Genomic DNA, 57,471 nt, shown 5'->3' with positions numbered 1-57,471 from the left:
CGGCGAACGCGCTGACTGCGCTGCTCGACATGTGTCGCCGCCACCGCATCCCGCTGCGCGCGGGCCACATCGTGCTGGCCGGCGCGGCCACCGCGGCCACCGAGCTCACCGCGACATCGGTGACCTGTCTGGTCGACGGAATCGGCTCAGTCGGATTCACCGCACAGGTGTCGGAGGTGACCGCATGAGTGACACGACGACGTCGACCGGCGGAGTCCTCGCCGGCCGCGCAAAGCCTCGCGGACGATTCCCGCACGTGAAGGTCGTGGGCGACCTCATCTTCGTCTCTGGCACCAGTTCACGGCGGCCCGACAACACGTTCGTCGGTGTCGAAGTCGATGAGATGGGCACCACCGACCTCAGCATCGAGAAGCAGACCCGGGCCGTCATCGAGAACATCCGCGACATCCTCGGCGAGGTGGGCGCGGGTCTCGACGACGTCTGCCAACTCACCACCTACCTCGTGTCGATGAACGACTTCGGGGTCTACAACCGGGTGTACGGCGAGTACTTCGACGAGAACGGCCCGACGCGGACGACCGTCGCCGTCCACCAGTTGCCGCACCCGCATCTGCTCATCGAGATCCAAGCGATCGCTCACCGCCCTACCCGGGCGTGACCGGCCACCACCCACCAACAGGAGATCCGAACATGACGAGCATTCCTCCGGTCATCAACTTCCACGGCTGGATTCGCGACAACCAGCACTTGCTCAAGCCGCCGGTGAACAACCAGATGATGGCGTTGGGAGACGACTTCATCGTCCAGGTGGTCGGCGGCCCCAACGAACGCTACGACTATCACTTCGAGCCGTACGAAGAATGGTTTTACCAGGTGAAGGGCGATATGCACGTCAACCTGATGACCGACGACGGACCCGTGCGCGTCGACATCCGTGAGGGTGAGACGTGGCTGATGCCCGCGAACATCGCGCATTCGCCGCAGCGACCCGACCCGGAGTCGATCGGAGTCGTCATCGAACGGGTGCGGCACGAGGGGACGCTGGAGAACTTCCGGTGGTACTGCCTGGAATGTGACGCGCTGGTTCATGAGGTCCGCCTGCAGGTGAGGGACCTCGTGAAGGACATGCCCCCGGTGTTCGCCGCGTTCCACGACGATCTCGGCGCACGGACGTGCGGTCAGTGCGGTGCAATCCACCCCGGGAAGGGCTGAGATGCCGGGCACCATCGACGTCCACACTCACTACGTTCCTCATGGGTGGCCCGACGTCAGTGACGCCGCGGGCCCGGATGCGCCGTGGCTGCGCGTGGAGTCCGAACGTGAAGCGATGATGATGACCGGCGGAACCGAGTTCCGGCGCATCCAGTCCGACGCCTGGGACCCCGACGTCCGCCTGGCCGACATGGACGCAGACGGGGTGCAGACGCAGGTCGTCTCGCCGACCCCGGTGTTCTTCAACTACGCGCGCACCGGAGAGCAGGCGGCGAAGATCGCGACGATCTTCAACGACCTCGCCCTCGACATCACCGGGCCCGTGGGGGACCGGATGATCCCGTTCTGCCAGGTGCCACTGCAGGATCCCGACCTCGCCTGCAAGGAACTCGACCGGTGCCTGGACAACGGCCACCGCGGTGTCGAGATCGGCAATCACGTCGGCGACCGCGATCTCGACGATGCGGGCGTCGTCGAGTTTCTGCAGCACTGCGCATCCCGCGACGTGCCGGTGTTCGTGCATCCCTGGGACATGACCGGATCGCCCAGGCTGGACCGGTGGATGGCCAAGTGGTTGGTCGGAATGCCCGCCGAATCGCATCTCTCGATCCTCGCGATGATCCTCGGCGGAGTGTTCGATCGAGTCGACGAGCGGCTCAAGATCGGCTTCGCTCACGGCGGCGGATCGTTCGCGTTCTGGCTCGGTCGCATGGAGAACGCCTGGCACCGCCGGAACGATGTCATCGGAACGTCGGAGTTCCCGCCGTCGCACTATCTCGGACGGTTCTACGTCGATTCGGTGGTGTTCGACGAGCGTGCGCTGCGTCTGCTCGTGGACACGATCGGTTCCGAGCGCGTGATGGTCGGGAGCGACTACCCGTACCCGTTGGGGGAGCGGCCCGTCGGCGAGGTGGTCGTCAAGAGCGAGTTCCTGGAGCCCGCGACACGCGATCTCATTCTGCGCGGGAACGCCGAACGGTTCCTCGGCTTGCCGGCGTCGTGACCTGCCCCGATCGGTCCTCACGCCCATGCTCACGCGGGCATGGCGGCAGCAATAAAGAGCATTTGTGTGACATGAATCACTGACATTGGCTTGACAAGAGGCGAGTCGCCGACCGGATCGCCTTATGACAACGATTTGCCCCACCTCCCGAGCAGTTCCAGAAAGGCTCCCCGATGACTCAGAAACACTCGTCGCCTCAGGCGGTGACAGACATGCAGAAGCGGCGCCGAGTCGGATCGGCGATGCTCGTCGGCACCACACTCGAGTGGTACGACTTCTTCCTCTACGGCACTGCCGCGGCGTTGATCTTCAACAAGCAGTTCTTTCCGTCGCTCAGTCCCACCGCGGGCACGCTCGCCGCATTCAGCACCTTCGCTGTCGGCTTCGTCGCTCGCCCGATCGGGGGCCTCGTCTTCGGGCACTTCGGTGACCGGATCGGCCGTCGCAACACGCTGATCGTCTCGCTGCTGATGATGGGCATCGCGTCGACACTCATCGGCGTCGTCCCGAACTATGCGTCGATCGGAGTGTGGGCGCCGGTACTGCTCGTGCTTCTCCGCGTGGTGCAGGGCATCGGCCTCGGCGGCGAGGGCGCCGGTGCGACGCTCATGTCGATGGAGCACGCCCCGGCAGACAAGAGGAACCTCTATGCCGGCTTCCCTCAGATGGGCACCCCCGCGGGCCTCGTTCTCGCCAATGTGGTGTTCCTGTCCACGAATGCGCTGATGCCGTCCGATGCGTTCGACTCCTGGGGATGGCGGATCCCGTTCCTGCTCAGCGGTCTGCTGGTTGTCGTCGGACTGGCGATCCGTCTGCGCGTCGAGGAGTCGCCGACGTTCGAATCCGTTGTCAGCCACCGCGCGGTGGAACGCTTCCCGTTGCGTGAAGCCGTCCGTGTCGGCGTCGGACGCATGGCGCTCACCGTCGGCCTCATGGTCGCGAACTCGGCCGCCGCCTACGTCTTCATGGTCTTCACCCTGTCGTACGGCACCAAACACCTCGACTACAACCGCACGTTCCTGATCGCCTGCGTCTCGGTGGCGGCGGTCATCTGGTTCGCGACGATCCCGTACTGGACCGGCGTCGCCGACCGCAGCGGTCGCCGGACGATGTTCATCGGCGGATCGATCGCGCTGCTCGTGTGGTGTGTGGCGTTCCTTCCGCTGCTCGACACCGGCAGCAACGCCGTCGCGGCGATCGCGTTCCTCGGCATGGGTCTCATCGTCCCGGTGACCCACAGCGTTCAGGGGGCCATCATCGCCGATCTGTTCCCTGCGTCGGTCCGCTACTCCGGCACGTCGCTCGTCCTCCAGGTCGGCGCGATCCTCGGCGGCGGACTGGCGCCGATCATCTCGTCCGCTCTGGTCGGCGAGTCCGGCGGCTCGGCCGGCGTGACCGTGTATCTCGCCATCGTCTGTGCGCTCAGCCTGGTGTGTGCCGCATTCCTGTTCCGGACTCCGACTGCCACTCCGGCCGAACCGGCGGAGGCTCCGACCGCCGTCTGACCAACGACGCGGGAAGCCGCAGAAGTCACGGAGGGGTCGTGGATGAACACGACCACCGCGTGACTTCTGTGGCTTTTCGCTGTGTTTCTACCCCTGAAGGGCGCGGCGACGGTGCAGGGTGGATGCGATTCCGCCGGCAGCGGCTCGGACCGCGTCGGCGTGGGGTTCCGGGCGGTAGCGGCTGAGCGGACCGGTCACGCTGATCGCCGCCACCACGTCGTTCGTCCCGACGTCGAGTATCGGCGCGGCGACGCACGCGATGCCTCGGGTCGACTCCTCGAACTCGTAGGCGACGCCCGTCTCGCGGGCCGCATCCAGCTGGGCGGCGAGCAGACCGGGCGCCACGATCGTCCGCGGCGACAGCCGTGCCAACGGACCACTCAGCACGTCGTGACGCAGCGTCGGATCGGCGTGCGCCAGCAGTGCTTTGCCGATGCCCGTGCAATGCAGGGGCATTCGTCCTCCGGTGCGCGACGGGGCGCTCGCTTGCCGATGCCCGCCGATCTTCGCCACATAAACCACTTCGTGGCCGTCGAGCACGCCGAGGTGCACTGTCTCCCGTGTCCGTTGGTACAGGTCTTGCAGGAAGGGCATCGCGATCTCCAGCAAGCCGCGCTCCACCGACGCGCGCATCCCGAGCTCGAACAGTCCTCCGGACAGGCGGTAGCCGTTCTCCGTGCGGTCGAGAAGGCGTGCGGCCACCAGTTCACCCGCGAGCCGATGGGCGGTCGCCTTGTGCAGACCGGAGCGGCGGACGATCTCGGCGAGAGTCAGATCATGGTCGTCGACGGTGAACGAATGCAGAATCAGCATCACCTTGCCGATGACTGTCTGGGCTTGATCTGCGCTGGTCACATGGCTATTGTAGCTCTCCGTCTCACTCAGCGAGACGGAACCCTTGGCGTCGTCGGAGAACCGGGTGACGATCGTCTCATGACATCTTCTGTTGATCGCGATGTCGCCGAAGACCAGGCGGCACAGCGACTCCTCACCGCATTGCAGACCCGTACCGCATGCACACCGGTCCGCGATCTCATCGGGCCCACCGACCTGCCTGCTGCCTACCGCGTCCAGGAACGTCTCACCGCCGGGCGCGTGGCCGGCGGCGCGCAGATCGTCGGCCGCAAGATCGGCCTCACCTCTGCCGCGGTACAGGAGCAGATGGGCGTCGACCAGCCCGACTTCGGCGTCCTCTTCGACGACATGGCGTACACCGGCGACGAAGTGGTTCCGATGGACCGACTGCTCCAGCCGAAGGCCGAGGCCGAAGTGGCGTTCGTCCTGAAGAAGGACCTCGCCGACGGCCCACTCGACATCGAGCAGATCCGCGACGCCGTCGACTACGGTGTGGCAGCTCTCGAAGTGTGTGACAGCCGCATCGACGGCTGGGACATCGCTTTCGCCGACACCGTCGCCGACAACGCGTCGTCCGGCGTCTACGTGCTCGGAAGTGACCGCAAGACGCTCGACGAGTTCGCGCCCGTCGAGGTCGGCATGCGGATGCTCATCAACGGCGAGGAGGTCTCCACCGGAAACGGTGCAGCCTGCCTCGGTGATCCCCTCAACGCTGTCGCATGGCTCGCCAAGGCCGCCCGCGACTTCGGCGAGCCTCTTCGCGCAGGTCAGGTCATCCTGTCCGGCGCACTCGGTCCCATGCGGCCGATCGAATCCGGAGACGAGGTGACCGTTGAGATCACCGGTCTCGGCACGGTCGTCGCGAAGTTCAGTGAAGGAAACGCACATGAGTAAGAAGACCAAGGTCGCCATCATCGGCTCGGGCAACATCGGCACCGATCTGATGATCAAGGTGATCCGCACCGCCAAGCACCTCGAGATGGGCGCGATGGTCGGCATCGACGCCGAGTCCGACGGTCTCGCGCGCGCCGCTCGGATGGGTGTCCCGACCACCCACGAAGGTGTCGAAGGCCTCGTCAAGATGCCGAACTTCGACGAGATCGAGATCGTGTTCGACGCGACGTCGGCCAAGGCCCACGAGTACAACGCGTCGATTCTCGCCCCGCTCGGCAAGCGCCTCGTCGACCTCACGCCCGCGGCCATCGGTCCGTACGTGGTGCCCGCGGTGAACATCGACGAGCACTTGGACGCGCAGAACGTCAACATGGTCACGTGCGGCGGGCAGGCGACGATCCCGATCGTCGCGGCCGTCTCTCGCGTCGCGCCCGTCGCCTACGCCGAGATCGTCGCCTCCATCGCATCGAAGTCGGCCGGCCCCGGCACCCGCGCGAACATCGACGAGTTCACCGAGACCACGTCGAACGCGATCAAGTCGGTCGGCGGCGCCGTCAACGGCAAGGCGATCATCATCATGAACCCGGCCGAACCGCCGCTGATCATGCGCGACACCGTCTACGCCCTCGTCGACGCGCCCGACCTCGACACCCAGGACCAGATCCGCAACTCCGTGGAGAAGATGGTCGCCGACGTGTCGGCGTACGTCCCCGGCTACCGCCTCAAGCAGAAGGTGCAGATCAACCCGATCGCCGAGACGTCGCCCGTCGGCACCCTGATGGCAGAGGAGCCCGAGTCGGCTCCCACCCACCAGGTGTCGGTGTTCCTCGAAGTGGAGGGCGCCGCTCACTACCTCCCGGCCTACGCCGGAAACCTCGACATCATGACCTCGGCCGGCCTTCAGTACGCCGAGCGGATCGCAGCACTCAAGGCCGAGGAGGCCAGCGCATGACCAAGATCTTCGTTCAGGACGTCACCCTGCGTGACGGTATGCACGCACTCCGCCACCAGATCAGCACCGACGATGTGAAGCGCATCGTGAGCGCTCTCGACGAGGCGGGCGTCGACGCCATCGAGGTGGCTCACGGAGACGGCCTCGCCGGCGGCTCGGTCAACTACGGTCCCGGTTCGAACACCGACTGGGAGTGGATCGAAGCGGCCGCGAGCGTTCTCAAGAACGCTCGTCTGACCACGCTGCTGCTCCCCGGTGTCGGCACTGTCGAGCACCTTGAGAAGGCCTGGGACCTGGGCGTTCGTTCGGTCCGCATCGCCACGCACTGCACTGAGGCCGACGTCTCCGCGCAGCACATCGCCGCAGCGCGCGAGATCGGCATGGACGTGTCGGGCTTCCTGATGTTGTCTCACATGTCGGAGCCGGAGAAGTTGGCGCAGCAGGCCAAGCTGATGGAGTCGTACGGCGCGCACTGCGTCTACATCACCGACTCGGGAGGCCGCCTCACCATGAACGACGTCGTCGCCCGGGTGAAGGCCTACCGTGACGTGCTGAATCCGGAGACGGAGATCGGCATCCACGCGCATGAGAACCTGTCGCTGTCGGTCGCGAACTCCGTCGTCGCCGTCGAGAACGGCGTGTACCGCGTCGACGCGTCGCTCGCCGGGCACGGTGCAGGTGCAGGCAACTGCCCGATCGAGCCCTTCGTCGCAGTGGCGAACCTGTCGGGCTTCGAGCACGGCTGCGACCTCAACAAGCTCGAGGACGCTGCCGACGACATCGTCCGTCCGCTGCAGGATCGTCCGGTCCGCGTGGACCGCGAGACCCTCACGCTCGGCTACGCCGGTGTGTACTCGTCGTTCCTGCGCCACGCCGAGGCAGCCGCGCAGCGCTACGAGCTCGACGTCCGCGACATCCTCACCGTCTGCGGCGAGCGCCGTCTCGTCGGCGGCCAGGAGGACATGATCGTCGACATCGCCCTCACCCTGGTCGAGGAGCGCGAAGAAGCTCAGGCTTCGTAGGTTCGTGATCTCGCGTGTAGATCGTTACCCGAATCGGGTAACGATCTACACGCGTATCGTCACCCGGGCGAAACGAGCCGGGTCGGCGCTCACGTGAATGCCCGGCGCGGTCTGCGGGAACCCGCCGGCGGCGAGTGCGTCGGCGACGTCGCCCGTGGCGGTGACCTCGATGTCGATGACCGGAGCGGCTGCGGTGCCGGGTGTCGCCGTCGCCCCGACGTGTGCGACTGCCGTCGCGTTCGCGCCGACGAGCGCCCACACTCGGTTCACCAGTCGTGCTCCGAGCGCCGCCCACTCGGGGTCGTAGTCCTGGACATCGGTCGGCAGTTCTACGGCGCGACGAGCGGACACGTTGTCGCGCAGCGGAATCAGTCGGTTGGTCCACACGTCGAGTGCCTGCGCGGCGAGCGCATCGGGGGTGCCCGAGTTGTCGAGCCAGATGTCGGCGACGGCGCGGCGCTGATCGTCGGTGGCCTGTGCGGCGATGCGGGCGCGTGCGTCGTCGGCGTCCATGCCGCGCAGTGTGGTGAGTCGTTCGAAGCGCAGGTCGGCGTCGGCGTGCACCACTGCGACGACGTGGTAGAACGGCGCCATGTGGCCTTCGACCAGTAGCGGGACGTCGTGCAGGATCACTGCGTCATCCGGGGCCGCGTCGGTCAGCTCCTGCGTCCGGGCCCCGATCAGGGGGTGAGTGATCCCGTTCAGCGTCTTCCGACTCTCGTCGTCGACAAACGCGCGGGCCGCGAGCGCAGGCCGGTTCAACGCGCCGTCGGCGTCCAAGATCTCCGGCCCGAACGCCTCGACGAGCTGAGCCAGGCCGGGGGTGCCTGGCTCGACCACTTCACGGGCGATCCGGTCCGCGTCGACGTGATACGCACCCTGATCGATCAACGTCTTGGCCACCGTCGATTTGCCGGCGCCGATTCCGCCTGTCAGTCCCACTCTGATCACGCCTGCCAGTGTGTCAGATCCGTTCGCGAGAACTCAGACAGTAGCCCGTTCAGCTGATTGGATGGGGGACATGTCGGTGAGACCGCGTTTGCCCATTGTGATCGTTGCGCTGATGGTGACGATGGTTGTCGTCGTCGGGGTGGTGCTGTGGCCGAGGGGACACACGGAAACGATGGGGTACGAGGGGCCGGTCTCGCTCGAACCGATGAACACTGCGCCGAGTCAGGTGTGGAAGCGCTCGACCAAGGATATCTTCGGCCCCGACGCCGCCTCTGACAATCTGGAGGTCAAGGCGGACGGTCATGGGGTGCTGGTCGTAGCCGGACGCGTATCGACGCCCCGACCAGGCACTGCACTGATCGCTGTCGATGCGGAGTCCGGCGAACCTATGTGGGATGAACCGAGAATCGGCGAGTCCTGGAACTGCGCGATCGGTGCCGGCGGGGTGTTGGCCTGTGCGGACAACGCTCGTGTCGACGGCCTGGTCGCTACTCGTGTCGACTTTTTCGACCTGCAGACTGGCGTCGTGAGTGCATCTCAGACCATCCGGTATCCCGGCTGGCCATCGATCACTGCTGTTGAGGACGGCTTCGTAGTTCTTGTGGAGGGAACGGCGAATATCGGTTTGCTGTCTGAGATCGACCCTGGCGCAGAGCTTGTCGCGACGGTCAGCTTCGCGAGCGAACTCCCAGATCAACGTGGGCGGGTGGTCGGCTATTCACGAACCGGACGCGAACGCTGGGCCGTCGATCCCCCAGTGAATCACCTGCGACTCCAGCAGTCAGCCGGATCGGACATGGTGGCACTTGAGGATCGCAAAGGGACCGGATTCTCGATCTATCGGGCCGACACCGGGGAACGAGTGCACACCTCGTCACGAAGTGGTGATCTATACCTGCTCTACGAGGGTGGATTCGTGATCGGGTCAGGGCGGTACACGCTCAGCTCGACAGTCGCCTTTCACGACAGCGCGGGGCGATACCAGGGAGGGCTGAAGGGCTGGCAGTTGGCGTCGTACAGAAACTGGCCGTCCGCAACGGTCGACCGCAAGCGCGTACCGGTGCTGCTGGCGAAACGTCCTGCATTCGGTGTCGTGTCGGCCGGCACGCACGCCGTGAAATGGACTGTGCCGGGGATTGCGGATGATGCCACCCAAATAGACGAGGACCACTACCTTCTGAGTACTGGCGACCTGTATGCGGCGAACGGTGGGTACACCAAATCCTGGACAATCGTCGATGCGGATTCGGGTGAGCGCAGCCGAGCGGTCTCCACCGGGTTCGGAAAGACAGCGGTCGGATTCGATGGTGAACGGCTCGTGCTCGCCGGAGACCGCAATGCCGACCACTCGCCGAACGTGCCGCATCTGACGGCGTACGACATGCGAACCGGAGAAGCAGTGTGGGACTCAGAGCCGGTCGACTCGAAAGCGATCTGGAGGCAGTTCGGGCGACGCCTATTTCTCCTCCAATCTGCCGGGAATGCATTCCTCGCCCACTACAAGTGACTATGCCGTTGATCGTGACCACTATGTGGTCACGATCAACGGCACTAAGCGATCAGCCGTAGAAGGTGGCGGGGTCGAGCGCGGAGAGGGGAGTCCAGCGCGGAACCGCCTCCGACTCCGGGGGTGCGTCGACGGAGTCGTGGAATCCCCTCAATTGCAACGCGATCCGCGGATCCTCGTCCACTCGTCTGACGGTGTCGTACAGCAGCGTCAGGACGTGGATGCACCGGGCGGTCCGTGCCTTGCACGAACAATCGACGACTGCGAGTTCGGGCGTGCCAGCAAGCGTGTCGTGTGCTTGGTCGGTGAGGGCTGAGGCCGTCGGAGCCGATCCGACGATGGCCGCAAGGGATTCTGCGGTCGAACGGTCCATCGGTGTGAACTCCAGGTAGGCGACCGACGCGGAACCTCCGCGGGCGATGGTTCCGCGTACGTGCCTGCCGTCGACGACGACGCCGCTGACGGAGCTCCGCGCCAGACTGCGCGCGCGGGGGAGCATCGGCTCCGGTTTGGTGATGCTGGTCGGCTCCACCACACGGAGGAAGTCCCGACCCCAGACGGTGTAGCCGTACTCGGCGTTGACGTTGGTCATGCGGTCTCCTCTCGGTTGCGACGCAGCACTTCGATCAGCTTCTCGTCGGACAGTTCGGTCAACACCGCCAGCGCGCCCGCGTCGGCGTCGAGGTCGAGGGCCGACTTGCGGTCGTGCATGGCAGCGATGTGTTCTTCGACCGTGCCGGCGGTCGTGAGTGTGGTCACGGTGACGACGCGCTCCTGACCGATCCGGTGGACGCGGTCGGTCGCTTGGGCTTCAACGGCGGGATTCCACCAGCGGTCGAAGTGGATGACGTCGGCCGCGCGAGTGAGTGTCAGGCCGGTACCCGCAGCTTTCAAGCTTGCGACTAGCACACCGCAGCCGCGTCCGGCCTGATAGTCGTCGACGATCCGATCGCGTTCGGCACGCGACAGGCCTCCGTGGAGAAACGGAACCCTCACGTCGAGAACCGCGCCGAAATGAGCGGCCAAGAGTTCGCCGGTCTCGCGGTACTGCGTGAACACAACTGTGGGCGAGTCGTTCTCGAGGTTGGTGACGACGATGTCGGTCGCGACGTCGAGCTTGCCGGAGCGACCGTCGACGTCGCCGGGGCGGCCCGCACCCGCGAGCATAGGGTGGTTGCAGACCTGCTTCAACTTGGTGAGGGCAGCGAGAATCGCTCCGCGTCGACCGATGCCGTCGCCGAAGCCGTCGTCCGAGGCCTGATCGAGGATCGCGTCGTACAGCCTGGCCTGCTCGCTCGACAGGTCGCATTCGATGTCGGTGTGGATCTTCGGTCCGAGGCTCGCTGCGACATCCGACTTCGTCCGCCGCATGACGCGACCGGAGATCGCGTCATGCATCCGCAGTTTCGCCTCCGACGATCCGGCTTGAATGGGCGCGGCATACCGTCGCCGAAACAACGCCCGGTTGCCGAACTCACTGGGGGCGACCAGGTTCAACAGCGACCAGAGCTCGTCGAGGCTGTTCTCGACGGGTGTGCCCGTGAGCGCGATCGTCGCATCGGCCCGCAGGCGTCGCGCCGCCTTCGACACCTGGGTACGCGAGTTCTTCAGCGCTTGCGCTTCGTCGAAGACCACCCGCGACCATTCGACCGCAGCCAATGCTTCGGTGTGCCGACGAAGAGTCGGGTAGCCGGTGACGACAACCGTCGGGACATTCCCGCCGAGCTCCGGCAGGTCACCGCCTCGATAGTCGACGGCGTGGAGCGCGTCGGGCGCCCATCGCGCGATCTCGCGGAGCCAATTGGTGACCAGCCCAGTCGGACCGACGACCAGAGCCGGCCCCGACGCCGAGAGCGCGAGGTGCCCGATCGACTGGAGAGTCTTGCCCAGGCCCATCTCGTCGGCGAGGATGCCGCCGCCGTCCGCGCACACCTCGTCCAGCCACGAGATCCCGCGGACCTGGTACGGCCGCAGGTCTGCGGTCAGGCGGTCGGCGAGACCGGCCTCGACCTCAACGGTGGCGCTGAACGTCTGACGGGCGTACTCCGCGGAGACGACGGCGTCGCCGACCGCGTTGAGCACCGCATGCGCCGAGGCCGGCAACACGACGTCCGCCAGGGGATCCGAACCAAGCGCATGCCATGCCCGAACTGATGCGGTGGCATCGTCCGGCAGATCGGCGACGTCGACGATCCGATACGCGAGCGCGGTCGGAACCAACTGCTTCTCACGGCCGTAGCCGACCGGGATCGGCATTCGGAGCGCGGGCTCGTCGGGAGCGGATCGTTCGCCGGTCCACAGCGCGAACACGTGGCGATCAGTCAAGTAGGTGGCGTTCGGATGAGTCGTCGAAGCAGGCAGTGGTCTTCCTTCGGGTCGGCCGAGCAGATACCGTATGCTGTACGGAATTAACACCGTACGCCTTACGGTGTTTGCATGCAAGATCGCTGGAGGGAGCCCCGTGGCCGATCACGACAACAACGTCCGACGCACCGTCGACCTGCTGTGGCGACGTGACGCGACAACCGCCAGGTCTGGCCCGGGGCGGCGCACGAACGTAGACGATGTGGTGCGCGCGGCAATCGAACTCGCTGACTCCGATGGGCTTGCGCTCGTGTCGATGCGTTCGCTGGCAGCGCGTGTGGGCCTCAAGCCCATGAGCCTGTACACGTACGTGCCGAACCGTGACGTGCTCGTCGCGCTGATGGTCGACGCCGTCGCATTCGAGGCCGCCGACCTCGACAAGGGGCTCGACCTGACCGAATGCATGCGTCTGATCGCCGACCAGTACCGCGATGAACTGCTGCGGCACCCGTGGCTCGGCGACGTTCCGGCGTGGCGACCAGTTCCGGGCCCCGGATCGTCCCGGCGCTATGAACAACAACTCGCCGCTCTCACACGCGCTTACGGCGACTCCGCCGTCGATGACGTGACCCTCGACGCCGTCATCGCCTCCCTGCGATCCTTCGCGACCGGCAACGCGCGGATGCGAATCGACCAGGTCGCCGAGCACGCGGCGTCCGGTCTCGACGACGAGCAGTGGTGGCAGATTGCCGGACCGGCACTGGCCGACGCCATGCCCGCCGGGGCTTACCCGATCTCATCGCGCGTCGGAACGACCGTCGGACAGCTCTTCTCCGGGCCGGGCAACGCCGATCACGCCTACGAGTTCGGTCTCACCGCACTCATCGCCGGACTGGTCCGGACATGACAGAACCGCCCCGACCGAAAGTGGTCGAGGCGGTTCTGAAGAGGTGTGGAAGGGATTACTTCCAGGTATAGCCTTCGCCGATGATCTTGCTGCACACAGACATCTGACGCGGCGGATCGCTCTGAATGTTGAATGTCTGGACCATGTGAGTGTCCGAATCGGTGCAGTTCGGCACGGTGCCGGTCTCGGAGCGTTCGGTGATCTTGAAGTTGGTCGCCGACATCGACGACTCCTCGGTGCACGGGACGGTCTCGAGCTTGATGCCAATCGAGAACTTCGACGAGGTGTAGCACTTGCCGACCTGGTAGTTCGCAATTAGGCACAAGACCTTGTCGCTGGCGCCGTTGCCGTACTCGGTGACGGAGAACTCGTAGTTTGCGCTCTCGCAGGCGTCACTGTTGTCCAGCTTGGCCCCGACGATGAACGACGGTTCGGTCGTGCTGCAGTCGATCGCCTTGGTCGTGACCGAGGTCGAGCCCTCTACCGTGATGCACGAGCCGATGGGGCTCGACTCGACGGACGTGCCGCTGTCCTTGTCGCCGAACACCTGCGTCGCGATGGCGATGATCGCGATCACGGCGATGATCGGACCGACGAACTTGAGGATGCGCACAAGTGGATTCGGGCGCGGGGCCTGCGGTGCGCCCCCTGCGTAGTCGGTGCCTCCGGCGACCGGAGCGTACCCGCCCGGCTGTCCCTGTTGAGGCTGGCCCGGCTCGGCGCCGTAGGGCTGCTGCCCCGGCTGCGGCTGACCGGGCTGGGCGCCGTACGGCTGTGCGGGCTGAGGCGGCTGCTGGCCGTACACCGGCTGGCCGGGCTGCTGGGGGGCCGGCTGGCCCTGGGCGCCGAACGGGTTTCCGGGGGCGGGCTGGCCGGGCTGGCCGGGAGGAGGCGTCGTCATGGTTGGCGGACTTTCCTGTGAGACAGATGAGAGATTCAGTCAGAAGTGTGACATACGTTCGGTCGACACCGCGCGCCGAGTCCGCCTGACTCTCGGTCTGCCTTCGTGAATCGGCTCACTTCCACACGTAATCGCCGAGGATCTCGCGGCAGATGCTCATCGTCTGCGAAGGCGACGTGCGAATGGTGAACGTGTCGATCCGTTGTTTGTCCGAGTCGGAGCAATTGGGAACCGAGCTCGACTCCGACCGCTCGGTGATCTTGAAGTTCGTGGTGTTCGTCGTCGAATCCTGGCTGCACGACACCGTCTCGAGGGAGATGCCGACCGAGAACTGGGACTGCGTGTAGCACGTCCCCACCTGGTAATTCGGGACCAGGCACAGGACGTTGTTGCTTGCGCCCGTGCCGTACTCAGTGACCGAGAACGGGTACTTCGCGGCGTCGCACCCGCTGCTGGTGGAGAGTTTCGCCGCAACGATGAACGTCGGACGGCTGGAACTGCAACTAGCGGACTGGGTGGTGACCGACGTGGATCCGCGGACCGTGATGCACGAGCCGACCTAACTCGAATCGACAGTCGTCCCGTCTTCGGTCGTCGATGCGGGAAGGGTGAACGGAGCGCTCGACGACGACGAGGCCGCCACATCCGTTGATTCCTTGTCGCCTCCACCGAAGATCAGAAACGCCAGGCCGCCGACGGCGATGACCGCCATGACCGCGACTACCGCGATGACGATGCGCGTGGAGCCGTTGTTCGGCACCGGGGACTGCTGAAACGGAGGCTGGCCGTACGGGCTCTGGCCGTAGTGCTGTTGTCCGTACTGGGATTGGCCGTATGGGGCCTGGCCTGTGGGCGGCTGACTGAACGGGTTCTGACCGTAGGCGGGCGTTTGACCGTACGCCTGCTGCGGCCCCTGCGAACCGGGGGCTTGCGGAGGCGTCGGTTGTCCGTATTGCGCTTGTCCGTATTGGGGTTGCCCGAAGGCCGGTTGACCGATCTGCGTCTGGTCGTAGTTCCCCGGCTGCTGCGGATTCGGCTGCTGAGGGTAGGGCCCTCCGTGAGGCGGCGTCGTCATATGTCCGAGTCTGGCATGCCTGCTTGCGGTCGATCGAGCCAGGTGAGGCGTTCGCCGACCTGCGCGTCCAGCCACGTCTGCACACCGTCGACGGCCGCGGAGCCGGTCATCGTTCGCATCGCGATGAGAATCGCCGCTTCACACTGCGATGTCGTGAGGTGACCGGCCGCGTGCGCGTCGAACAGCTCGTCGACGTCGACGAGCTCGAGCGGCGCGTCGGCGGAGTCGACGAGATCGAGGTACCAATCGACCGAATGCCAGCGCCCGGCGTCGTCGGGGCCGCTGAACTCGCCGATGTCGAGATACAGGCGTTGACTCGACCGATACCCGCCGGTGAAGTGAAAGATGTTCGCTCGCAGTCCGAGGGCAGGCAGCAGCCACAGTTCGAGGTGATCGAACCTCGGGTGGTCGGCGGTCCTCGACATGTACAGCCCGTACGGCGTCTCGCGATACACCTCGACGGGGCGAACGAAGCCCTTGTTGTCAGTGTTCGTCATGGCGGGCACGTCGAACACCTCCCCCTTGGGCGGGTGCGTCTCATGGGCCGTCACGAGAGATCACGCTTTCACGATGTCTGTCCCGTCGACCTTCACCGGCACGGCGGTCAGTCCCGTCGTCGCCGGGCCTTTGACCAGGGATCCGTCGAGTGTGAACTCGCTTCCGTGGCACGGGCAGTCGAGTGTGGAGCCCTTATGCGCGACGGCGCAGCCCATGTGCGGGCACTTGGTCGAGAACGCGGCGAACGTCCCGGCGCTCGCTTGCGTCACGACGACGTCGCCGACGACTTTCGCGCCGCCGACCGGCACGTCGGTCGTCGACGCGAGGACGTCGGCCCCGGCGCTGCTGTCGGCGCCGGTGTCGGCGGCCTGAGTAGACGTGTCGGTCGAGGTCGACGAGTCGTCGCTGCCGCACGCCGTGATCCCCACGCCGATCGCGGCGACGGCGATCGGCGCTGCGGCGAGCACGGTTCGGCGAGACACCCCGTGACGCGGGGTCGATTCGGGCGCGGAAGTTGTCGGGTCGGTCATCGTGGCTCCCTGGGCTGGTGGAACTGTGATCGCCACCCATTGGACCAGTCGAACCTGGCAGCCGTCACAGGAACGAAGTGGACCGAAACGAAAATGTCAGAGGTGATGTCTACGCTGGACGCATGGCATTCGCAGCAGAGCGGCCGATCGTCGCACACTCGGAGTTCCGGCCGGTCGGCGACATCGAGCGGTCGGGAGCCGACTTCGTCGTCGTCAGCGAGTACGAGCCCGCAGGCGATCAGCCCGCCGCCATCGCCGACCTCGAGCAGCGTCTCACGTCAGGGGAGAAGGACATCGTTCTGCTCGGCGCCACCGGCACGGGAAAATCGGCGACCACTGCGTGGCTGATCGAGCGCGTGCAGCGCCCGACGCTTGTCATGGCGCCGAACAAGACCCTCGCCGCGCAGCTCGCCAACGAACTCCGCGACATGCTTCCCAACAACGCCGTCGAGTACTTCGTCTCGTACTACGACTACTACCAACCCGAGGCGTACATCGCGCAGACCGACACCTACATCGAGAAGGACAGCTCGATCAACGACGACGTCGAACGCCTTCGCCACTCGGCGACGTCGAGTCTGCTGTCGAGGCGCGACGTTGTGGTGGTCGCATCGGTGTCGTGCATCTACGGTCTGGGTACCCCGCAGTCGTATCTCGACCGGTCCGTCGAGCTCGAGGTGGGGCAGACGATCGATCGAGACGCTCTGCTCAGGCTTCTCGTCGATGTCCAGTACACCCGGAACGACATGTCGTTCACGCGCGGCGGCTTCCGCGTGCGCGGCGACACCGTCGAGATCATTCCGTCGTACGAGGAACTCGCGATCCGCATCGAGTTCTTCGGCGACGAGGTCGAGTCGCTCTACTACCTTCATCCGCTCACCGGCGACGTCGTCCGACAGGTCGACTCGCTGCGCATCTTCCCGGCCACGCACTATGTGGCCGGGCCGGAGCGCATGGAGAAGGCCATGGCGAGCATCGAGAAGGAACTCGAAGAACGGCTCGCCGACCTCGAGGCCAAGGGTAAGCTCCTCGAAGCCCAGCGTCTGCGCATGCGCACGTCGTACGACCTGGAGATGATGAGGCAGGTCGGCTTCTGCTCCGGCATCGAGAACTACTCGCGGCACATCGACGGGCGTGGTCCGGGCACTGCGCCCGCCACCCTGATCGACTATTTTCCGGACGACTTCCTTCTGGTGATCGATGAGTCGCACGTGACGGTGCCACAGATCGGGGCGATGTACGAAGGCGACATGTCGCGTAAGCGGAACCTCGTCGAGTTCGGCTTCCGGCTCCCGTCTGCGGTCGACAACCGCCCGCTCACCTGGGACGAGTTCGTCGACCGCATCGGACAGACCGTGTACCTGTCGGCGACACCGGGGCCGTACGAGTTGGGCCAGTCCGGCGGGCAGTTCGTGGAACAGGTGATCCGACCGACAGGACTCCTCGACCCCGAGATCGTGGTGAAGCCGACGAAGGGGCAGATCGACGATCTGGTCCACGAGATCCGTGAGCGCACGGCCCGAGACGAACGTGTGCTCGTCACGACTCTGACCAAGAAGATGTCCGAGGACCTCACCGACTACCTTCTGGAGCTTGGAATCCGGGTCCGTTACCTGCACTCCGAAGTCGACACGCTGCGTCGTGTGGAACTTCTGCGGCAGCTGCGCAGCGGCGAGTACGACGTCCTCGTCGGCATCAACCTGCTTCGTGAGGGCCTCGACCTCCCCGAAGTGTCGCTCGTCGCGATCCTCGACGCCGACAAGGAGGGCTTCCTGCGCTCCACGACGTCGCTGATCCAGACCATCGGACGTGCTGCGCGAAACGTGTCAGGGCAGGTCCACATGTACGCGGACAAGATCACCGACTCGATGCAGAACGCCATCGAAGAGACCGACCGTCGCCGCGCAAAGCAGATCGCCTACAACAACGAGAAGGGCGTCGATCCTCAGCCGCTTCGGAAGAAGATCGCCGACATCCTCGACACGGTGTACGCAGAAGCGGAAGACACCGTGGACATCGGTGGGTCGGGACGGAACGCGAGCCGTGGCCGCCGCGCGCAGGGCGAGGTGTCGAAATCGGTCAGCGCTGGAGTCTACGAACAGCGCGACACGTCGTCGATGCCGCGGGCCGAACTCGCCGATCTGGTGCACGAACTCACCGACCAGATGATGAATGCGGCACGCGATCTGCAGTTCGAACTCGCAGGCCGACTCCGTGACGAGATCGCCGACTTGAAGAAGGAACTGCGCGGAATGGACGCCGCAGGCATAAAGTGACGTATCTTGCACACCGATCAAAGATGCTCGTTGGGCGACAAGTCGTACACAAGCACCTGGCAATGGGCCGTGCGCAGGGTATGTTCATGAACGGATAAGAATTCGTCTCCACAATGGAGATGAGAATCTGCGATTCATCAGCTGGAGGGAAACTCACACATGAGCGGATACTCGACGATCGTCGTCGGCACCGACGGATCGGAATCTTCGCTGAAGGCCGTCGAGCGTGCGGGCGCCATCGCCGGCGACGCAACCGTCGTCATCGCCTGCGCCTACTTCCTGAACGACGGCAAGGCTGCCAGCTCTGCGTCCGACACCCTGCGCGACGAGGCCTACCAGGTGATGGGCAGTTCGCCCACCGAGGAGATCCTCCGCACTGCGAAAGAGCGCGCAAAGGCCGCGGGCGCCGCGACCGTCGTGCAGCGCGCCGTTCAGGGCGCACCGGTCGACGCGCTCCTGCAACTCGTCGTCGACGTCCAGGCCGACCTTCTGGTCGTCGGCAACAAGGGCCTCAACTCGATCGCCGGACGCCTGCTCGGCTCGGTTCCGGCCGACGTCGCTCGCAAGGCGGCGTGCGACGTTCTGATCGTTCACACCACCTAGTTCAGACGCCCCACGAACTGTCGAGCCCCGCTCATCGGATAGTGTCCGGTGACCGGGGCTCGGTCGTCCGGCCGCTGGTCGGGTCCCACAGTCCGGCGGCGTTTCCGTCGTGAACATGCCGGCGGTAGACGTCCGTCTTCCACTCGATGACTTTCCTGGCTTGTTCGAGGGCGTGTATCTGCTGATCAACCCTGTGTCGCTGTGCGTCGAGCAGCGCGAGCCGCTCGGGCTCGTTCCCCGGTCCTTGTCGCACCAGCGCTGCGAATCGTTTCAGCTCCGCCAGCGGCATTCCGGATTCGCGGAGTCTGGTACATATCTGGAGCCAGTCGACGTCGACCTGCGTATAGCGGCGACGGCCGCCGGTGGTGCGTTCGATGGGGCCGACGAGCAACCCCTCGCGTTCGTAGAACCGCAGCGCATGGACGCTCATCTCGACCGAGGCCGCCACTTCGCCGATCGAGAACGTCGTTCCTTCGTCAGTGCCCACCATTCGCTCCCGTCCGACTTGACCTAGAGCCGACTCTAGGTCATAGCGTCACGCCCATGACGCTTGCAGACCAACACCCTCTCGGATCCGGATTCACCGTATCTTCGACAGCGGCCGACGTGCTCGCAGACCGCGACCTCACCGGTCAGACTGCTGTGGTCACGGGCGGATCCTCAGGACTCGGCCTCGAAACCTCACGGGCGCTCGCTCGCGCCGGCGCGCGGGTGATAGTGCCCGTTCGCAGCGAAGAGGTGGCACGAGGTCCCCTGAGCGGGATCGACGACGTTGTTCTCGTCGACGGCGTGGACCTCGCTGACCTCGGTGGCATCGCTGACGCAGCGGAGAGGATCAACTCCGTGACCGACCGAGTCGACATGCTGATCGCCGCCGCAGGTGTGATGGCCACGCCGCCCCGACCAGTGGGGCCGGGATGGGATTACCAGCTGGCCGTCAACCATCTCGGGCACTTCGCACTGACGGCCCGGCTGTTCCCGCTGCTGGCTCGCACCGGCGCGCGCGTCGTCGTGTATTCATCGGCCGGGCATCACGCGTCGGACATCCGGTGGGACGACCCGCATTTCCTGACAGGATATGACAGGTGGGCCGCATACGGGCAGTCGAAGACGGCGAACGTGCTGTTCGCAGTCTGGCTTGATCAGCTCGGCACAGACCATGGTGTCCGGGCGTTCGCACTGCATCCGGGCAAGATCATCACCGGTCTCCAGAGGCAGTCAGTTGCTGAGCAGGTCGAACTCGGGTGGATCGACACGGACGGCAACGTCGTCGGTTCCGACTTCAAAACGCCGAGCCAGGGGGCCGCTACGGGCGTGTGGGCGGCTACGTCGCCCCTCCTCGACGGACTCGGCGGGCTCTATCTCGAGGACTGTGACATCGCGTCCGTGGCGCGGGACGGCGGAACGATGGACGAGGGAGGCGTTCGGCCCTATGCGCTCGACTCCTCGAGTGCCGAACGGCTCTGGCAACTCACTTCGGCGCTGACGGCGACGAATCTTGCGCAGGGGGAGCGGGCATGTCGGCGAGGTCAGGCGGAAGCGCTCGTGAGTGCACCACGACGAGACGCTGGGTCGCGCGCGTGAGGGCCACGTACAGGTCGTTGTAGCCGCGGGGGGACTCACTGATCAGATCTGCGGGATCGACGAGGATCACCGTGTCGAACTCGAGTCCCTTGGCCGCAGTGATCGGATGCACCGTGACGTCGGCGCCCACGTCGGCGAGCGCGCCGCGCAGAGCGTCGGCTGTTCCGTCGGACGTGATGACTGTGGTGAGACCGGCCCAGTCCGACGTCACGACGAGCTCGGACACAGTGGACGCGACGTCGTCGGTCGCGATCGCCACCGGTTCGATCCCGTTCGAGCGCAACGATGTCGGTGGGGACTGGTCCGGGTTGATCCAGTCGAGCACGCGGTTCGCGTAGCGAGTGATCTCCGATGGTGTCCGGTAGTTGACGGTCAGTTCGTGCAGTCGCCACCGATTGGCGACGTACGGGGTGAACACCTCCGACCACGAGGTGGCGCCCGCGGCGTCACCCGTCTGGGCGGTGTCGCCGATGACCGTCATCCAGCGATTCGGTATCCGTCGCATCACCATTCGCCACGCCATCGACGACAGTTCCTGCGCTTCGTCGACGATGACGTGACCGAACGTCCACGTCCGATCCTCGTAGGCGCGTTCGGCGGTCGTCCGGCGTGCGGTGTGAACCTGTCGTTCGGCGAGTTGTTCGGCATCGATGAGGTCGTACGCCATGAGGATCTCCGGATCGAGGTCGTCCTCGAGGTCCTGCGGGGCTGATCCGGTCAGGATGTCGAGGGCGTCCTGCGCCTCGGACAACTGCTGTCGCCATCGCGCGCGGTTCACCCGATCGGCTTCGTCCGTCCGATATCCGATGAGTTCGGCGAGTTCGTCGAGCAGCGGGACGTCCGACGCGGACAGGTCCGCGTCCTCGCGGAGGGGACGGGCCTTGCGGTACAGCGCGTCACGCTCGGCGTCCGTCCAGCCCCGAGTCGACTTCCGGAGGAACGACGGGTCGTCGTACAGGTCGCGGAGCACACCCTGCGGCGTCAGCGTCGGCCAGAACTCGAGGAGCGTCGCCGTCACGTCCGGGTCTGCTTCGAGTTCGACGCGGATGTCGTCGAGGTCGCCCGCGGTCAACAGCTGCGACCCGTCGAGTTGGCTCGATCCGATGCGGCGGGCGTGAACGGCGGCGAGCCGGTCGAGTGCGGTGCGGAGGAAGGTCCGTTGGGCGAGGTTGTGCGCACGACGAGTCGACCGAGCATCGGCGCGAGCCGCTTTGACGATCTCGGCGTCGATCGGCAGGTCGTACCCGTCGAACCGGGTGGTGAGTCCGGCCGTGGGCAACGACTCGCGGGCCCGAACCGCGGCCCGGAGCACGTTCAGCATCCGCTGGTCGCCCTTGAGAGCCACGGCCTCGCGTGTGTCACGACCGCGGGCGCGGACGTCGGGGAACAGATCGGCGACAGTCGAGAGGAGCACTCCTGTCTCACCGAGTGACGGAAGCACCTGGCCGATATACTGCAGGAAGTCCTCGTTCGGACCGAGGATCAGGACACCACTCCGCGACAGCAGATCACGGTGGGTGTACAGGAGATAGGCCGCACGGTGCAGTGCGACGGCGGTCTTGCCGGTGCCGGGACCGCCCTGCACCACCACGACGCCGCGATGCGTGGAGCGGATGATCTCGTCCTGCTCACGTTGAATCGTCTCGACGATGTCGGTCATCTCGCCGGTCCGCGCGGCGTTCAGAGCGTCGACCAGCGCCGACTCGTTGACGACGTTCGCACCGGAGACGTCATGCGAGGAATCGGAGTCGACGATCTCGCCGGAGATCAGATTCTCGTCGGACACGCTGCGGACCGCGCGGGATCGCGTCCGGATGTGGCGTCGACGTTCCACGTCCTCGGGAGTCGCCGGTGTTGCGAGGTAGAACGGACGCGACAGGGGCGCACGCCAGTCGAGCAGCAGGGTGGTGTCTCGGTCGTCGTCGTCGAGGATGCCGATGCGTCCGATGCGCCGGACCTCCTCGGTGTCGTCGATCATGTCGAGTCGCCCGAAGTACAGATTGTGCTCGGCTGCGTCGATCTTGGTGAGTTCGTCCGTGTACATGCGCTCGTACGATTCGCGCTCGGACAAGGCCTGCGGTGTCCCCGCGGATTCACGCAGCGTCTCGCTCAGGCGACGGCGGGTGGTCGCGCGCATGCGGTCGAGGCGCGCGTAGACCGCGTCGAGGTGAATCTGCTCGTCTGGCAGGCGGGGATCAGGCGTTTCGGCTGTCACAGTCGTTCCATATTACCGGCGGATCGCCGCCGGTGGCGGGCTCAGAACGTGGTGCCCGTCACCGGCGTGGCCACCGGCTCACGCGGTCAGCGTGCGAGCGATCGTCGCCATCGGCGCGCGGTGTCCGCGGCCTCGGGTGCATGCTGGGCGACTTCGCCGGCCCACTGCTCTGCGCGATGGCGGGTCGCGTCCAACACCTCGGGCGCTCGGTCCGCGACGGTGTGCGCCAACTCCTCGGCGCGGGACTTGGCCGAGGCGGCCAGCGTTGACGCGTTCGCCGCGATCTTGTCGGTCGGCACACGATCGGCGGCCTGATGCGCCCAGTGCTCCGCCTTGTTCACCGATGCCGTGAACGTGTCCTGCCCCGACTCTCCGGGCAGGGCCTCGACGATCGACTCGCGAGCGTCGACCAACCGGCGCCGTCCGCGCCAACCCAACGAAGGGCGTCCCTCGGTGTCCGCGGACGCGATCAGCACGCCACCGAGAAGACCGAGGTTCTTCACGAACGCCGACTGCTTGGCGCTCCGGACCGCCGGGTCGTTCTCGTTCCAGAAATCGCTGGCGAAGACGGTGGTCGGGACAAGGGTCCCGGCGAGCACGGTGGACGCGATACGCGGCGCCTTGCCGAAAGCCAGCGCGAGTCCGGCGCCGACCTGCACGGCGCCTGCCACGCGAATGACGGTCTCGGTGTCGGCGGGGACGTTCTCCAGAAGTGGTTCAGCTGTTCGCGCTGGACCGCCAGGGGCTGTGACGGCGTCGATTCCGGACGCGATGAAAGCCGTTCCGAGCAGCGGACGTGCGATTCGTCGAAGGATCATGGCGTATGCCTTTCGTCTCGTCGAGCGGTGTGGAACGGCGCGCGTCGGTTCTGGATCGAAGACGCCGTCCCTCTCGACGGTACCCATTTCGCCGCCGCGGTAAACGTGACCCACGGCGGCCGATCGCTCCTACCAGCCGCGCTCGCGCCATTCCGGAATGGAAGGACGCTCGGCGGCGAGAGTGGTGTCCTTGCCGTGGCCCGGATAAACGTCGGCGTCGTCGAATCGGCCGAAGAGCTTGGTCTCGACGTCGCCGAGGAGCACCTCGAAATCGCCCGGCTGCCACGTCTTGCCGACACCGCCGGGAAACAAGGAATCGCCGGTGAACAGGTGCGCACGACCGGACTTCTCGGTGAGCACCAGCGTGACCGAGCCCGGGGTGTGGCCGCGGATGCCGATCACCTCCAACGTCAGCTCGCCGACGTCGATCGTGTCTCCGTCGGAGAGACGACGATCAGGGGTGATGGGCAGATCACCAGCGTCGTCATGGCCGATCGCGTGCGGGACGTCGAGCCCGTCGCGCACCTCGATGAGAGCCTGCCAGTGGTCGAAGTGCCCGTGCGTGGTGACGATCTGACGCACGGTGCCCGCCTCCTGGTCGGTGAGCGTCAGCAGCACACCCGCGTCGTTTGCGGCATCGATGAGCAGAGCCTCGCCGGTGGCGGTGTCGGTGACGAGGTAGGAGTTGTTGTCCATCGGACCGACCGACACCTTGACGATCGTCGCGTTGTCGAGTGTCCGGCGTTGTGCGAGATTCTGCTGCTCGCCGTCGGACGAGACGGCGCCGGTGTAGTCGTCGGAGACTGTGATCTGCTGCGTCATGGCTCCACCGTAGCTGTCGCCTCAGACACAGTCCGATGCGCGCTCGACCGGAATTGTCAGAGGGTCCGCGTACTGTGGTCGACCGGGGAAGATAGTCGTGCAATGTGAGGAAAACTAGTGGTTGATCGGCTCATCGTTCGTGGCGCGCGCGAGCACAATCTGCGGGGGATCGACGTCGATCTGCCGCGCGACTCGCTGATCGTCTTCACCGGCCTGTCGGGGTCGGGCAAGTCGTCGTTGGCGTTCGACACGATCTTCGCCGAAGGCCAACGACGATACGTCGAATCGCTGTCGGCGTACGCGCGGCAGTTCCTCGGTCAGATGGACAAGCCGGACGTCGACTTCATCGAAGGTCTCTCGCCTGCAGTGTCGATCGACCAGAAATCGACCAACCGCAACCCGCGGTCGACGGTCGGCACGATCACCGAGGTCTACGACTACCTGCGGTTGCTGTACGCGCGAGCAGGCACCGCCCACTGCCCGGTGTGCGGCGAGAAGATCGCTCGTCAGACGCCGCAGCAGATCGTCGATCAGATCCTCGCGATGGACGAGGGCACACGCTTCCAGGTCCTCGCGCCCGTCGTCCGCACACGCAAGGGCGAGTTCGTCGATCTGTTCACGGATCTGCAGACACAGGGTTTCGCCCGCGCACGCATCGACGGTGTCGTCCACCAGCTCGCTGATCCGCCGAAGCTGAAGAAGCAGGAGAAGCACGATGTCGACGTGGTCGTCGACCGACTCGTCGTGAAGCCGTCGGCGAAACAGCGACTCACCGACTCGATCGAGACTGCTCTGCGCGTCGCCGACGGGATCGTCGTTCTCGACTTCGTCGACCTCGATGAGAACGACGCCGACCGCGAGCGCCGCTTCTCCGAGAAGATGGCCTGCCCGAACGCTCATCCCATCGCCATCGACGATCTCGAACCTCGGTCGTTCTCGTTCAACTCGCCCTTCGGCGCATGCCCGGAGTGCGACGGTCTCGGTGTTCAGAAGGAGGTCGACGAGAGCCTCGTCGTCCCCGACCCGGACACCACGCTCAGAGACGGCGCGATCGCACCCTGGTCGAGTGGGCACAACGCGAGCTACTTCCTCCGACTCGTCGAAGGACTCGGCGACCAGATGGGCTTCGACGTCGACACACCGTGGAACAAACTGCCGCGCAACGCACGCAAGGCGTTGCTCAACGGCTCGGACCATCAGGTGCACGTCAAGTTCAAGAACCGGTACGGGCGCACGCGCTCGTACTACACCGAGTTCGAGGGCGTCATGGCGTTCCTGTCACGCCGAGCCGACACGACCGAGTCCGAGCAGATGAAGGACAGGTACGAGGGCTACATGCGCGACGTGCCCTGCGGTGCGTGCTCGGGTACCCGATTGCGTCCTGAGATCCTCGCCGTCACGCTCGATCACCCCGTCCACGGACCGAAGTCGATCGCCGACGTCACCGCTCTGTCGGTCGCCGAATGTGCCGACTACCTCGACGGGCTCGCACTCGGGGAACGTGAGGCCGCGATCGCCGGCCGAGTCCTCAAAGAGGTCCAAGCACGCATCCGCTTCCTGCTCGACGTCGGACTCGAGTACTTGTCGCTGTCTCGGGCCGCGGGCTCGCTGTCCGGTGGCGAGGCCCAGCGCATCCGCCTGGCCACTCAGATCGGCGCAGGTCTGGCCGGTGTGCTCTACGTGCTCGATGAGCCTTCGATCGGCCTCCACCAGCGAGACAACCGCAGGCTTATCGACACCCTCGTCCGACTCCGCGACCTCGGAAACACTCTGATCGTCGTCGAACACGACGAGGACACGATCCGGGCCGCCGACTGGATCGTCGACATCGGCCCGCGCGCGGGGGAGCACGGTGGTCGTGTGGTGCACAGCGGCGACTACCAGGGGCTGCTCGACAATCGGGAGTCGTTGACCGGCGCATATCTGTCGGGCCGCGAAGCGCTCGAGGTTCCGGCGATCCGACGGCCCGTCGACAAGAAGCGTCAGCTGACGGTCGTCGGCGCCCGCGAGAACAACCTCGACGGCATCGACGTGTCTTTCCCGCTCGGCGTCCTGACAGCGGTCACCGGTGTGTCCGGTTCGGGCAAGTCGACGCTCGTGAACGACATCCTCGCGACCGTTCTGGCGAACAAGCTGAACGGCGCCCGGCAGGTTCCGGGGCATCACACTCGGATCAAGGGCGTCGAACAGCTCGACAAGCTCGTTCAGGTCGATCAGTCGCCGATCGGCCGCACTCCGCGGTCGAACCCGGCCACGTACACCGGCGTCTTCGACAAGGTCCGCACGCTGTTCGCCGCGACCACCGAGGCCAAGGTGCGCGGCTACCAGCCCGGTCGGTTCTCCTTCAACGTCAAGGGCGGACGCTGCGAGGCGTGCATGGGTGAAGGCACCATCAAGATCGAGATGAACTTCCTGCCCGACGTGTACGTTCCGTGCGAGGTCTGTCACGGCGCCCGCTACAACCGCGAGACGCTCGAAGTGCACTACAAGGGCAAGACGATCGCCGAGGTCCTCGACATGCCGATCGACGAGGCCGCCGACTTCTTCGAGCCGGTCACGTCTATCCACCGGTACCTCAAGACGCTGGTCGACGTCGGCCTCGGTTACGTCCGGCTCGGCCAGCCTGCGCCGACCCTGTCCGGTGGCGAGGCTCAGCGTGTGAAGCTGGCCGCCGAACTGCAGAAGCGGTCGACGGGGCGGACGATCTACATCCTCGACGAACCGACCACCGGCCTGCACTTCGAAGACATCCGGAAGCTGCTCCTGGTGATCAACGGACTCGTCGACAAAGGCAACACGGTCATCGTCATCGAGCACAATCTCGATGTCATCAAGACCGCGGACTGGATTGTCGACATGGGACCCGAGGGCGGCAGCGGTGGTGGCACCGTCGTCGCCCAGGGCACGCCGGAGGACGTGGCAGCTGTCGCGGCGTCGCACACGGGTGGATTCATCGCCGACCTCCTGCCCGCAGTCGAAGAGGTCGGCTGATCGGACCTCAGATCCTGCGGACCGGGGCTAGCCTGGCTGCATGATCAGGAGCGTCTCGAAGCTGCTCGCGGCGAGCATCGTGGCACTGCTCGCTGCGGGCCTTGTCGGTGCCCCCGCTCAAGCGGTTCCGGTCGCGTACAACTTTCTCGACGGCATCCGGGCCGAGTTGACCAACCCGGGTGGGAGTCTTCCAGGGACCAACGACTACTCGTGCCGTCCGAGCCCCCGTCACCCCCGCCCGGTGATGCTGCTGCATGGCAGCGGGGGAGGTCGTCAGACGAACTGGGCGAGCATCGCCGCGGTCCTGACACGTGAGGGATACTGCGTCTACGCGCCGACCTACGGGAAACTGTCGACGGCGTGGCCTGCGTCGGCACTCGGTGGCCTCGGCCCGAAGCCGGACAGTGCATGGGATGTGAAAATGTTCGCCGATGAGGTCCTGACCAGGACCGGTGCGACGCAACTCGACATCGTCGGACACTCGCTCGGCACCGAGATGGGCGTCTATTGGATGAAGTACCTCGGTGGGCGAGGGCGGGTCGCCCACTACGTCTCCCTCGCGCCCTACTGGCGACAGGGACCCGATGAAGACGACGCTCGAGGGGAGATGATCGCCGACTTCCGCGCACGCCTCGGCATTCCGGAGCAGACGAGACCGGCATGCTCGGAGTGCACGCCGCCGCCTGCGGACCTGAACTTCAACCGTGCCGTCCGACTGCCGACGCCCTATCTCCCGGGGGTTCGCTACACCAACATCGTGACCCGCGACGACGAGATGGTGACGCCGTACACCGCCGGACTGCTCCCCGGACCAGCCGGTACACACGTCACGAACATCGTCGTCCAGGACGGATGTGCAAAAGACAGGTCGGACCACATGTCGATTACTTCGAACCGGCGGAGTGCAGCCATCGTGCTGAACGCACTCGACCCGGCGCATCCCCGTCCGGTGCCGTGCGTGCCCGTCGCACCGATCACCGGCGGTTGATCACGACCCGCTGGTCACAAGCCGAGAGACTTCCGCATCTCGTCGAGCTTCTTCTTCGCAGCTTCGTCACGCTTGGCCATCGCCTCATCGAGCTCGGCCGCTTCGCGACTCATCTCGGAGAGCTCCTGGCTGCCGATCGCCGTGGTGGTCCGCTTCTCGATCTTGTCTCGGACATGGTCGAACGTCGGAACACCCGCCTCGGTGTAGCCGGTGACGTCGGAGAACGACGGTGCGGTAACCGTCGGAGTGAAGTCGGGCGAGCCGACCGGTTCGACGATCTCCGCGTCGATCGGTTCCAGATCGTCGTCACCTGTGGTCATGGGACCAGCGTAGTCCGACCGCCGCGCCGCCGATCCGAACGCTCAGCCTTTGACCGGGCCGGTGTACTTCTCGCCGGGACCCTCGCCGGGAGCGTCGGGGTACGACGACGCCTCGCGGAACGCGAGCTGCAGGGCCTTGAGTCCGTCCTGGATCGGCTTGCGATGGAGACCGAGATCCATCGATGCCGCCGTCACGAGGCCTGCGAGTGCGGTGATCAGGGCACGTGCTTCCGGGAGGTCCTTGTGCTCCTCCTCGCCACCCGCGTCCGGGCCGATCTTCTCGGCCGCAGCGCTCATCAGCATGATCGCTGCACGGGTCGTCACCTCGACCGCGGGAATGGTCGCGAGCTCGCGGACGTTGACGTCTTCGGCTCCTCCTGGAGCGACGTGCGTATGCGCGTCGTCAGAGGAGGGCTGGCCGGTCGAATAGGAGTTAGCGCTCACGCCTGTTAGACTTTCACAGCATGACCGCTCCGGCTAACCCCGGGGTAGCAAGAGGATGTTCGAGGTCCCACCGTACGACACGCGCCTTCGGGTGAGGAGTTGTCCGGTTCCGGTCACACCGTCGCGAGACGACGGAGCAGCGAGATGATACTTCGTCTCGGTTGGCTCCGCGCGTGGCGAGTGTTTTTCGGTCTCGATGTCTCCTGCTGCCAGTATTTTCTGGCCGGCCACGTGAGTACACATTTATCGAGGAGGCCACATCAGCACTGAAACCCGCATCAACGAGCGCATCCGCGTTCCCGAGGTCCGTCTTGTCGGTCCCGGGGGAGAGCAGGTGGGCATCGTGCGTGTTGAAGATGCGCTCCGCCTGGCTTACGAAGCCGACCTGGACCTGGTCGAGGTGGCGCCTGACGCTCGCCCGCCCGTGTGCAAGATCATGGACTACGGCAAGTTTAAGTACGAGGCAGCGCAGAAGCAGCGCGAATCGCGCCGTAATCAGCAGATGACCGTCATCAAGGAGCAGAAGCTCCGCCCGAAGATCGACGACCACGACTACGAGACCAAGAAGGGTCACGTCGTCCGGTTCCTCGAGGCGGGTTCCAAGGTGAAGGTCACCATCATGTTCCGCGGCCGCGAGCAGTCCCGCCCCGAACTGGGCTTCCGACTGCTGCAGCGCCTGGGCAACGACGTCGCCGAGTACGGCTTCGTCGAGACCTCGGCGAAGCAGGACGGCCGCAACATGACGATGGTCCTCGCCCCGCACAAGGGCGCGAAGACCCGGGTCAAGGCCCAGCAGACCGCCGAATAGGCCGCAGCACCACATCCGCACCAGTGGATTCCACACGAGCACCGCGAGGGCGGTGCCGGTGGAGTTCGCCCGAATTAAGGAAAACCATGCCGAAGAGCAAGACCCACAAGGGCACCGCGAAGCGTTTCAAGGTGACCGGCAGCGGCAAGATCGTCCGCGAGAAGGCAGGCAAGCGCCACCTTCTGGAGCACAAGTCGTCGCGTGTCACCCGTCGTATGAGCGGTACCGAGGTCGTCAGCGAGAACGACGCCCCGCGCATCAAGCGACTGCTCAACCGCTGATCTTCCCCTGACGACTAAGACGTAAAAGGATTACTGACTAATGGCACGTGTGAAAAGGGCCGTCAACGCCCAGAAGAAGCGCCGCTCCGTTCTGGAGGCATCGAAGGGCTACCGCGGACAGCGGTCGCGCCTCTACCGCAAGGCCAAGGAGCAGCAGCTCCACTCGCTGACCTACGCCTACCGCGACCGCAAGGCTCGCAAGGGCGACTTCCGCAAGCTGTGGATCACCCGCATCAACGCGGCTGCCCGCGCCAACGACATCACCTACAACCGCTTCATCCAGGGCCTCAAGCTGGCTGAGGTCGAGGTGGACCGCAAGGTGCTCGCCGATATCGCCGTCACCGACCCGGCAGCCTTCACCGGCCTCGTCGAGATTGCTCGCGCAGCACTGCCTGCCGACGTCAACGCTCCGGTTGCCTGATCATCTGAGCAGACGCGAGATATGAACTCGTATCGACCCGCGATGGACGTTCTCTCCGAACGTTCGTCGCGGGTCGTCTCTTTGGTCAAGTATCGACGGGCCTCGGCGCGCAAAGCCGAGGGGAGATTCCTCGTCGAAGGATTCAACTCGGTCGACGCCGCCTTGTCGACGGGCCGGGTCCTGTCTGTTCTGGTACGCGACTCCGACTCCCACAAGCACGTCGGGCTTGTCGACCGAGTGCTCGAAGCGGACATTCCGTTGTACTGGTTGTCGGACAAGGCCGCCGACAGGCTGTCCGAGACGACGACCGCGCCCGGTGTGTTCGCCGAGTGCACACTCGTCACGACCGACCTCGACGACGTGCTCGCCGGCGACCCGACCCTGCTTGTCGTGGCCGTTGAGCCGCGCGAGCCCGGCAACGTCGGCACGCTCACTCGGTGCGCTGACGCGATGGGCGCCGACGCCGTGCTGCTGCTCGGCGACACCGTCGACCCGCACAATGCCAAGGCGGTTCGTGCTTCAGCGGGCAGCATCTTCCATATCCCGGTGGTCCGCGAGGTGAACGTGCAGCGTGCTCTCGAAGCCGTCCGTCGACGCGGGATCGTCACTCTCGCCACCACGATGGACGGCGAGTTGTCGTTGGACGATGCTGCGTCCGTCCTCGCCGGACCACACGCCTGGTTGTTCGGCAACGAAGCGCACGGACTTCCTGCAGAACTCCTCGCGGGCGCCGATCACCGTCTGTCCATTCCGATTCGCGGTCGTGCGGAGAGTTTGAACCTCGCTGCCGCAAGCGCGATCTGCCTGTACGCCAGCGCACGAGCCCAGGGTTCGTAGAACACTATGAAATAGGTTCGGCTAACCTAATGCGATGACCGTGACCAAGGCCGTCGCCGAACCGCTGCAGCGGACCGCGTCGCGCACCGCGATCGGATTTGTGCTCGGCCTGATCGCGCTCACCGGCGGCCTCGTGGTCTCGGTGCTCTTCGGTTCGGGTGAGCACCTGTCTGTCGGTGACGCGTGGACCTCCCTGTGGGCGTCGGCCGATCAACTCGCGTCGTCGACCGGGTTGACTCGAGCCAACGACATCGTGTTCTCCCAGCGCATCCCCCGTACCGTTCTCGGGCTCCTCGTCGGGCTGGCACTGGGTGCGGCAGGCGCTCTCGTTCAGGGCCACACCAGAAACCCGCTCGCCGATCCGGGGATGCTCGGCGTCAACGGGGGAGCGAGCCTTGGCGTTGTCGTCGGCGTCTTCGCCTTCGGCGTCGCATCCCCGTGGGCCTACATGTGGTTCGGCATGGCGGGCGCCCTGATCGCTGCGGCCGCGGTGTTCGCGTTCGCAGTCGGCGGGGGAGCCGGTTCGCCGCTCACACTCATTCTGTCCGGTGCGGGCATGTCGGCGTTCCTCGTGGCGGTGACCTCAGCGATCGTGCTGTCCGATGTGCGCTCGCTCGACGCGTGGAGGTACTGGAACGTCGGCGCCACCGGCGGACGGGACTGGGACGTCGTCGGCGCGGCCGCACCGTTCATCGTCGTCGGCCTGGTCGTCGCCTTCGCAGGCGGTTACTTCCTCAACATCCTCGCGCTCGGCGATTCGGTTGCGAAATCCCTCGGGTCGCGCGTCGGATGGATCCGATTCTCCGGCGTCGCCGCGGTCGCGGTCCTCGCAGGCGCTGCGACCGCAGCCTGTGGGCCGATCGCCTTTCTCGGACTGGTGGTCCCACATGTCGCGCGCGTGTTCACCGGACCCGATTACCGCCTGATGGTGCCGTTCTCGGCGGTGCTCGGTGCGTGTCTCCTCCTCTACTGCGATGTGATCGGCCGCGTCCTGGGCAGCCCGGGGGAGATCTCCGTGGCGGTTGTGCTCGCGGCGGTGGGAGCGCCCGTGTTCATCGCGATCATTCGTCGGAAGAAGCTGGTGACCCTGTGACCGCAACCCTCGACGTGGGCCACCGGCCCCTGAGGCGCAACGTGATCCGCGCCGGACTGGTGAGCGTCATCGTGCGACCGCGTGCTGTGGTCGTCGGGCTGGTGCTCGCAGCATCGGTGGCCGCACTCGGATTCGGACTGCTGTACATCGAGACGCTGCCCCCGGACGTGGTCACGAAGGCGCTGTTCGGCGGTGGCGGACGTCTTCCTCGTCAGGCGATCGTCGACGGACAGCTCCCGATCGTCCTGCTCGGCGCGTTCGCCGGCGCCGGGCTCGCCGTGGCCGGTGCGAACATGCAGACCGTGGCACGCAATCCGCTGGCCACGCCAGACATGCTCGGCATCACAGCAGGGGCGTCGACGATGGTGGTGTTGGCCATCGCCTTCGCAGGGTCGTGGGGCGCCTGGTTCGACGGCATCGGTGTTCCCGGCGCCGCCCTCGTCGGTGCGGCGGGGACCGCGCTGGCCATGTACGCGCTCGCGTGGAAGAACGGGTTGGAGACGACACGCCTGGTGCTCGTCGGCGTGGCCGCCACCTGGTTCTTCACTGCGCTCACCAGCTACCTGCTGACGCGCGCACAAGTCTGGGAGGTTGAAGAGGCGCAACGGTGGATCGTCGGATCCCTGTCGGGGGCGTCCTGGGACACCCTGACGCCGGTGCTGGTCGTGGTGCCGATCGGCATCGTCGCCTCGCTGCTGCTGCGCGCACGCCTGGCGGCCATCAGCATGGGTGAGGACCTCGCCCGGTCGTTCGGTACCCGACCCGCCCTCACAACAGGCGTCACGATGGCGATCGGCGTTGTGGTCGCCGGAGTCGCGGTGTCGGGTGTGGGGCCGATAGCGTTTGTCGCGCTCCTCGCGCCTCAGATCGCGCTGCGCGTGGCGGGCGGGACGGTGCCAGGGCCGTTGACCAGTGGTCTCTGCGGCGCACTGCTCGTTCTGCTCAGTGAACTCCTCTGCCGAACGGTGCTGCCCAGCAGCATTCCCGTCGGGGTCGTGACCGCCGGAGTGGGCGGGCCCGTGCTCGTCGCATCACTCGTGATCGCCAAGATGAAGGGACGTCTGTGACCACCACCAACCCGATCCTGTCGGCACATGGACTGTCGGTCGGCTACAACGGCGACATCGTCGTCGCGGACCTCGACGTGGACATCGCCGCGGGCGAGGTCACCACGATCATCGGCCCCAACGGATGCGGCAAGTCGACACTGCTCCGGACCCTGTCGAAGCTGCTGACTCCCGCCGCAGGACACGTCCGCCTCGATGGTGTCGACCTGGCCTCGCTGCGGCCGCGAGACATCGCCCGACGGCTCGCCATGCTGCCGCAGAATCCGATCGCGCCGTCTGGCCTCTCCGTTCTCGACCTCGTCTCCCGCGGGCGGTCCCCGTACCAATCGTGGTACCGCCAGTGGAGCTCCGACGACGAGGAAGCGGTGTCGCGCGCCATGCGCCTCACCTCGATTCTCGACCTCGCGGATCGTCCGGTCGAGGATCTGTCCGGTGGTCAGCGACAACGAGCATGGATCGCGATGACGCTCGCGCAGGACACCGACCTCGTGTTGCTGGACGAGCCGACGACCTACCTCGACCTGGCGCACGCGGTCGACGTCCTCGACCTCGTCGACGAACTTCGTGACGATCACGGAAAGACCGTGGTCATGGTGTTGCACGATCTCAATCTGGCGGCGCGGTCGAGCGATCACCTCATCGTGATGCGCGACGGCGTCGTACTGACGCGAGGAACCCCGGCCGAGGTGCTGACCGTCGAGGTGCTGCGTGACGCCTTCGGCCTGTCCGCGCAGGTGTTGACCGATCCGGAGACCGGTGGACCGCTCGTGGTCCCCACCGTCGCGTCCGCGCGTCGACGTAAGGGCACCCTTCTCAGCAAGCCGTCAGTCTGATATAAGGTTAGGCTCACTTACTTCGTCGGTTGGATGGAGTGCATGAGCAAGGAGTCTGGAACCACATGAAGGTCAGCATCACCACACGGCGCGTCCTCGCCGCCTTCGCCGCGGCGACCGCAGTCGTCGCCGTCAGCGCCTGCGGGTCGACGGACGACACCGCCTCCGACGGCGCATCCGGCTCGGTCCAGGTCCAGACCGCCAACGGTCCGGTCACGATCAACGGCACACCGGAGAAGATCGTCACCATCGGCTCACAGTGGACCGAGACCGTCGTCGCGCTCGGCCAGCAGCCCGTCGCCTACTACGACGCGGTGAAGGCGACCACCGGAACCGTCGCGCCGTGGCTTGCGGGCAAGGTCGGCGACGGCCGGGAGATCGACGTGAAGAAGGACATCGTCACCCAGATCGCAGACCTCGATCCCGACGTCATCTTCACCCAGGGAAGCATCACCGATGCGCCGACCCTCAAGAAGCTGCAGGACACCGGCGTGCCAGTGATCGCAGCCGTCGGCAAGCAGCAGGTCGACTCCTGGCAGGACCTGCTGGCCGCCGCAGGCACGGCGCTCGGAAAGACCGACGAAGCAGCCGAGGTCAAGACGTCGATCGACGACAAGATCGCGTCGATCAAGAAGGAGAACCCGAAGCTCGCCGGCAAGACCTACTCGTTCGCGGCGTTCCAGTCTCCGACGATGATCACTCTGCTCGCCGACAACAACGACGGTGCAGCGGCACTGTTCACCGAACTCGGTCTGTCCTTCCCTCAAGCGCAGCTTGATCGCGCCAAGGCAGAGGGCACGCCGCGTTTCCAGGTCAGCCCGGAGAACGTCCAGATCCTGGACTCCGACCTGCTGGTCATCGCCGCGGTGTCGGACGAACTGAAGAACACCCTGCAGAACCTTCCGTCGTACAAGTCGCTCACCTCGGTGCGCAACGGCGCGGTCGCCTGGACGTCGTATGTCGACATCTTCGGCCTCAACACGCCGTCGGCGCTCTCGATCCCGGCGCTGCTCGACAAGCTGAACCCGGCTTTCGCCGCGGTCAAGTAAGAACCGACACAGCGCTGAGAAGACCCCCTGCACAACGGCGTGCAGGGGGTCTTCTCGTGTTGCTGCGCTCAGCCGAGCGTGATCTCCAACGGCGTGGTCTGCTCGCTCGTGGAGACGTCCGGGCGACCGAGCTGATTGTCACGGTTGAGTCCCCAGCAATAGCGCTTGTCGTCGCTGATCGCACATGTCATGCTCCAGCTGGTGACCACCTGGCGCACATCGCCGAGCCCCGTCACCTCAGTAGGTGCGGACACGTTGGACGTGCCTCCCGTGCCGAGCTGGCCACGACTGTTGTTGCCCCAGCACTTGGCGGCGCCGTCGATCACGGCGCATGTGCTCGCAACGTCGGTCGTCACGTTGGACGCGCCCGAGATGTCCGCGACCTTCTTCGGGCTGGTCGAATCAGTGGTCCCGCCGTCGCCCAGCTGGCCGTAGGAATTGTCGCCCCAGCAGTAGACGTCGCCGCCCGCCACCGCGCACGTGTTCGCGAACGGAGTTCCGTCATCGGTTCCTGTGCCGACCGAGACCGCGGTGACGTCCGACAGCGCGGTCACCTTGGTCGGGGACTGACGAGTTGTCGTCGTGCCGTCGCCGATCTGCCCGTGGTCGTTGTCGCCCCAGCAGAACAGTGAACCGCTCGCCACCGCACACGTGGTGCTGAGATTGGTCGCGATGGCGGTGGCGCCGGAGACGCCGCTGACCTTCGTCGGAGCTTTGACACCCGCGGTGCCGGGGCCGGTGCCGAGTCGGCCGTCGATGTTGAATCCCCAGCAGAACACGTCGCCGTCGGAGATCGCGCACGTGTTTCCGTCGGATGTGGCGATGCCGGTGACCACTCCGAGTCCGGGCACCTTGGTGGGAGTCGACCGGTCGGTGCTTCCGCCGTCGCCGATCTGATCGAGCAGTCCGGCGCCCCAGCAGTAGCCTGCGCCCGCGGAGACCGCGCAGGCCGTGCCGCGGAAGTCGCCGTCGAGCGAGTAACCGCCGACCGAGACAGCGGTGACATCAGTCAGTCCGGCCACCTTCGCCGGCGTCGAACGACGGCTCTCCGAGCCGTCGCCGAGCTGCCCCTGCTCATTGTCGCCCCAACAGTACAGTTCCTTCTTCTCGTCGACGACACATGTCGTTCCGCTCGCGCTGGCGAGCAGTGGTGCGATCAACGCCTCGCGTGCCGGTGCGTCGGACGACGGCCACCACAGAGGCGAGGTTCCCGCGACCGCGACGATCAGCACGGCGACCACTGCCAGGCCGATGAACAGGCCCTTCTTCGACTTCTTCGGCGCTGCGCCGAATGCGCCGTACGGTTGTTGCCCGAACTGACCTGACTGCGGCTGGAACTGGGCACCCGGCTGGAACTGCGGGCCCGACACGTGCGGGGGAGCACCCTGGAACTGCGGCCCCGACTGATACTGCGGTCCGGACTGATACTGCGGCCCGGACGGATACTGGGGTCCTGATGGGAACGGTGGCGCCTGGGGGCCCGAGGGGTGCGAACCGCCGGAAGACTGCGGAATCGGGCTGAACGCGGCCGAACCGGACGGTGCGCCGAATCCGCCCTGCGGGGTGGGCGCGACCGTGGTCTGTGTGCCGGAACTCGTCGTGCTCAACGCCCGATTGAACTCCGCTGCGAACGTGCTGCAGTCAGGAAACCGCTCGGCCGGGTTCTTCGCCATTCCGCGTTGCAGGACCGCTCCGACCGCGGCCAGGTCTGGCCGGAGGGCTCCCAAGTGCGGCGCAGGCTGCTGGACGTGCGCCATCATCAATGCGGTCGCGTTGTCGGCGGCGAACGGCGGGTTGCCCGCGAGCATCTGGTACGTCGCGCACGCCAGCGAGTACTGGTCGGCCGCGGGCCCGGCGGTCTGGCCCCCGATCACCTCGGGTGCGGTGTACGTCATCGTGCCGACGATCGAGTTCATCGCGGTGAGCTGGGGAGAGTTCGCCAGCTTCGCGATTCCGAAGTCGAGGACGACGGCGCGGCGAATCGCACCGTCCTTGTCACGGGTCACGACGATGTTCGCGGGTTTGATGTCGCGGTGCACCACATGATGCTGGTGGGCGTAGTCGAGAGCGTCGCCGACCTGGCGCAGCACGTTTCCGACCTCGGCGGGCGTCAATCGAGTGGACGCCAGGTCGGGGCCTTCGAGGTACGACATCGTATACCAGGGCGACTCGTCGGTGATGCCGTGGTTGTGGATCGTGATGATGCTCGGATGGTCCAACGACGCCGCCGTACGGGCCTCGTTGGTGAACCGCTGCTGGAAGTCGGGATTCGACGCGCCGGCCACCGAGATGACCTTCATCGCCTCTCGACGCTGCAGTTGGTCGTTCTCGACGAGGTACACCTCGCCCATGCCGCCCGAACCGAGCAGTGAGACGACTGTGTATCCGGCGATCTTGCTACCCGGTTGCGCTGGCACGTCGAGATCCTTTCGAGGGGCGGACGTGAATTTTGTACAGCCTAGACCGTGGACGTGGTGCGGGTCGTTCGACTGAGGGATGCCGAGCCGGACGCCGCCCTTGCGGACCGGGCATGCGGGTCAGAACGTGATCTTGACTGGATTCGTGGCCCGCTCGCCAGCGGACTCGCCGAGCTGCTTCGCATTGTTGGTGCCCCAGCAGTAGGCGCCGGCTTCGCCGAGAGAACACGTTGTGCTCGACCCGACTGCCACAGACGTCACTTCCTGACCGGGGATCTTGGTCGGCGTCTTCACGGTTTCCGTCGTTCCGTTTCCGACCTGGCCGAAACGGTTATTGCCCCAGCAGAACATCGCATTGGCATTGTCCGTCACACACACTGTGCCGACGTCGGTGCTGACTGACCGGGCGTCGTCGACGCTGGAGACCAGCGCAGGCGTCGACTGCTGCGACGTTTGTATGCCGTTGCCCCAGCAGTAGAGCTTTTCATCGGCGATCGCGCAGGTGTCGACAACGACGCGTTTGTCAGTGGTACTGAATCCAAGTGCGACCGATGTCACGTTCTGCAGGCCGGAGACTTTCACAGGTGTCGATCGCTGTGCAGTGGTGCCGTCCCCGAGTTGGCCGGTGCTGTTCGAGCCCCCAACAGTGCAGTTCTTCATTCATGGTGACAGCGCACGCAGTCCCGCCGTTCATTCGGACCGCGCGCACCTCGCTCAACCCCGGCACCTTTGTCGGGGCGAGAACCTGTTTGTCAGTCGAGCCGTTCCCGATCTGGCCGTTGGCGCCATAACCCCAGCAGTAGACTTCTCCGCCGGATACCGCGCACGTGGCGCCGAAACCGTTGGCGACCGACGTGACGTCCGTGAGGTTCGCGATCTTGGTCGGGGTGGTGTGGGGTGATGTGTCGGCCGATCCGTTGCCGATCTGTCCGTTTCCGTTGGCGCCCCAGCAGTGGAGCTCGCGGTCGGCGATCGCACACGTCGTGGTGACATATGCGCTGTTGTCGCCGACGAAACCCCCGACGGTCACTCCTGTGACATTGCTGAGCTGGGCGATTTTGGTCGGCGTCGACCTACTGGTTGTCGTGCCGTCGCCGAGTTGCCCTGTGCTGTTGTCGCCCCAGCAGTACAGCTCGCCATCTTTGATGGCGCACACGGTGCCGAACCCTGCGGAGATCTGCTGATTGTCCGTGGGGGCGGCCGGCCCAGCGTCGGACGACGGCCACCAGAGCGGAGATGTCCCGGCGACCGCCAGTATCGCGACGACGGCGGCGGCGAGGCCGATCCACAGCCCTCGCCTGCTCTCCGGCCTCGGTTGTGTGAACTGCGGTCCGAACGGCAGGCCCGGCTGTGAGGGGTTGGACGCCTGCGGGTTCGACAGGTACTGCGGGTGCGGCACCGCAGCAGAGCCACTGGGGTGATTCGGGGCCGGGTGGAAGGACTGCGGTGACGGGGTCGTGGGTTGTGAGGGAGCAGCGTGCCCCGGTGCTGCGTGAACCCCGGCGACTGTGCCCGACACCGTCTCCGCGAGGGCGCGTCGGAGTTCGGCGGCGAACGTCGCACAGTCCGGGTAACGGGCGGCGGGGTTCTTCGCCATGGCGCGCTCGATGACGGGTCCGAGTGGCGCGAGATCGGGCCGCGACTGGCCGAGCGGGGGCGGGGGCTGTTGAACGTGGGCCATCATCAACGCGGTGGCCGTCTCGGCCCGGAAGGGCGCATGGCCCGACAGCACGTCGAACACTGAGCACGCGAGTGAGTACTGGTCGGATCTTCCGGTCGCAGGCTGGCCGGAGATGATCTCCGGGGCCGTGTACGCCATGGTGCCGACGACGGAGTTCATCGCCGTGAGCTGCGGTGAATCGGACAGCTTGGCGATTCCGAAGTCGAGGACCACCGCGCGAGCCAACCGGCCCTGACCATCGCGGGTGACGACGATGTTGGCGGGCTTGACGTCGCGGTGCACCACGTCGCGTCCGTGCGCGTAGTCGAGTGCCGACGCGACCTGCGTGATCGCGTCAATGGTCTCGGCAGGTGTCAATCGTGTCGCCGAGAGATCCGGGCCGTCGAGGTAGCTCATCGTGAACCACGGCAGCCCCGTGGTCGCCGCCGAATCGGGTGTGCTGACACCGTAGCTGTGCACCGTGATGATGCTCGGGTGGTCCAGGGAGGCGGCGGTCCTCGCCTCGTTCGCGAAGCGCTCCTGGAACTCGGGGTTCGACGCGCCGGCGACGGAGATCACCTTCATCGCCTCGCGGCGTTGCAGCTGGGGGTTCTCGACGACGTAGACGTCTCCCATGCCGCCGGAGCCGAGCAGCGAGACGATCCGGTAGCCGGCAATGGTGGTACCAGGTTGGGCAGGCACGCGAGAAATCCCCCTCGGTCGATTCAGAACGAGTCGACCTTATCGCGTGAGATGTACGACTCCGTGACGATGTCGTTCGGATACGCGACGTGTCGCCGGGTCGACCGTGTCGGGGCGTCATCGCACGGTCGACTACCCTGAAAGGGTCCTTTTCCACCCCAGGTGTAGGAGATGCGAGCCAGGTGGCCGACGTCAGTACCCCAAGCGAAGCCAATGAGTTCCCGACCGAGCAGCAGCTCGTGTCGGTCGTCGACGAGGCGCGCGCAGCGTTCGCCGCAGCGGCCGACCTCGACCAGCTCGCAACCGCGAAGATCGCCCACGTCGGCGACAAGTCGCCGATCGCCCTCGCGCGTCGTGCTCTCGGCTCGATCCCGAAGAGTGAACGCGCTGAGGCGGGCAAGCTCGTCAACGTGTTCCGGGCGCAAGTCGCCTCAGCCCTGGACGAGCGGACCGCCGTGCTGACGGCCGAACGGGACGCGGCTGTCCTGGTGGCCGAGTCGATCGACGTCACGCTTCCCGCAGATCGCCGCCGGACCGGCGCGCGTCACCCGATCACGGTGATCGCCGAGCAGGTCGCCGACGTGTTCGTCGGCATGGGCTGGGAGATCGCCGAAGGTCCCGAGGTGGAGACTGAGCACTACAACTTCGACGCGCTCAACTTCCTGCCGGACCACCCGGCCCGGTCGATGCAGGACACGTTCTACATCGCGCCCGAGGGCTCGCGTCAGGTGCTGCGGACCCACACCTCTCCGGTGCAGGTCCGATCCATGCTGAACCGTGACGTGCCGATCTACGTGGCGTGCCCCGGCCGCACCTTCCGCACCGACGAACTCGATGCGACGCACACGCCGGTGTTCCACCAGATCGAGGGTCTGGCCGTCGACAAGGGGCTCACCATGGCCAATCTGCGCGGCACGCTCGAGGTGTTCGCGAAGGCGTTGTTCGGCCCGGACACCACCACCCGCATGCGCGCCAGCTACTTCCCGTTCACCGAGCCGTCCGCCGAAGTGGACGTCTGGTTCCCCGCCAAGAAGGGCGGACCCGGCTGGGTGGAGTGGGGCGGCTGCGGAATGGTCAACCCGAACGTGCTGCGGGCCAACGGAATCGACCCCGACGTCTATTCGGGCTTTGCGTTCGGAATGGGTCTGGAACGCACCTTGCAGTTCCGCAACGACCTGCCCGACATGCGCGACATGGTGGAGGGCGACGTGCGCTTCACCGTCCCGTTCGGCCCCGCCTTCTAAGACCCGTTCGACACGAAAGAAGATTGGTTACCCCGTGCGACTCCCACAGTCCTGGCTGACCGAAGTCCTGCAGAAGGGCACCCCCGACTGGTCGGCGTCGACCGCCGCTATCGACGCCGGCTTCGTCCGCGTCGGTTTCGAGATCGAGGACGTCGAGCCGTTCCCGGAGATCACCGGGCCGCTCGTCGTCGGCCGCGTCGCCGCGATCGAAGAGCTCACCGAGTTCAAGAAGCCGATCCGCTTCTGCCAGGTGGACGTCGGGGAGGACGCGCCCCGCGACATCGTGTGCGGCGCGCGGAACTTCGCAGTCGGCGACCTCGTCGTCGTCGCGCTTCCCGGAGTCGTCCTGCCTGGCCCGTTCGAGATCGCGACGCGCAAGACGTACGGCAAGACGTCCGACGGCATGATCTGCTCGGTCACCGAACTCGGCGTCGGCAACGACCATTCCGGCATCCTCGTCCTGACCCCCGGCACGGCGAAGCCGGGCGCGGACGCCCGCGAGGTGCTCGGTCTCGACGACACGGCGATCGACGTCAACGTGACGCCCGACCGCGGGTACGCATTCTCGATGCGCGGTCTCGGCCGCGAGCTGGCGAGTGCGTTCTCGGTGCCGTTCGTCGACGCCGGACTGCCGGGTGAGCCCCTCGCCGCCGACGTGGACCGCGAGCCGTGGCCCGTCACGATCGACGCCGACAGTGCGGCGACCCGCTACACCGGCCGGGTGATCACCGGGGTCGACGCGACGGCGTCGTCGCCGTGGTGGATCGCCAAGCGGCTCATGGTGGCTGGCATCCGGCCGATCTCGGCGATCGTCGACGTCACGAACTACGTGATGATCGAACTGGGCCAGCCGCTTCACGCGTTCGACGCAGACAAGGTGCAGGGCACGGTCACTGTCCGCTCGGCGCGGGTCGGCGAGACTCTCGAGACGCTCGACGGGGTGGTCCGCACGCTCGACCCGGAAGACGTGGTCATCGCCGACGACTCGGGCCCGATTGCACTTGCCGGTGTGATGGGCGGCGCGTCGACCGAGGTCACCGATTCGACGACCACGGTCCTCCTGGAAGCTGCGAACTTCGATCAGGTCCGCGTGTTCCGGACCGGCAAGCGTCACAAGATGAGCTCAGAGGCGCAGAAGCGCTTCGAGCGTCTGGTCGATCCGGAACTGACAGCGGTGGCCTCCGATCGGGGCGCGTCGCTGATCGTCGAACTGGCGGGTGGACAGGTCGCAGGCCCGATCGCCGATGTTCGCGTCGACGTGGCGCCGGTCGCCGCGATTCAGATCGCCGCCGACGAGCCCGACACGACCGCGGGCGTGACGTATGCCGCAGGCACCACGGCCGCACGGTTGCGGGAAGTCGGCTGCTCCGTCGACGACTCCGGCGAGTTGCTGGCGGTGACCCCGCCGTCGTGGCGTCCCGACCTGCGGCAGCGGGCAGATCTGGTGGAAGAGGTGCTGCGCCTGGAAGGTCTCGAGGACATTCCGGCCGTTGTTCCGCGCGCTCCCGGCGGCACCGGACTGACGGCGGCGCAGCGTCGCCGCCGGGCGATCGGTGTCGCACTCGCTGCCGACGGCTTCGTCGAAGTGCTTCCGTATCCCTTCATGCCTGCGGGTGTCTTCGACACCTGGGGTCTCGCGGACGACGATCCGCGTCGGGCTGCGGTCTCGGTGCTGAACCCGCTCGAGTCCGACCGTCCCCAACTGAATACGACTCTGCTGCCGGGTCTGCTCGAGATGGCGGCGCGCAACATCGCGCGAGGACGCCGCGACCTTGCGCTGTACACGATCGGACAGGTCGTCCTCAGCGGTGACCAGGGCCCGACGGTCGGCGCACTGGATGTGAGCGGACGTCCGACCGACGACGAGTTGGCCGCCCTCGACGCGTCTTTGCCGCGGCAGCCGTTGCACGCTGCCGCCGTCCTCACCGGACTCCGCGATCCCGCGGGCCCGTGGGGTCCCGGTCGCGCCGCCGACGCGTACGACGCGTTCGCCGCCGCGCGCGAGATCGCTGCGGCCGCAGGCGTCGAGTTGACGCTGGTCGCCGACGACGAGCTTCCGTGGCATCCCGGTCGTTGCGCACGTCTGGAGGTCGACGGAGTGGTCGTCGGGCATGCCGGTGAACTCCACCCGGCGGTGCTCGAACGTTCCGGCTTGCCCGCACGGCTGTGCGCCGTGGAGATCGACGTCGACGCGTTGCCGCTGGTCCAGGTGCTGCCGTCGCCGAAGGTGTCGCCTTTCCCGGCAGTTCTGCAGGACGTGAATGTCGTGGTGGCTGCCGAGGTCCCGGCCCAGCAGGTGCTCGACGCCCTTCGTGACGGCGCGGGCGAGCTGCTCGAAGCGATCACCCTGTTCGACGTGTTCACCGGTGAGCAGGTCGGCGAGGGCAACAAGTCGCTGACGTTCGCGCTCACCTTCCGGGCCGACGATCGGACGCTCACCGAGGACGACGCCACCGCAGCCAAGCTGTCAGCGGTCGCGCGTGCGACGGAACGTGTCGGAGCCCGCCTGCGGTGATCCGCTCCGTTGTCGAGGTCGCAGTCGCCGCGCTGATCACCTTCTGGCTGCATCGCAGGCTGGTCAGGGCGCCCGGACTCACCGGACGCCGGGCGCTGGTCGCGAACGTCGCCCTTGTGGTGCTCGGGGCGTCGACGGCGGCTGCGTTCCAGGTCGGCGACACTCTCGACCCGTCGTGGGCTCGGCCGATCGGTTTCATCGGATTCACCTGGGCGGCCGCCGTCTACTACTTGGCGATCGGGATAGTCCTGATCGGTCTTGCATCCGTCGTCGTCAGGCTCAGCCGAAGACTGCGTGGTGAATCCGGCGGGGGATTGAGTCGACGTGTGCTCGCACCGGCGACTGCGGTCGTCGTCGTGGTGGCGTCGGCGCTGACCGGCTACGGACTGACGGAGGCCGCGAACCCCCGGATCGTCGACGTCGACGCGCGGGTCGCCAAGCTGCCCGCCTCGTTCGACGGCGTCCGGGTGGCCTTGGTGACCGACGTGCACGTCGGTCCGGCGCGCGGCGTCGGATTCACTCGTGAGGTCGTCGATCGGGTCAACGCGACCGACCCCGATCTGATCGTGCTCGGCGGAGACCTCACCGACGGCACCGTCGCGAAGGTCGGCGCCGACCTCGAGCCTCTCCGTGATCTGCACGCACCACTCGGCGTGTTCGCGATCAGCGGCAACCACGAGTATTACGTCGACGACGGCGGTGCGTGGCTCGACTTCTGGGAGACGCTCGGCATCGCGGTGCTGCGCAATCAGCGCGTGGAACTTCGCAAGGGTGACGGTGTGGTCGACCTGGCGGGTGTGTACGACGCGACCGCGCCCGCCCCGTACGAACCCGACTACCGCGCCGCTCTCGGCGGCCGTGACACCTCTCGGCCGCTGATCCTGCTTGCACACCAGCCGAAGCAGGCGTTCGACGCAGCCCAGTACGGGGGCGCCGAACTGCAGTTGTCCGGCCACACGCACGACGGTCAGCTCTGGCCGAACACCTACATCGTCGCGCTGCAGCAGCCGGTGCGCGCCGGCTGGGGCGACGTCGACGGAACGCCGGTGTACGTGACGCGGGGGACAGGTGCGTGGGGTCCGCCTGTCCGGGTGTTGGCGCCCCCGGAGATCACGGTGCTGACACTGCGGCAGTGACTCGCGCAGCTCGTCTGCACTGAGGGTCGCCGTCTCGAAAGGGGAGTGCATCTATTTACGCGATAATGCATAATGATCGCATGACTATCAAGGTTGCCGTCGCCGGAGCGAGTGGATACGCGGGTGGCGAGATCCTCCGACTGCTGTGCGGACACCCGCGCCTCGCGACCGGCGAGCTCGAGATCGGTTCGCTGACCGCCGGTGGGAACGCCGGGACACGGCTGGGTGAGCACCACAAGCACCTGCTGCCGCTGGCGGATCGGATCCTGGAAGAGACCACCCCGGAGATCCTCGCGGGCCACGACGTGGTCTTCCTCGGCCTCCCGCACGGACAGTCGGCGGTCATCGCCGACGCTCTGCCTCCGTCGACTCTCATCGTCGACTGCGGTGCGGATTTCCGGCTCAAGGACGCTTCCGAGTGGACGCAGTATTACGGCGGCACGCACGCCGGAACCTGGCCGTACGGGATGCCGGAACTGCCGGGCAACCGTGAGACGTTGACCGGTGCGACGCGAATCGCCGTTCCCGGTTGCTATCCGACTGTCTCGATCCTGTCGTTGCTGCCCGCAGTGGCGTCGGGTCTCGTCGACACTCGGGTCAGTGTTGTGGCGATGTCCGGCACGTCGGGCGCCGGTCGGGCGCCGAAGGCGAATCTGTTGGCGTCAGAAGTGATCGGATCGGTCCGTGCCTACGGTGTCGGCGGTGCTCACCGGCACACTCCCGAGATCACTCAGGCACTGTCGTCGGCGGCGAACGCACCGGTCGACGTCTCGTTCACTCCGGTCCTGGTGCCGACGTCGCGTGGCATTCTTGCGACCTGCACGGCCCGAACCGCCGCCACCGAGGCCGAACTCCGAGCCGTGTATGAGGCCGCATACGCCGATGAGCCGTTCGTGTTCGTGCTCGGAGAGGGCGAGTTCCCGGAGACGAGCTCGGTGATCGGTTCGAATGCAGTGCAGATCGGCATCGCCGTCGACGACCGCACCGGTACGTTCACTGCGATCGGTGTGGTGGACAACTTGACCAAGGGCACCGGCGGCGCAGCCGTCCAATCGATGAACCTCGCCGTCGGATTCGGCGAAGCAGAGGGTCTGACCACCGTAGGAGTCGCACCGTGACGACAGGAGCTGAAGAGACAGTGACCGGATCCATGACCAATCCGCCGATGACGCCGGTGGAGTTCACCGACGAGGTGTCAGGGGGTCGCATGGTTCGTCGCCAGGGTGTGACCGCGCCTCTGGGCTTCCGGGCTGCGGGCATCAAAGCGGGCATCAAGGTCAACGGCAACGCCGACCTCGCCCTTGTCTTCAATGAGGGGCCCGAGTACGACGCGGCGGGCGTGTTCACGGCCAATCAGGTCAAGGCGGCTCCGGTTCGCTGGTCGCAGCAGGTGCTCAAGGCTCAGCGTCTGCGCGCGGTGATCCTGAACTCGGGTGGCGCCAACGCGTGCACCGGTCCGGGTGGTTTCCAGGACACTCATGCGACGGCGGAGGCGCTCGCCGCAGCACTGTCGAACTGGGGCACGGAGACGGGTGCCGGTGAGATCGCGGTCTGTTCGACGGGCCTGATCGGTGATCGGCTGCCGATGGACAAGGTCCTGGCGGGCGTCACCGAGATCGTGCACGAGATGGGCGGCGGCATCGAAGGCGGGACCGATGCGGCGTACGCGATCATGACCACCGACACCATCCCCAAGCAGGTCGCCCTGCATCATCCCGGTGGCTGGAATGTCGGCGGGATGGCGAAGGGTGCGGGCATGCTCGCTCCGTCGCTGGCGACGATGCTGATCGTTCTGACGACGGACGCGAAGGTGACGCCGGAGCAGCTCGACGTCGCGCTCCGGCACGCGACCGAACGCACCTTCGACCGGCTCGACATCGATGGCGCCATGTCGACCAACGACACCGTGCTGCTTCTGTCGTCGGGCGCCAGCGCCATCGAGGTGTCGCAGGACGAGCTCGACGCAGCGGTGTTCGCCGTCTGCGACGACCTCGCCGCACAGCTGCAGAACGACGCGGAGGGTGTCACCAAGCGGGTTGAGATCACCGTGACCGGTGCGAAGACCGACGCCGACGCGCTTGTCGTCGCACGGTCGGTCGCGCGGGACTCGCTGGTGAAGACTGCGTTGTTCGGCTCCGATCCGAACTGGGGGCGTGTGCTAGCTGCGATCGGGGTGACCCCGGTGATCATCGACCCCGACGCCATCGCCGTCTCGTTCAACGGGTCGATGGTGTGTGAGAACGGCACCGGTGTTCCGGGCGCCCGCGATGTCGATCTGTCGGGCGATCGCATCCACGTCGTGGCCGATCTGAAACTCGGTGACGGCGCCGCGACGATCCGGACAACGGATCTGTCGCATGCGTACGTCGAAGAGAATTCGGCGTACTCGTCATGACCGACCTCACGCCGCTGGCGAAAGCCGGGATCATCGCCGAATCACTGCCCGCACTGCAAGCCCTCCACGGCAAGCGGGTTGTGGTCAAGTACGGCGGAAACGCGATGGTCGACGACGAGCTGAAGGCGGCTTTCGCCGCCGACATGGTCCTCTTGCGGGCCTGCGGCATCCATCCGATCGTGGTGCACGGCGGAGGTCCGCAGATCTCCGCGATGCTCGCCCGACTCGGCCTCGACGGCGAGTTCCGGGGCGGTTTCCGCGTCACGACCCCCGAGGTGATGGACGTGGCCCGCATGGTGCTGTTCGGGCAGGTCGGACGTGAACTCGTCGGCCTGATCAATCGGCACGGCCCGTATGCGGTGGGAATCACCGGCGAGGACGCCCACCTGTTCACGGCGTCGCGTCGTTCCGTGATGGTCGACGGTGAGCCCACCGACATCGGCCTCGTCGGCGACATCACCGCGGTCGACACGTCTGCCGTCGACGACCTGATCGCCGCGGGTCGCATCCCGGTGATCTCCACGATCGCGCCCGATGCCGACGGCGTGGTGCACAACATCAACGCGGACACCGCTGCGGGGGCGATCGCTGCGGCTCTGCAAGCTGAACACCTCGTGATGCTCACCGATGTCGAGGGTCTGTACACCGACTGGCCCGATCGGTCGTCGCTCGTCTCGACTATCAGCGTCTCGCAGGTCGCGGCCTTGCTGCCGAGGCTCGACGCCGGCATGGTCCCGAAGATGGAGGCGTGCCTGCGGGCCGTCGAATCGGGTATCGGCGCAGCTCACGTCATCGACGGCCGGGAACCGCACGCGGTGCTGGCCGCATTGCTCACCGCGTCGACGGCAGGAACGTCGGTCGTCGCGGACCTTGGAGAAGGGGTCGAATCATGACCGCACCGTTGCAGCAGCGGTGGAACGCATCGCTGATGAACAACTACGGCACACCTCCGGTCGCGTTGGTCCGCGGCGAGGGCGCCGTCGTCTACGACGCCGACGGCAAGGAGTATCTCGACCTGCTCGGCGGCATCGCGGTGAACGCGCTCGGGCACGCGCACCCCGCGATCGTCGACGCCGTCACCGCTCAGCTGTCGACGCTCAGTCACGTGTCGAACCTGTACATCGCACCGCCGGTGATCGATCTCGCCGAGCGGCTGCTCGGAGCCTTCGGCCACGACGGCCGGGTGTTCCTGTGCAACTCGGGGACGGAGGCGAACGAAGCCGCCTTCAAACTCGCGCGGCGCACCGGGCGTCCGCAGATCATCGCCGCCGAAGGCGGGTTCCACGGCAGGACGATGGGTGCGCTCGCCATGACCGGGCAACCGGCCAAGCGGGCGCCGTTCGAGCCGATGCCCGGAGGCGTCGACTTCGTTCCCTACGGCGACGTCGCGGCACTCGAGGCCGCTGTGTCGGAGAAGACGGCCGCGGTGATCTTGGAGCCGATCCAAGGCGAGAACGGTGTCGTCGTCCCACCGGAGGGGTATCTCGCCGCAGCGCGTGAGATCACCTCGCGGCACGGTGCCCTGTTGATGCTCGACGAGGTCCAGACGGGGATCGCCCGGACCGGCGCATACTTTGCACACCAGCGTGTGGGCATCGTCCCCGACGTGATGACGCTCGCCAAAGGGCTCGGCGGCGGAATGCCGATCGGAGCCTGCATCGCTACGGGCCCGGCCGCCGACTTGTTCGGGCCAGGCCATCACGGCACGACGTTCGGCGGCAACCCGGCGTGCGCCGCGGCGGCGCTCGCCGTGCTCGACCACATCGACGCCAACGACCTCTGCAGCCGTGTCGACTCGCTCGGGAAGAGTCTCGCGTCGAGCATCGAGGGTCTCGGTCACCCTCTTGTCGATCACGTCCGCGGCGACGGGCTCCTGCTCGGCGTCGTGCTCAGTGAACCTCTGTCGGGTCGTGTCGATCTCGCGGCGAGGGAAGCGGGTTACCTCCTGAACGCACCCGCGCCGAACGTTCTGCGGCTCGCTCCGCCGCTCATCCTGAGCGACGAGCAGGCCGACGCGTTCGTCGCCGACCTGCCCGCGATCCTCGACGCCGCGCTGGTGGCGGAATCGGAGAATCAGTGATGACGAGGCATTTCCTTCGGGACGACGACCTGACCCCGGACGAGCAGGCACAAGTGCTCGCTCTCGCCGCGAGGATGAAGGCAGATCCGCTCGGTCACCGACCGTTGGCCGGGCCCAAGTGCGTCGGCGTCATCTTCGACAAGAACTCGACGCGTACCCGCTTCTCTTTCGAGGTCGGGATCACGCAGCTCGGTGGCCACGCAGTCGTCGTCGACGGTACGTCGACTCAGATGGGCCGCGACGAATCGCTCGCCGACACCGGCAGGGTCCTGTCGCGCTTCGTCGACGCCGTCGTGTGGCGCACATTCGGCCAGGACCGTCTCGACGGGCTCGCCGAGTTCGCCTCGGTCCCGGTTGTCAACGCGCTCAGCGATGCCTTCCACCCGTGTCAGGTCCTCGCCGATCTGCAGACGATCATCGAACACAAGGGACGCGCCCGCGGCCTCACGTTGACCTACCTCGGCGACGCCGCCAACAACATGGCGAACTCGCTGATGATCGGCTGTGCGATGGCGGGCATGCATGTCCGGGTGAGCGGGCCGGACGGCTTCCGTCCCGATCCCGACATGGTCGCGACCGCTCAGCGGCAGGCGAGGGAGACCGGAGGCAGTGTCTCGGTCATCGACGATCCGCAGGCCGCTGCGGCGGGAGCCGACGTGCTCGTCACCGATACGTGGGTGTCGATGGGCCAGGAGGCGGATGGCCTCGACCGGGTGGGACCGTTCCGGCCCTACCAGATCAACACAGACCTGGTCGGACTCGCCGCCGACGACGTGATCGTGCTGCATTGTCTGCCCGCGCACCGCGGCGAGGAGATCACCGACGATGTGATCGACGGCCCGCACAGCGTGGTGTTCGACGAGGCGGAGAATCGTCTGCACGCGCAGAAGGCGCTGCTCGCCTGGCTGTTGGACAACCGATGACCGACCCTTCGGAGTCTGGACGCCTGGCCGCGACGCGCGCGGGACGTCATGCGCGCATCGTGGAGATCCTCGCGGCCGAATCCGTGCGCAGTCAGGCGGAGCTTCAGCAGCGTCTGGCGGGCGAAGGTGTCGACGCGACGCAAGCGACACTGTCCCGTGACCTCGACGAGCTCGGCGCGGTGAAACTCCGCGCCGCAGACGGGGGAGCGGGCGTGTACGTGGTGCCCGAGGACGGGACGCCCGTCCGAGGTGTGTCCGGCGGCACCGACAGGGTGTCGAGGCTGCTCGCCGAACTGCTCGTGTCGACGGACTCGTCCGGCGACATGGCGGTCCTCCGGACACCGCCCGGCGCCGCCGGCTACCTAGCCAGCGCGCTCGACCGCGCCCGACTGCCAGGGGTGGTCGGCACCATCGCAGGCGACGACACCGTCTTCGTCCTGGCACGTCGACCGCTGTCCGGCTCCGATCTCGCCCAACAGATCGAGTCCCTCGTCTGAGGAACAGACTCTCCGTGCACAATTGATCCCGACCAACGACTTCCTCAAGGAGCTTGAGACACCCATGGCCGACAGCACCGACGCAACCACTCCGCGCAAAGAGGGCACCAACGAAGGCGCACTGTGGGGTGGTCGCTTCGCCGACGGCCCTGCTGCGGCGATGGCCGCACTGAGCAAGTCGACGCACTTCGACTGGGCTCTTGCTCCGTACGACGTCGCCGCGTCGAAGGCGCACGCTCGGGTGCTCAACCGCGCCGGTCTGCTGACCGATGACGACCTGGTCGCGATGCAGGAGGGGCTCGATCGGCTCGCCGCCGACGTCGCCGACGGCACGTTCGGCCCGGCGGAGTCGGACGAAGACGTCCACGGAGCGCTCGAACGCGGTCTCATCGAACGAGTCGGCACCGAACTGGGCGGCCGCCTGCGCGCCGGACGCTCCCGCAACGACCAGGTGGCGACGCTGTTCCGCATGTGGCTGCGTGATGGGATGCGCCGGGTCGGGACCGGGCTGCTCGATGTCGCGGAAGCACTCGTCGCCCAGGCCGCGGCGAACCCCGGGGTTGTGATGCCCGGCAAGACGCATCTCCAGGCGGCACAGCCCGTGCTCCTCGGGCACACCCTGATGGCGCACGCCCAGCCGTTGCTCCGCGATGTGGCTCGGCTGGCCGACGCGGACCGTCGTGTCGCCGTCTCGCCCTACGGATCGGGCGCGCTGGCCGGGTCGTCGCTTGGACTCGACCCGGCCGCGATCGCCGCCGACCTCGGTTTCGACAGCGCTGCCGACAATTCGATCGACGCGACGTCTTCGCGCGATTTCGCGGCCGAAGCGGCATTCGTCTTCGCGATGGCCGCCGTCGACCTCTCGCGCCTCGGGGAAGACGTGATCCTGTGGAGCACACCGGAGTTCGGGTATGTGACGCTCGCCGACGCCTGGTCGACGGGAAGCTCGATCATGCCGCAGAAGAAGAACCCCGACGTCGCCGAACTCGCGCGCGGCAAAGCCGGCCGGATCATCGGCAACCTCACGGGGCTCCTCGCGACGCTCAAGGCCCAGCCGCTCGCGTACAACCGAGACCTCCAGGAGGACAAGGAGCCGGTGTTTGACTCGGTCGCCCAGCTCGAACTGCTCCTGCCCGCCATGACCGGACTGGTCGCGACGCTCACGTTCCACCCGGAGCGGATGGCCGAGCTTGCGCCCGCCGGCTTCACCCTTGCGACAGACATCGCAGAATGGCTTGTGCGCCAGGGCGTTCCGTTCCGTGTGGCACACGAGGTCGCCGGGGCGTGTGTTCGCGAGGCAGAGTCTCGCGGAGTCGGCCTCGCCGACCTCGACGACGAGACCCTCGCATCGATCAATCCGGCCCTCACCCACGACGTCCATGAAGTCCTGACGGTGGCGGGGTCCATCGAGTCGCGCAATGCGCTGGGCGGAACGTCATCGTCGCAGGTGGAACGCCAGATCGACGTTGCAACGGCGACGATCGCAGAGCTCAGGGCACGGCTGCTGTCGTCCTGAGCGCAGCCGGTGAGACGAACGTCTCTGACAGTTTTGTGCATTGGGTCGGCACGACGTGTCTGCTACCGCGCGCAACGGGTAAGGTGATGCGCGTCGCGGACCCGCATCAGCGGTGACGACCGATGCCGCGGCGGAGAGAGGGACCGCTGTGGGACTGCCCAAGGTAGGGGCCGCTGTCGGCCGGATCGTCGCGACCGCGCAGAACGGGCTGGAGGTCATCCGCCTCGGCGGTTTGGAGACCGGAACACAGCCCGCGCCCTTCCGAGTCGTCGAGACCGAGAAGATGTTCCGCCTGCGGAGGTACTTCCCGGACGACGCCGGTGACGGCGCGTCGCACATCATCCTCATCCCGCCGATGATGGTCTCGGCGAACGTCTACGACGTCACCGAGAACAACGGGGCCGTCTCCGTGCTGCATCGCCACGGAATCATTCCGTGGGTCATCGACTTCGGATCGCCGGATCACGAAGAGGGCGGCATGGAACGCACTCTCACCGACCATGTGATGGCGATCAGTCGTGCGATCGACCTCGTACGCGGCATCGTCGGCCGAGACGTGCACCTGGGCGGATACTCGCAGGGCGGCATGTTCGCCTATCAGACCGCCGCCTACCGGCGCGCCGAAGGATTGGCGAGTCTGGTCACCTATGGCAGTCCCGTCGACATCACTGCCGCCATGCCCCTCGGTCTGCCGGCGAACCTCGTCGTGCCGGGTGTCGAGTTCCTCGGCGACCGGGTCTTCTCCAACATCTGGGTTCCGAGCTGGTTGGCGCGTACCGGATTCCAGCTCGCCGATCCGGTCAAGACGGCCAAGAGTCGTATCGACTTCCTCCGCAGGCTCCACGACCGTGATGCGCTCCTCCCACGCGAGGACCAGCGTCGTTTCATCGAGCAGGAGGGGTGGGTGGCATGGTCCGGCCCCGCGGTCGCCGAACTTATGCGACAGTTCGTGGTCCACAACCGGATGATGTCCGGCGGGTTCGTCATCGACGGCGACGTCGTGTCGATGAGCGACATCACCTGTCCCGTTCTCGCCTTCGTCGGCGAGACCGACGACATCGGCCAACCGGTGGCCGTCCGCGGCATCCGGCGAGCGGCGCCCGAGGCCGACGTCTTCGAATCGACGATTCCCGCGGGCCACTTCGGACTTGTCGTCGGCTCGACCGCAGGCCGCATGTCGTGGCCGACCACTGCGGAGTGGATCCTGTGGCGTGACGCCAAGGGGCCCCGACCCGAAGCCGCACACGAGATGGATGCGTCGGTCACCAGCGGCAGCGGAATCAGCTGGGCGAATCGACTCACCTACGGAGTCGGGCAGGTCGCAGGTGCCGGCACGGCTGTCTCCAAAGAACTCATCGAGGCGGTCTCCTCCATCCAGCGGACGACCGTCGCCGTCGCATCCGAATCGGTGCGGACGGTTCCACGCTTGTTCCGGCTCGGCCAGATCCAGCCGTCCACGCGGATCTCGCTCGCCAAACTCATGAGCGAGAACGAGAAACGGACCCCCAACGACGAACTGTTCCTCTTCGAGAACCGCGTCCTCACGCACGACCAGGTCAACACGCGTATCGACAACGTGGTCGCCGGTCTCATCGAATGCGGCATCCGCCCAGGTGAACACGTCGGCGTGTTGATGGACACTCGTCCGTCCGCGCTCGTCGTCGTCGCCGCGCTGTCGCGTCTCGGCGCTGTCGCGGTGATCGTGTCGTCTGGCGACGACCTCCCCGAGATGTTGACCTTGGCCGACACCAACGTGATCCTCACCGACCCGAACCACCTCGACGTGGCGACCGCGGTCAGCGACAGGGTCCTGGTGCTCGGCGGCGGTGATCAACGTGTCATCGACCGAGCCGACGGTGTCTCGATCGTCGACATGGAGCAGATCGATCCGGACAAGGTGCGAATGCCGGTCTGGTACCGACGCGACCCCGGCCTCGCGGGCGACCTCGCGTTCATCCTCTTCACCAAGATCAACGGCCGTATCTCGCGTTGGTCGATCACCAATCACCGCTTCGCCATGTCGGCGTTCGGCGCGGCGGCCGCGGCAGGCCTCTCGAACCGGGACACCGTGTACTGCCTCCCGCCGCTGCACCACGCATCAGGTCTGCTCACGACACTCGGTGCCACGGTCGCCGGACGCTCGCGCATCGCGCTCTCCAACGGTGTCGACCCCGAGCGCTTCGCCTTCGAAGTGCGCCACTACGGCGTCACAGTCGTGTCCTACACGTGGTCGATGCTCGCCGAGATCATTCGCCGGGACGATTTCGACGCTGCCCAACTCGCGACTGTCCGACTCTTCATGGGTTCGGGCCTCACGTCCGGACTCTGGACCGAGATCCGAGAGGCCCTTCCGAAGGCCAAGGTCCTGGAGTTCTTCGCCACCGCCGACGGCTCGGCGATCCTCGCCAACGTCGACGGAAACAAGATCGGCGCCATGGGCCGTTCGCTGCCCGAGACCAACAACGTGCGGATCGCGGCCTACGACACCGACACCGACCAGTTGGCAGTCGATCGAGACAGCGGTTTTATCCGCGAGGCCAACCCGGGTGAGGTCGGGATGCTCGTCTCGCATGCCGCGCAGAAGTTCGACGCCGCCGGACTCGTCCTCCGTGACGTGTTCCGCTCCCACGACCGCTGGGAGGTGTCCGGCAGCCTGTTCCGCGCCGACGCCGACGGCGACCTCTGGTACATGGGCTCGGCCCAGGGAGTGATCCGGACCGCCCGCGGGGTCGTGTATCCCGCACCGATTCAGAATGCACTGTCGGAGCTGCCCGTGGTCGAGCAGGTCGCCGTCTACGGCGTCCGCCACGCCGGCGCCCAGCTCGCGGTGGCCGCGATCAGTCTGCGTGCGGACGGGCCGTCGCTCACGCCGACCATGCTCCGAGTCGGGCTCGGCGAACTGGAGGCCGCCGATCGCCCGGACATCATCTGGGTCACCGACTCGATCCCGGTGTCGGAGTCGTTCCGTCCGATCGCCACGGGGCTCGTCGCCCGTGGTGTCCCGAAGCCCGGACCGAAGGTCTGGTACCGGGATTCGGAAGGCCGTTACCGCCGTTACACCGCGAGCGTGGCCAAGACCATCGATTGGGCCTGGCCCACCGTGCAGGACGAGACGGTCGACGGCGTCGTCGACGTGGCCGAGTAGCCTGAGGACTCATGAGCACACGCGCTGAACGTCTCGACCCGGTCGTCCGCGACCGGCTCGTCTGCCCGCAGGATCTCGGTGAACTGATCAACGCGGGGGATGAGCTGTACAACCCGCGGCTGCAGGTGGCCTACGGGATCGACGAGCTGGGCATCCCGAACATGCTGATCGACGACGCACGCGCAGTCTCCGACGACGAGCACCGCGCCCTCATGACGAAGAACGGACAGTGAGCCGAGTGACCGAGAACATCCTCTACGAACTCGAATGGCGTGGACTGATCGGTCAGACCACCGACCGCGACGCGCTCCGCGAATCGCTCGACTCCGGTCCGATCTCGCTCTACGCCGGCTTCGATCCGACAGCGTCGAGCCTCCACGCAGGACACCTCGTCCCGCTGTTGACGCTTCGACGCTTCCAACTCGCCGGGCACCGTCCCATCGTCCTCTCCGGTGGCGCCACCGGGCTGATCGGTGACCCCAGGGACGTCGGCGAGCGGTCGATGAACTCGACCGACACTGTCGCAGGGTGGGCCGAGAAGATCGTCGGCCAGCTCGAACGGTTCGTGGACATCAACGACTCCGCTACCGGTGCAGTGTTGGTGAACAACATGGATTGGACGGGAGGGCTCAGCACCATCGAGTTCCTCCGGGATGTCGGAAAGCACTTCTCGGTGAATGTCATGCTCGCCCGAGAGACGGTCAAGCGCAGGCTCGAATCGGACGGCATCAGCTACACGGAGTTCAGCTACCTCCTCCTGCAGTCGCACGACTACCTCCAGCTTCACCGCCGCTACGGGGCGAGCCTCCAGATCGGCGGTTCTGATCAGTGGGGCAACATCGTCGGCGGCGTCGACCTCATCCGCAAGGTCGACGGAGCATCCGCCCACGCGCTGACCGTCCCGCTGGTGACGTCAGCCGACGGCAAGAAGTTCGGCAAATCGACTGGTGGTGGAAGCGTCTGGCTCGACCCCGAGCTGACAAGCCCGTACGCGTGGTACCAGTACTTCGTGAACACCGCCGACGCCGATGTCGTCGGCTACCTCAAGTGGTTCACCTTCCTCTCGCGTGAGGAGATCGCCGAACTCGAGCAGGCCACCGCGGAGAAGCCGTTCCTTCGACTCGCACAGAAGCGACTCGCCGCCGAACTCACCACGCTCATTCACGGCGCCGACATGACCGCTGCCGCAGAACTCGCCAGCCAGGCGCTGTTTGGCAGGGGAGAGCTCGACGGTCTTGACGAAGGCACCCTCGCCGCAGCGCTGTCGGAGACCGGCGTCGCCGAGTTCGACACAGGCGCGACGCCGACGATCGTCAATCTGCTCGTCGAGTCCGGGCTGGCCGACGGCAACAAGGCGGCACGTCGTGCGATCGACGAAGGCGGCGCCTACGTGAACAACGTCAAGATCACCGACGCAGACTGGACTCCCGGGGTCGACGACCTGCTCCACGGCCGCTGGCTGGTGCTCCGTCGAGGGAAGAAGACCTTCGCCGGCGCGCGTATCGGGTGATGACCTGCGGGTTTGTCCTCACCGCGACAGCTGTGTAACTTATTCGAAGTCAGCGCGACACCGTGCAGACATCAACTCCACCCCGGCCGGTTGCAAGACCGAGATCGGGGAGGGTACAGTTGAAAACCGCTCAACCAACCAGATCAACTGCAATCCGGAAACGGAGCACAGACGAGGTTGCAGAGCGGAAACCAGCCTGATAGG

The 57,471-nt window shown here is 66.3% G+C and carries 53 protein-coding genes and 1 pseudogene (1 of these 54 only partly in view); 36 read left to right on the top strand and 18 right to left on the bottom strand.

The genetic code is table 11. The annotated features are described in order from the left end of the window. The 5 genes from GM1_RS14580 to GM1_RS14560 all read left to right on the top strand — a co-directional run. Window positions 1-188 carry the end of a 2-keto-4-pentenoate hydratase gene (locus GM1_RS14580; RefSeq protein ID WP_008380014.1) on the top strand. The gene continues 601 nt to the left of window position 1, outside the view, so 188 of the gene's 789 nt are visible here — the last part of the coding sequence; its start codon lies off the left edge, out of view; it ends in the stop codon at window positions 186-188. Beyond that, a complete protein-coding gene (locus GM1_RS14575) occupies window positions 185-619 on the top strand; it encodes a RidA family protein (protein WP_008380013.1) in 435 nt (144 codons plus the stop codon). The genes GM1_RS14580 and GM1_RS14575 overlap by 4 nt, the downstream gene beginning before the upstream one ends. A gap of 32 nt (window positions 620-651) precedes the next feature. Further along, on the top strand, window positions 652-1,173 hold the full coding sequence (locus tag GM1_RS14570) for a 3-hydroxyanthranilate 3,4-dioxygenase (protein ID WP_008380011.1): 522 nt from the start codon (window positions 652-654) through the stop codon (window positions 1,171-1,173). A gap of 1 nt (window position 1,174) precedes the next feature. Continuing rightward, the gene (locus tag GM1_RS14565) at window positions 1,175-2,176 is read left to right on the top strand and encodes an amidohydrolase family protein (protein ID WP_008380009.1); all 1,002 of its coding nucleotides are present in this window, start codon (window positions 1,175-1,177) and stop codon (window positions 2,174-2,176) included. Window positions 2,177-2,349: 173 nt separating this feature from the next. Beyond that, complete coding sequence (locus GM1_RS14560) at window positions 2,350-3,681, top strand: MFS transporter (RefSeq protein ID WP_008380007.1); 1,332 nt, start codon at window positions 2,350-2,352, stop codon at window positions 3,679-3,681. Window positions 3,682-3,768: 87 nt separating this feature from the next. On the opposite strand, the gene GM1_RS14555 is transcribed toward GM1_RS14560, so the two are convergent. Further along, complete coding sequence (locus GM1_RS14555; protein ID WP_052005425.1) at window positions 3,769-4,494, bottom strand: IclR family transcriptional regulator; 726 nt, start codon at window positions 4,492-4,494, stop codon at window positions 3,769-3,771. A gap of 120 nt (window positions 4,495-4,614) precedes the next feature. Here GM1_RS14555 and GM1_RS14550 point away from each other — a divergent pair, with 120 nt between their 5' ends. From GM1_RS14550 to dmpG, 3 genes are read left to right on the top strand one after another with little or no spacing between them, the layout of a single operon-like run. Continuing rightward, entirely contained in the window at window positions 4,615-5,430 is an 816-nt protein-coding gene (locus tag GM1_RS14550) for a 2-keto-4-pentenoate hydratase (protein ID WP_008380004.1), read from the top strand. Beyond that, on the top strand, window positions 5,423-6,382 hold the full coding sequence (locus tag GM1_RS14545; protein ID WP_008380002.1) for an acetaldehyde dehydrogenase (acetylating): 960 nt from the start codon (window positions 5,423-5,425) through the stop codon (window positions 6,380-6,382). Before GM1_RS14550 ends, GM1_RS14545 begins: the two co-directional genes overlap by 8 nt. After that, window positions 6,379-7,404: a 4-hydroxy-2-oxovalerate aldolase gene (dmpG, locus tag GM1_RS14540; RefSeq protein ID WP_008380000.1), complete on the top strand. Its 1,026-nt coding sequence runs from the start codon at window positions 6,379-6,381 to the stop codon at window positions 7,402-7,404. Before GM1_RS14545 ends, dmpG begins: the two co-directional genes overlap by 4 nt. A gap of 45 nt (window positions 7,405-7,449) precedes the next feature. On the opposite strand, the gene coaE is transcribed toward dmpG, so the two are convergent. Further along, complete coding sequence (coaE, locus tag GM1_RS14535) at window positions 7,450-8,355, bottom strand: dephospho-CoA kinase (RefSeq protein ID WP_157436042.1); 906 nt, start codon at window positions 8,353-8,355, stop codon at window positions 7,450-7,452. 526 nt (window positions 8,356-8,881) lie between these two features. On the opposite strand from coaE, the gene GM1_RS14530 reads away from it, so the two are divergent. Beyond that, window positions 8,882-9,862 carry a hypothetical protein gene (locus GM1_RS14530; RefSeq protein WP_157436041.1) on the top strand — a complete coding sequence of 327 codons (981 nt, stop codon included), beginning with the start codon at window positions 8,882-8,884 and terminating at the stop codon, window positions 9,860-9,862. 52 nt (window positions 9,863-9,914) lie between these two features. Here the strand turns inward: GM1_RS14530 and GM1_RS14525 are convergent, their stop codons facing one another. Together GM1_RS14525 and GM1_RS14520 are read right to left on the bottom strand one after the other, a co-directional pair. Beyond that, a complete protein-coding gene (locus tag GM1_RS14525; RefSeq protein WP_008379995.1) occupies window positions 9,915-10,454 on the bottom strand; it encodes a hypothetical protein in 540 nt (179 codons plus the stop codon). Beyond that, on the bottom strand, window positions 10,451-12,118 hold the full coding sequence (locus GM1_RS14520; RefSeq protein ID WP_075052046.1) for a DEAD/DEAH box helicase: 1,668 nt from the start codon (window positions 12,116-12,118) through the stop codon (window positions 10,451-10,453). Before GM1_RS14520 ends, GM1_RS14525 begins: the two co-directional genes overlap by 4 nt. Window positions 12,119-12,323: 205 nt before the next feature. On the opposite strand from GM1_RS14520, the gene GM1_RS14515 reads away from it, so the two are divergent. Next, entirely contained in the window at window positions 12,324-13,073 is a 750-nt protein-coding gene (locus GM1_RS14515; RefSeq protein ID WP_008379991.1) for a TetR/AcrR family transcriptional regulator, read from the top strand. A 55-nt stretch (window positions 13,074-13,128) separates the two neighbouring features. Here the strand turns inward: GM1_RS14515 and GM1_RS22685 are convergent, their stop codons facing one another. The 5 genes from GM1_RS22685 to GM1_RS14485 all read right to left on the bottom strand — a co-directional run bounded on the left by GM1_RS22685 (window position 13,129) and on the right by GM1_RS14485 (window position 16,077). Further along, window positions 13,129-13,974, bottom strand: a complete 846-nt coding sequence (locus GM1_RS22685; RefSeq protein ID WP_008379989.1) for an LppU/SCO3897 family protein — start codon at window positions 13,972-13,974, stop codon at window positions 13,129-13,131. A gap of 115 nt (window positions 13,975-14,089) precedes the next feature. After that, window positions 14,090-14,521, bottom strand: a complete 432-nt coding sequence (locus GM1_RS23365) for a hypothetical protein (RefSeq protein ID WP_506256247.1) — start codon at window positions 14,519-14,521, stop codon at window positions 14,090-14,092. Between the two features lie 12 nt (window positions 14,522-14,533). Then, window positions 14,534-15,049, bottom strand: coding sequence for a hypothetical protein (locus GM1_RS22335; RefSeq protein ID WP_008379984.1), 516 nt, complete (start codon window positions 15,047-15,049; stop codon window positions 14,534-14,536). Continuing rightward, on the bottom strand, window positions 15,046-15,546 hold the full coding sequence (locus tag GM1_RS14490) for a ribonuclease FAU-1 family protein (RefSeq protein ID WP_081604289.1): 501 nt from the start codon (window positions 15,544-15,546) through the stop codon (window positions 15,046-15,048). Before GM1_RS14490 ends, GM1_RS22335 begins: the two co-directional genes overlap by 4 nt. A gap of 60 nt (window positions 15,547-15,606) precedes the next feature. Beyond that, on the bottom strand, window positions 15,607-16,077 hold the full coding sequence (locus GM1_RS14485) for a QcrA and Rieske domain-containing protein (protein WP_008379980.1): 471 nt from the start codon (window positions 16,075-16,077) through the stop codon (window positions 15,607-15,609). 122 nt (window positions 16,078-16,199) lie between these two features. Between GM1_RS14485 and uvrB the strand changes: the two genes are divergently transcribed. Both uvrB and GM1_RS14475 read left to right on the top strand, forming a co-directional pair. Next, window positions 16,200-18,353 (top strand): excinuclease ABC subunit UvrB, encoded by a 2,154-nt coding sequence (uvrB, locus tag GM1_RS14480; RefSeq protein WP_008379978.1) that lies wholly within the window; start codon window positions 16,200-16,202, stop codon window positions 18,351-18,353. 159 nt (window positions 18,354-18,512) lie between these two features. Continuing rightward, window positions 18,513-18,956: a universal stress protein gene (locus GM1_RS14475; RefSeq protein WP_008379976.1), complete on the top strand. Its 444-nt coding sequence runs from the start codon at window positions 18,513-18,515 to the stop codon at window positions 18,954-18,956. Window positions 18,957-18,987: 31 nt separating this feature from the next. Here the strand turns inward: GM1_RS14475 and GM1_RS14470 are convergent, their stop codons facing one another. After that, window positions 18,988-19,446, bottom strand: a complete 459-nt coding sequence (locus tag GM1_RS14470) for a MerR family transcriptional regulator (RefSeq protein WP_008379974.1) — start codon at window positions 19,444-19,446, stop codon at window positions 18,988-18,990. A gap of 53 nt (window positions 19,447-19,499) precedes the next feature. Between GM1_RS14470 and GM1_RS14465 the strand changes: the two genes are divergently transcribed. Then, complete coding sequence (locus GM1_RS14465) at window positions 19,500-20,540, top strand: oxidoreductase (protein WP_008379973.1); 1,041 nt, start codon at window positions 19,500-19,502, stop codon at window positions 20,538-20,540. Here the strand turns inward: GM1_RS14465 and GM1_RS14460 are convergent. The 3 genes from GM1_RS14460 to GM1_RS14450 form a co-directional block, all read right to left on the bottom strand. Beyond that, entirely contained in the window at window positions 20,428-22,755 is a 2,328-nt protein-coding gene (locus GM1_RS14460) for a HelD family protein (protein WP_008379970.1), read from the bottom strand. The two genes, GM1_RS14465 and GM1_RS14460, sit on opposite strands and share 113 nt — an antisense overlap. Before the next feature lie 86 nt (window positions 22,756-22,841). After that, window positions 22,842-23,573, bottom strand: coding sequence for a DoxX family protein (locus GM1_RS21620; RefSeq protein WP_008379968.1), 732 nt, complete (start codon window positions 23,571-23,573; stop codon window positions 22,842-22,844). A 129-nt stretch (window positions 23,574-23,702) separates the two neighbouring features. Beyond that, on the bottom strand, window positions 23,703-24,395 hold the full coding sequence (locus tag GM1_RS14450; protein ID WP_008379966.1) for an MBL fold metallo-hydrolase: 693 nt from the start codon (window positions 24,393-24,395) through the stop codon (window positions 23,703-23,705). Window positions 24,396-24,512: 117 nt separating this feature from the next. On the opposite strand from GM1_RS14450, the gene uvrA reads away from it, so the two are divergent. Further along, on the top strand, window positions 24,513-27,386 hold the full coding sequence (uvrA, locus tag GM1_RS14445) for an excinuclease ABC subunit UvrA (RefSeq protein ID WP_008379965.1): 2,874 nt from the start codon (window positions 24,513-24,515) through the stop codon (window positions 27,384-27,386). Window positions 27,387-27,426: 40 nt separating this feature from the next. Then, window positions 27,427-28,374, top strand: coding sequence for an esterase/lipase family protein (locus GM1_RS14440; RefSeq protein WP_008379963.1), 948 nt, complete (start codon window positions 27,427-27,429; stop codon window positions 28,372-28,374). 14 nt (window positions 28,375-28,388) lie between these two features. On the opposite strand, the gene GM1_RS14435 is transcribed toward GM1_RS14440, so the two are convergent. Further along, a complete protein-coding gene (locus GM1_RS14435; protein ID WP_008379962.1) occupies window positions 28,389-28,694 on the bottom strand; it encodes a hypothetical protein in 306 nt (101 codons plus the stop codon). A gap of 42 nt (window positions 28,695-28,736) precedes the next feature. After that, window positions 28,737-29,138, bottom strand: coding sequence for a DUF1844 domain-containing protein (locus tag GM1_RS14430; protein ID WP_008379960.1), 402 nt, complete (start codon window positions 29,136-29,138; stop codon window positions 28,737-28,739). A gap of 241 nt (window positions 29,139-29,379) precedes the next feature. On the opposite strand from GM1_RS14430, the gene infC reads away from it, so the two are divergent. From infC to GM1_RS14390, 8 genes are all read left to right on the top strand, one after another. Then, window positions 29,380-29,946 carry a translation initiation factor IF-3 gene (gene infC, locus GM1_RS14425; protein WP_075051990.1) on the top strand — a complete coding sequence of 189 codons (567 nt, stop codon included), beginning with the start codon at window positions 29,380-29,382 and terminating at the stop codon, window positions 29,944-29,946. A gap of 86 nt (window positions 29,947-30,032) precedes the next feature. After that, the gene (gene rpmI, locus GM1_RS14420; RefSeq protein ID WP_008379957.1) at window positions 30,033-30,227 is read left to right on the top strand and encodes a 50S ribosomal protein L35; all 195 of its coding nucleotides are present in this window, start codon (window positions 30,033-30,035) and stop codon (window positions 30,225-30,227) included. A 40-nt stretch (window positions 30,228-30,267) separates the two neighbouring features. Next, window positions 30,268-30,648 carry a 50S ribosomal protein L20 gene (gene rplT, locus GM1_RS14415; protein WP_008379955.1) on the top strand — a complete coding sequence of 127 codons (381 nt, stop codon included), beginning with the start codon at window positions 30,268-30,270 and terminating at the stop codon, window positions 30,646-30,648. A 42-nt stretch (window positions 30,649-30,690) separates the two neighbouring features. After that, window positions 30,691-31,485: a TrmH family RNA methyltransferase gene (locus GM1_RS14410; protein ID WP_157436035.1), complete on the top strand. Its 795-nt coding sequence runs from the start codon at window positions 30,691-30,693 to the stop codon at window positions 31,483-31,485. 34 nt (window positions 31,486-31,519) lie between these two features. Next, window positions 31,520-32,578, top strand: coding sequence for a FecCD family ABC transporter permease (locus GM1_RS14405; RefSeq protein ID WP_008379951.1), 1,059 nt, complete (start codon window positions 31,520-31,522; stop codon window positions 32,576-32,578). Next, the gene (locus GM1_RS14400) at window positions 32,575-33,645 is read left to right on the top strand and encodes a FecCD family ABC transporter permease (protein WP_008379950.1); all 1,071 of its coding nucleotides are present in this window, start codon (window positions 32,575-32,577) and stop codon (window positions 33,643-33,645) included. The genes GM1_RS14405 and GM1_RS14400 overlap by 4 nt, the downstream gene beginning before the upstream one ends. Next, window positions 33,642-34,478: an ABC transporter ATP-binding protein gene (locus tag GM1_RS14395; RefSeq protein ID WP_008379948.1), complete on the top strand. Its 837-nt coding sequence runs from the start codon at window positions 33,642-33,644 to the stop codon at window positions 34,476-34,478. The genes GM1_RS14400 and GM1_RS14395 overlap by 4 nt, the downstream gene beginning before the upstream one ends. A gap of 65 nt (window positions 34,479-34,543) precedes the next feature. Next, entirely contained in the window at window positions 34,544-35,527 is a 984-nt protein-coding gene (locus GM1_RS14390; protein ID WP_008379947.1) for an ABC transporter substrate-binding protein, read from the top strand. Between the two features lie 68 nt (window positions 35,528-35,595). On the opposite strand, the gene GM1_RS14385 is transcribed toward GM1_RS14390, so the two are convergent. The 3 genes and pseudogenes from GM1_RS14385 to GM1_RS14380 all read right to left on the bottom strand — a co-directional run bounded on the left by GM1_RS14385 (window position 35,596) and on the right by GM1_RS14380 (window position 40,306). Then, the gene (locus GM1_RS14385) at window positions 35,596-37,944 is read right to left on the bottom strand and encodes a protein kinase domain-containing protein (RefSeq protein WP_008379945.1); all 2,349 of its coding nucleotides are present in this window, start codon (window positions 37,942-37,944) and stop codon (window positions 35,596-35,598) included. 120 nt (window positions 37,945-38,064) lie between these two features. After that, window positions 38,065-38,535 (bottom strand): annotated as a pseudogene (locus tag GM1_RS22960) (RCC1 domain-containing protein); the annotation flags it as partial. Next, entirely contained in the window at window positions 38,468-40,306 is a 1,839-nt protein-coding gene (locus GM1_RS14380; protein WP_008379941.1) for a protein kinase domain-containing protein, read from the bottom strand. The gene GM1_RS14380 and the pseudogene GM1_RS22960, both read right to left, overlap by 68 nt. 239 nt (window positions 40,307-40,545) lie before the next feature. On the opposite strand from GM1_RS14380, the gene pheS reads away from it, so the two are divergent. The 13 genes from pheS (at window position 40,546) to tyrS (ending at window position 57,267) form a co-directional block, all read left to right on the top strand. Further along, entirely contained in the window at window positions 40,546-41,550 is a 1,005-nt protein-coding gene (pheS, locus tag GM1_RS14375; RefSeq protein ID WP_223291441.1) for a phenylalanine--tRNA ligase subunit alpha, read from the top strand. 34 nt (window positions 41,551-41,584) lie between these two features. Then, window positions 41,585-44,065 carry a phenylalanine--tRNA ligase subunit beta gene (gene pheT / locus GM1_RS14370; RefSeq protein ID WP_008379937.1) on the top strand — a complete coding sequence of 827 codons (2,481 nt, stop codon included), beginning with the start codon at window positions 41,585-41,587 and terminating at the stop codon, window positions 44,063-44,065. After that, window positions 44,062-45,201, top strand: a complete 1,140-nt coding sequence (locus tag GM1_RS14365) for a metallophosphoesterase (protein ID WP_008379935.1) — start codon at window positions 44,062-44,064, stop codon at window positions 45,199-45,201. The genes pheT and GM1_RS14365 overlap by 4 nt, the downstream gene beginning before the upstream one ends. Before the next feature lie 80 nt (window positions 45,202-45,281). Further along, window positions 45,282-46,319: an N-acetyl-gamma-glutamyl-phosphate reductase gene (argC, locus tag GM1_RS14360; RefSeq protein ID WP_008379934.1), complete on the top strand. Its 1,038-nt coding sequence runs from the start codon at window positions 45,282-45,284 to the stop codon at window positions 46,317-46,319. A 32-nt stretch (window positions 46,320-46,351) separates the two neighbouring features. Then, a complete protein-coding gene (gene argJ / locus GM1_RS14355; protein WP_085950673.1) occupies window positions 46,352-47,596 on the top strand; it encodes a bifunctional glutamate N-acetyltransferase/amino-acid acetyltransferase ArgJ in 1,245 nt (414 codons plus the stop codon). After that, window positions 47,593-48,489, top strand: a complete 897-nt coding sequence (gene argB, locus GM1_RS14350) for an acetylglutamate kinase (RefSeq protein ID WP_008379930.1) — start codon at window positions 47,593-47,595, stop codon at window positions 48,487-48,489. Before argJ ends, argB begins: the two co-directional genes overlap by 4 nt. After that, on the top strand, window positions 48,486-49,676 hold the full coding sequence (locus GM1_RS14345) for an acetylornithine transaminase (RefSeq protein ID WP_008379928.1): 1,191 nt from the start codon (window positions 48,486-48,488) through the stop codon (window positions 49,674-49,676). The genes argB and GM1_RS14345 overlap by 4 nt, the downstream gene beginning before the upstream one ends. Further along, the gene (argF, locus tag GM1_RS14340; protein WP_008379926.1) at window positions 49,676-50,599 is read left to right on the top strand and encodes an ornithine carbamoyltransferase; all 924 of its coding nucleotides are present in this window, start codon (window positions 49,676-49,678) and stop codon (window positions 50,597-50,599) included. Before GM1_RS14345 ends, argF begins: the two co-directional genes overlap by 1 nt. After that, a complete protein-coding gene (locus GM1_RS14335) occupies window positions 50,596-51,096 on the top strand; it encodes an arginine repressor (protein ID WP_008379924.1) in 501 nt (166 codons plus the stop codon). The genes argF and GM1_RS14335 overlap by 4 nt, the downstream gene beginning before the upstream one ends. 64 nt (window positions 51,097-51,160) lie before the next feature. Further along, on the top strand, window positions 51,161-52,612 hold the full coding sequence (argH, locus tag GM1_RS14330; protein WP_008379922.1) for an argininosuccinate lyase: 1,452 nt from the start codon (window positions 51,161-51,163) through the stop codon (window positions 52,610-52,612). A gap of 148 nt (window positions 52,613-52,760) precedes the next feature. Then, window positions 52,761-55,757: an AMP-binding protein gene (locus tag GM1_RS14325; RefSeq protein WP_008379920.1), complete on the top strand. Its 2,997-nt coding sequence runs from the start codon at window positions 52,761-52,763 to the stop codon at window positions 55,755-55,757. An 11-nt stretch (window positions 55,758-55,768) separates the two neighbouring features. Further along, window positions 55,769-55,990: a Trm112 family protein gene (locus GM1_RS14320; protein WP_008379918.1), complete on the top strand. Its 222-nt coding sequence runs from the start codon at window positions 55,769-55,771 to the stop codon at window positions 55,988-55,990. Window positions 55,991-55,995: 5 nt separating this feature from the next. Further along, window positions 55,996-57,267: a tyrosine--tRNA ligase gene (gene tyrS / locus GM1_RS14315; protein ID WP_157436033.1), complete on the top strand. Its 1,272-nt coding sequence runs from the start codon at window positions 55,996-55,998 to the stop codon at window positions 57,265-57,267. The last annotated feature ends 204 nt before the right edge of the window (window positions 57,268-57,471 follow it).

It is taken from the genome of Gordonia malaquae NBRC 108250, assembly GCF_000344135.1.
In the GTDB taxonomy this organism is placed as follows: domain Bacteria; phylum Actinomycetota; class Actinomycetes; order Mycobacteriales; family Mycobacteriaceae; genus Gordonia; species Gordonia malaquae.
Note: the sequence above shows the minus strand (reverse complement) of the source record. Positions and strands in the feature narration are given on the sequence as shown.

Bases quoted from the DNA above. Each gene is read 5' to 3' on its own strand.
- GM1_RS14465 (WP_008379973.1), top strand. From the start codon at position 19,500: ATGACGCTTGCAGACCAACACCCTCTCGGATCCGGATTCACCGTATCT.
- argC (WP_008379934.1), top strand. From the start codon at position 45,282: ATGACTATCAAGGTTGCCGTCGCCGGAGCGAGTGGATACGCGGGTGGC.
- rpmI (WP_008379957.1), top strand. From the start codon at position 30,033: ATGCCGAAGAGCAAGACCCACAAGGGCACCGCGAAGCGTTTCAAGGTG.
- GM1_RS14335 (WP_008379924.1), top strand. From the start codon at position 50,596: ATGACCGACCCTTCGGAGTCTGGACGCCTGGCCGCGACGCGCGCGGGA.
- GM1_RS14390 (WP_008379947.1), top strand. From the start codon at position 34,544: ATGAAGGTCAGCATCACCACACGGCGCGTCCTCGCCGCCTTCGCCGCG.
- GM1_RS14435 (WP_008379962.1), bottom strand. From the start codon at position 28,694: ATGACCACAGGTGACGACGATCTGGAACCGATCGACGCGGAGATCGTC.
- GM1_RS14470 (WP_008379974.1), bottom strand. From the start codon at position 19,446: ATGGTGGGCACTGACGAAGGAACGACGTTCTCGATCGGCGAAGTGGCG.
- argF (WP_008379926.1), top strand. From the start codon at position 49,676: ATGACGAGGCATTTCCTTCGGGACGACGACCTGACCCCGGACGAGCAG.
- GM1_RS14440 (WP_008379963.1), top strand. From the start codon at position 27,427: ATGATCAGGAGCGTCTCGAAGCTGCTCGCGGCGAGCATCGTGGCACTG.
- GM1_RS14490 (WP_081604289.1), bottom strand. From the start codon at position 15,546: ATGACGAACACTGACAACAAGGGCTTCGTTCGCCCCGTCGAGGTGTAT.
- GM1_RS14320 (WP_008379918.1), top strand. From the start codon at position 55,769: ATGAGCACACGCGCTGAACGTCTCGACCCGGTCGTCCGCGACCGGCTC.
- uvrB (WP_008379978.1), top strand. From the start codon at position 16,200: ATGGCATTCGCAGCAGAGCGGCCGATCGTCGCACACTCGGAGTTCCGG.
- GM1_RS22685 (WP_008379989.1), bottom strand. From the start codon at position 13,974: ATGACGACGCCTCCTCCCGGCCAGCCCGGCCAGCCCGCCCCCGGAAAC.
- GM1_RS14560 (WP_008380007.1), top strand. From the start codon at position 2,350: ATGACTCAGAAACACTCGTCGCCTCAGGCGGTGACAGACATGCAGAAG.
- GM1_RS14475 (WP_008379976.1), top strand. From the start codon at position 18,513: ATGAGCGGATACTCGACGATCGTCGTCGGCACCGACGGATCGGAATCT.
- GM1_RS21620 (WP_008379968.1), bottom strand. From the start codon at position 23,573: ATGATCCTTCGACGAATCGCACGTCCGCTGCTCGGAACGGCTTTCATC.
- argJ (WP_085950673.1), top strand. From the start codon at position 46,352: ATGACCAATCCGCCGATGACGCCGGTGGAGTTCACCGACGAGGTGTCA.
- GM1_RS14450 (WP_008379966.1), bottom strand. From the start codon at position 24,395: ATGACGCAGCAGATCACAGTCTCCGACGACTACACCGGCGCCGTCTCG.
- GM1_RS14570 (WP_008380011.1), top strand. From the start codon at position 652: ATGACGAGCATTCCTCCGGTCATCAACTTCCACGGCTGGATTCGCGAC.
- GM1_RS22335 (WP_008379984.1), bottom strand. From the start codon at position 15,049: ATGACGACGCCGCCTCACGGAGGGCCCTACCCTCAGCAGCCGAATCCG.
- GM1_RS14545 (WP_008380002.1), top strand. From the start codon at position 5,423: ATGAGTAAGAAGACCAAGGTCGCCATCATCGGCTCGGGCAACATCGGC.
- GM1_RS14410 (WP_157436035.1), top strand. From the start codon at position 30,691: ATGGACGTTCTCTCCGAACGTTCGTCGCGGGTCGTCTCTTTGGTCAAG.
- GM1_RS14575 (WP_008380013.1), top strand. From the start codon at position 185: ATGAGTGACACGACGACGTCGACCGGCGGAGTCCTCGCCGGCCGCGCA.
- argH (WP_008379922.1), top strand. From the start codon at position 51,161: ATGGCCGACAGCACCGACGCAACCACTCCGCGCAAAGAGGGCACCAAC.
- dmpG (WP_008380000.1), top strand. From the start codon at position 6,379: ATGACCAAGATCTTCGTTCAGGACGTCACCCTGCGTGACGGTATGCAC.
- rplT (WP_008379955.1), top strand. From the start codon at position 30,268: ATGGCACGTGTGAAAAGGGCCGTCAACGCCCAGAAGAAGCGCCGCTCC.
- argB (WP_008379930.1), top strand. From the start codon at position 47,593: ATGACCGACCTCACGCCGCTGGCGAAAGCCGGGATCATCGCCGAATCA.
- GM1_RS14525 (WP_008379995.1), bottom strand. From the start codon at position 10,454: ATGACCAACGTCAACGCCGAGTACGGCTACACCGTCTGGGGTCGGGAC.
- GM1_RS14550 (WP_008380004.1), top strand. From the start codon at position 4,615: ATGACATCTTCTGTTGATCGCGATGTCGCCGAAGACCAGGCGGCACAG.
- GM1_RS14485 (WP_008379980.1), bottom strand. From the start codon at position 16,077: ATGACCGACCCGACAACTTCCGCGCCCGAATCGACCCCGCGTCACGGG.
- GM1_RS14345 (WP_008379928.1), top strand. From the start codon at position 48,486: ATGACCGCACCGTTGCAGCAGCGGTGGAACGCATCGCTGATGAACAAC.
- GM1_RS14405 (WP_008379951.1), top strand. From the start codon at position 31,520: ATGACCGTGACCAAGGCCGTCGCCGAACCGCTGCAGCGGACCGCGTCG.
- GM1_RS14565 (WP_008380009.1), top strand. From the start codon at position 1,175: ATGCCGGGCACCATCGACGTCCACACTCACTACGTTCCTCATGGGTGG.
- GM1_RS14555 (WP_052005425.1), bottom strand. From the start codon at position 4,494: ATGCTGATTCTGCATTCGTTCACCGTCGACGACCATGATCTGACTCTC.
- GM1_RS14520 (WP_075052046.1), bottom strand. From the start codon at position 12,118: ATGCCGATCCCGGTCGGCTACGGCCGTGAGAAGCAGTTGGTTCCGACC.